The following is a 56,525-nucleotide window of genomic DNA, read 5'->3' as shown; positions in this document are numbered from 1 at the left end:
AGCGCCGCAACCGACCGCTCGTCTTCGTCCACACCGGCCCCGGCAAGGGCAAGTCGACGGCGGCCTTCGGGCTGGCGCTGCGCGCCTGGAACCAGGGCTGGCCGATCGGGGTGTTCCAGTTCGTCAAGTCGGCGAAGTGGAAGGTCGGCGAGGAGAACGCGCTCAAGGTCCTCGGGGCCTCCGGTGAGGGCGGCTCCGTCGTCTGGCACAAGATGGGCGAGGGCTGGTCCTGGGTCCAGCGCGACGCCCAGCTCGACAACGAGCAGGCGGCCAAGGAGGGCTGGGAGCAGGTCAAGCGCGATCTGGCCGCCGAGACGCACCGGCTGTACGTGCTCGACGAGTTCGCGTACCCCCTGCACTGGGGGTGGATCGACGTCGACGAGGTCATCGAGGTGCTGCGGGGCCGCCCCGGTACGCAGCACGTGGTGATCACCGGCCGCAACGCACCGGAGAAGCTGGTGGAGTTCGCGGACCTCGTCACCGAGATGACCAAGGTCAAGCACCCGATGGACACGGGACAGAAGGGCCAGAAGGGCATCGAGTGGTGACTTCGTTCAACGTTCCCCGGCTGGTCGTCGCCGCACCGTCGTCCGGCAGCGGCAAGACCACCGTCGCCACGGGCCTGATGGCGGCCTTCTCGGAGCGCGGCCTCGCCGTGTCCCCGCACAAGGCCGGGCCGGACTACATCGATCCCGGCTACCACGCCCTGGCGACGGGGCGGCCGGGGCGCAACCTGGACGCCTTCATGTGCGGGCCGGACCTCGTCGGCCCGCTGTTCGCGCACGGGGCGGCCGGCTGCGACCTGGCCGTGGTCGAGGGTGTGATGGGGCTCTACGACGGGGCCGCCGGGCGGGGCGAGCTGGCGTCCACGGCGCAGGTGGCGAAGCTGCTGCGGGCGCCGGTGGTACTGGTCGTCGACGCCTCCTCGCAGTCGCGCTCGGTCGCGGCGCTGGTGCACGGCTTCGCATCCTTCGACCCGCAGGTCCGCCTGGGCGGCGTGATCCTCAACAAGGTCGGCTCCGACCGGCACGAGGTCATGCTGCGGGAGGCGCTGGAGGAGGCGGGGATGCCGGTGCTCGGGGTCCTGCGCCGGGCTCCGCAGGTGGCCGCGCCCTCCCGGCACCTGGGCTTGGTCCCCGTCGCGGAGCGGCGGGCCGACGCGCTGGCCGCGGTGGCGGCCCTGGCCGGACAGGTCCGGGCCGGCTGCGACCTGGACGCGCTGATGGCCCTGGCCCGGACCGCGCCGCCGCTGCACTGCGAGGCCTGGTCCCCGGCGGCCGCGCTGGCGCGCACCCCGGCTCCGGCCCCGGCTGTGGACACGGCCCCTGGCACGGCAGGGCCGTCGGGGACGGGTACGGGGACTGGTGCGGGGTCGCCCTCCGGGCCGGGGCCCGGCCGCCGGCCGGTCGTCGCCGTCGCGGGCGGGGCCGCGTTCACGTTCTCGTACGCCGAGCACGCGGAGCTGCTGGCCGCCGCGGGCGCGCAGGTCGTCGCCTTCGATCCGCTGCGCGACGAGGCCCTCCCGGAGGGCACCGCCGGTGTGGTGATCGGCGGCGGGTTCCCCGAGGTGTACGCGCCCGAGCTGTCGGCCAACGAGCCGCTGCGCCGGTCGGTGGCCGCCTTCGCCGCGGCCGGCGGTCCGCTGGCCGCCGAGTGCGCCGGGCTGCTCTACCTGGCCCGTTCGCTGGACGGGAAGCCCATGTGCGGGGTGCTCGACGCGGACGCGCGGATGTCGGAGCGCCTCACCCTGGGCTACCGGGAGGCGGTGGCGCTCTCCGACAGCGCGCTCGCGGCGGCCGGGACCCGGCTGCGCGGGCACGAGTTCCACCGGACGGTGATCGAGCCGGGCGCCGGGGCGGCGCCCGCGTGGGGGTTCACGCATCCGGAGCGCCGGGTCGAGGGCTTCGTACGGCAGGGCGTGCACGCCAGCTACCTGCACACGCACTGGGCGGCGGAGCCGTCCGTCGCCCGGCGCTTCACGGACGCGGCGGCGGCCCGGCCGTGAGATCAGTGCGCGATGCCGACCACCAGCCAGATCCCGGCCACCCCGCCCACCGTGCACATCAGCGTGGACAGGGCGGGGTGCTCGTGGTGCGCCTCGGGCAGGATCTCGGCGGCGGCCAGGTACAGCAGGACCCCGCCGAAGAAGCCGAGGTACGCGCCGAGCGGTTCCTCCGGAAGGGTGAACAGCAGGGTGGACGCCGCGCCCACGACGGGGGCCACGGCGTCCGCGAAGAGCATCAGCAGGGCCTTGCGGCGGGCGTTCCCGTACAGGCTGGTGAGCGTGTAGGTGTTGAACCCGTCGGCGAAGTCGTGGGTGATGACGGCCAGCGCCACGGCGACGCCCATGCCCCCGCCGACCTGGAAGGCGGCGCCCAGCGCGACGCCGTCGGCGAGGCTGTGGCCGACCATCACGGCGGCCGCCGTGAGGCCGACCTGGGGGGCGCGGGCGCCGTTCTCGGCGCCGTGCGAGGCCTGGCGTACGGCCAGCAGGCGTTCCACGACGTGCGCGACGAGGAAGCCCCCGAGGAAGAGCAGCAGGGCGAGCGGGACGCCGAACACCTCGTCGCCCGCGGCGTGCATGGCCTCCGGAAGGAGGTCGAGGCCCACGACGCCGAGCATCAGCCCGCCGGCCAGGCCCAGCACGAGGTGGCGGCGGTCGGTGACGCGCTGCGCCGTCCATCCGCCCGCCAGGGTCATCAGGAACGCGCCCAACGCCACGATCACGGCCATGTGCCCCTGGATACCGACTCCCCGGCTCGCGCGCACGTCCGCGCCAGGTCAGCGGGTAGCGGGCTGTTGACGACTGACCGGGCGGCGGTGACGGGACGGTGACGGTGACTACGGAGGGAGGACCCCCGGTGGGCGAGTACGCGACGCGGCTGGTGGTCGGGATCGGCGGACGCGCGGGGGTCTCCGTCGCGGAGGTCTGCGCCCTGGTCGAGGAGACCCTGCGGGCGGCCGGCCTGACGGCCGGTGCGGTGACGGCGCTGGCCACGGTGGAGTCGAAGGCGGGCGAGGCGGGCATCACGGGCGCGGCGAAACGTTTCGGCGTGCCGCTCGTCAGCTATCCCGCCGAGGAACTGGCCCGGGTCGTGGTGCCCCACCCCTCGGAGGCGGCGCGCACCGCGTGCGGGACCCCCTCGGTGGCGGAGGCTGCGGCGCTCGCGGCGGGCGGGGAGCTCCTGGTGCCCAAGCGCCGGTCGGTGGCGGCGACCTGCGCGGTGGCCACGGCGCAGCCGCACGACCTGCGGCACCACGGGGACGCGGAGGTGCTGGACGCGGACGGCGCGCTGGTGGACCTCGCGGTCAACGTACGGGCGCAGACTCCCCCGGAGTGGCTCAGACAGCGGATCGCGGGCTCCCTCGGGGACCTCGCGGCGTACCCCGACGGCCGGGCGGCCCGCGCGGCCGTCGCGCACCGGCACGGGCTGCCGGTCGAGCGGGTGCTGTTGACGGCGGGGGCGGCGGAGGCCTTCGTACTGATCGCGCGGGCGCTGCGCGCCGAGCGGCCGGTGGTGGTCCACCCGCAGTTCACGGAGCCGGAGTCGGCCCTGCGGGACGCGGGGCACCGGGTCGACCGGGTGGTGCTGACCGCTGCGGACGGCTTCCGGCTGGACCCGGCGGCGGTGCCCGAGGACGCGGACCTGGTGGTGGTCGGCAACCCCACCAACCCCACGTCCGTGCTGCACCCGGCGCGCACCCTGGCCTCGCTGGCCCGGCCGGGCCGCGTCCTGGTGGTGGACGAGGCGTTCATGGACGCGGTCCCGGGCGAGCGGGAGGCCCTGGCCGGCCGGACGGACCTGCCGGGGCTGGTGGTGCTGCGGAGCCTGACGAAGACCTGGGGTCTGGCCGGGCTCCGGATCGGCTACGTGCTGGCCGAGCCCGAGGTGATCGCGAAACTGGCGGCCGCGCAGCCCCTGTGGCCGGTGTCGACCCCGGCCCTGGTGGCGGCCGAGGCGTGCACGACCCCGGCGGCGTTGGCAGAGGCCGAGGAGGCGGCACGGCAGATCGCGGTGGACCGGGCGCACCTGCTGGCCGGGCTCGCGGAGTTCGAGGAGGTCACCGTCGCGGGGGTGGCGCAGGGGCCGTTCGTCCTGATCCGGGTGGAGGGCGCCGCGGAGGTGCGCACCCGGCTGCGCGCACTGGGCTTCGCGGTGCGCCGCGGGGACACCTTCCCGGGGCTGGACCGGACCTGGCTCCGGCTGGCGGTCCGCGACCGGGTGACGACGGGCCGGCTGCTCCAGGCCCTGGACCGCGCGCTGGTCCTCGCCGGCGGCCGCTGACCCGACCCCCGGCACCCGGGCCGGGCCGGGCCGGGCCCCGGCGCCCGACGCCTGCCGTCGGGCGCCGACCGGGCCGTCGGGCGCCGACTATCGGCGCGCACGGCTCTTCCGGCGCGCATGGTCCTCCGGCGGGCACGGCCCCAGCCGGTGCGCACGGCCCTACCGGCGGGCGCCGACCCGTGCCGGGGCCCACGGCTCGATCGGCGGGCGCCGCCTCCTGCCGGTGCGGTAGGCCCCCCACGGGCGGGCGCGGCCCCTACCGGCGGGCGCCGACCCCTGTCGGCGCCCACGGCCCCTGCCGGCGGGCACGACCGCTACCAACGGGCACAGCCCTACCGGCGGGTACCGACCCCCTACCGGTGCGCACGGCCCTACCGGCGGGCGCCGACCCCTGCCGGGGCCCGGCTCGACCGGCGGGCGCCGACCCCTGCCGGTGCGCACGGCCCCGGCCGGCGGGCACAGCCCTACCGGCGGGCGCCGACCCCTGCCGGTACGGGTAGGCCGCCGCGGGCGGGCACGGCCCCTACCGGCGGGCGCCGATCCCTGCCGGTGGCCACGGCCCCTGCCGGCGGGCACGACCGCTACCAACGGGCACAGCCCTACCGGCGGGTGCCGACCCCCTACCGGTGCGCACGGCCCTATCGGCGGGCGCCGACCCCTGCCGGTGCGCACGGCCCTGGCCGGCAGCAGCCAGCACGGGCCTCCGCACGCGGCCCGGGCGGCTGCCACCACCAGCGGGTGCCGGTCACGCCGGCCGCCGGCCACGGCTTTCCGCACCGGGCCCGCGGCGCCGGCGGGGCGTCCCCGTACCCTGGCGCCGGGGGCGGGGGAGGACGACGCCCCCGTACGGGTGGTACGGCGACGGGGGTCAGGACATGCGGACATCGGCCAAGACGGGCGCGGCGCTGGTCGGGCTGGCACTGGTGGGCGGCGGCGTCTACGCGGCGCCGAGGCTGCTCGACGACGGTGCGGGCGCGTCCGCGGCGGAGCAGCGCCTCGCCCGCCCGGAGCGGTCCGCGACTGCGGCTCCGGCTCCCGCCGGGAAGCCGTTCACCCTGGTGGCGACCGGCGACATCATTCCGTACCCCTCGATCATCCAGCGGTCGGCCGATGACGCCGGCCGGGCCGGGGAGTACGACTTCCGGAAGATACTCGCCGGGGTCAAACCCCTGGTGTCCGCCGCCGACCTGGCGATATGCCACCACGAGATACCGTACGGGCGGCCCGGCGGCCCCTACACCGGCTATCCCACCTTCAAGGCTCCGCACCAGCTGGCCGACGCCCTCAGGGACACGGGGTACGACAGCTGTTCCACGGCCTCCAACCACACCCTGGACGACGGGTACGACGGACTCGCCCGGACCCTGGAGCACCTCGACCGGGCCGGCATCGCGCACGTGGGCTCGGCCCGCAGCGCGGAGGAGGCCAAGGCCCCGGCCGTGATGTCGGCCGGCGGTGCGAAGGTCGCGCAGCTCTCGTACACGTACGGCACGAACGGCATCCCGCTCCCGCAGGGCAAGCCGTGGGCCGTGAACCTCATCGACCGGGACCGGATCGTCGCCGATGCGCGCGCCGCCCGGGCCGGCGGCGCGAACGTGGTGGTGCTCAGCATCCACTGGGGCACCGAGTGGCAGACGGCGCCCGACGAGCAGCAGCGCGAACTGGCCCGGGCACTGACCGCCTCCCGCGGGGCCGACGGGCTGCCCGACATCGACCTGGTCCTGGGCACCCACAACCACGTGCCGCAGCCGTACGAGAAGATCAACGGGACCTGGGTGGTCTTCGGCATGGGCGACCAGGTCGCCAGCTTCGTGCCGGCCGACAAGCTGCGCGGCAACCAGTCCTCGGTCCCCCGCTTCACCTTCGCCCCGGCCGCGGGCCGTACGGGCCGCTGGGAGGTGGTGAAGGCCGAGTACCTGACGCAGTACTCGGACATGGGCCCGCCGTTCCGCGTCGTGTGTGCGTCCTGCGCGGTCTCGGACACCGGTCCGACGCCCGCCAAGCAGGCCGAGTACGCGCGGATCGACCGGCAGGTCAGCGATGCCGTACTGTCGCGCGGCGCCGGCGAACAGGGCCTGCAGCACGCCACCCGCTGACCCCGGCCCGGGGCCGGGCCCGAGGCCGAGCTCGAGACCGGGTCCCCGGGCCCCGGGCGGCCCCGCGGGCCCCGCCACCCCGACGGCGCCGGGCCGCTGGCCCCACTCCCCCAGCCGGCCCCTCGTTCCGCTCCCCCGGGTGATCCCCCGGCCGAGCCCGGAGCTACGGCTCTCGCGAGCCCCCCCGGCCCGGCCCCGGGCCTCGGCCCCCAGGCTCCGCCGCTCCAATCCGCTGGGACGCTGAGCCCACCTCCCCCCGAGCCGGGTCCTGGTTCCGCTCCCCGGGGTCCCCTCCCTCCCGCCCCCGGGCGGCCCCGGGGAAAAAACGGCTCCGCCGAGCCACCCCCGGCCCAGGCCCGCCGCTTCGCCCCCCCCTGGACCGCTGAACCGCTGAACCAACTCCCCCGAGCTGGCCCATGTTCCGCTCCCCCGGGGTCCCCTCCTTCCCGCCCCCGACCCGCCCCGGGGGATACGGCTCCGCCGAGCCACCCCCCGGCCCGGCCCCGGGCCCCAGCCCTCTCCGGTCCCGCTGGGCTGCCGGGGTCGACTCCCCCGGGTCGGGCCCTGGGTCCGGCCCCCCGGGCAGGGCCCTGGCGTCCGTCCCCGGCCGGGCGTCTGCCGGCGGGTGCGGGGGCCCGGGTCCTCATCGCCCGGCCCCCGGCGGCGGTCGCCTCCCGCCGAGCACTCCCCTCCGGGTGCTCAGCGGGGTGGCGCCCCGGCGTCCGGGGGCGTCCTACGAGGCCCTGCCCCGCCGGGTCACGACCAGCGCGCCCCCGCCGAGCCCGAGCAGGACGAGGGCGGCGCCGGCGACGTACGGCGTGAGCGAACCGCCGCCCGTCTCGGCAAGGCCGGCACCGGTGGTGACGGCGGTGCCGGTGCCGGTCTGCGTCGCCCCCGTGCCCGTCTGCGGTTTCACGTCGGGCTTCACGTCGGGCTTCGCACCCGGCTTCTCCTCCGGCTTCACCGGAATCGGCGCCGCCGGGGACGCGCAGTGCGCCTCCGCGAGCACGATCTCCCCCTCCACCTCGGCCACGTTCAGCTTCAGCGGGTTCACCGACACCTTCAGTCGCAGGGCCGCGGCGGCCGCGGTGCTGGAGGTCGTCTCGGTGCCGGACAGCTCCAGGCTCACCAGGCCCACGCCCGGGACCTCGATCTTGGTGGGCCCGCCCGCCGAGAGGGTGACCTTCTTGCCGAGCGCGGTCACCTTCCCCAGCACGTTGGAGGTGGCGACGGGCTTCTTGCCCGCCTCGCAGACGGCCTTGGAGGTGACCTGCTCGACCTCGACGAGGGAGACCGCCGGCAGCCCCGGCACGTGCACCCTGGCCTTCGCCAGGTTCGCCTCGGCCCGTGCCACGTCCTTGTCCGCGGTCGCCTCGGCGGTGGCCGCGTCGGCGCGGAGCACGCTGACCGGAGCGCCCCCTTCGACCCCGTCCAGCATGACGGTCAACGCGGTCTTCCCGGCCGGCGCCGCCGGGGCGACGACCTCGTTGAGGGTGGTCCTGAGCGGGACGTGGACGGTCTTGTTGAGCAGGCTCACGTCCAGCCCGGCGCGCAGGACGACGGCGCCGGCCTTGCCCGTGCCCCCGCTCCCGGCCCCGGCCCCGCCTCCTCCCGTGGCGGAGGCGGGCGGAGCGGTGAGCAGGGCCACCGCTCCCGTGGCGAGCAGGGCGACCGCGGGCATGCGGAAGGTGTTGCTGTTCAAGATGGTGGAACCCCCGGGGAGATGGGTGCCGTCGCGGCGCCAATGGGGGACATCGCACGCGCCGACGGCTTCGACCCTCGGAATCTTTACGCACTGTGAGTGAACGGGCGACAACCTGGCGTCAGTTCACCCTAACGGGTGGTTTCCACGCATGTATTCGATTTTCGGCGCCCCAGGAGGCACACAAGTCCCCTCCGTTGCAGGCCGGCGGGACACAGGCCTGACACACGGGCGTTGACAACGACACCGTGCGGCCGAGGTCACCGGAGCGTCAACTCCCCGCCGCACACGCCCCCGAAGGACCCGGCGCCGCTCTCAGGCGCGGACCGCCCCGTTCACCACGACCCGCAACGGCCGTGCGAGCGCGCGCACGTCGGCCCGCGGGTCCTCGGCGTAGACCACCAGGTCCGCCGGCGCTCCCTCGGTCAGGCCCGGCCGGCCGAGCCACGCGCGCGCCGCCCAGGTCGTCGCGGAGAGCGCCTCCAGTGGCGGAATCCCGGCCTTGACCAGCTCGGAGACCTCCGCCGCCACCAGCCCGTGCGGCAGCGAGCCGCCCGCGTCCGTGCCCACGTACACCGGGATTCCCGCGTCGCGGGCCGCCCGTACGGTGTCGTACCGCCGCTCGTGCAGCCGACGCATGTGCGCCGACCAGCGCGGGAACTTCGCCTCGCCGCCGGCCGCCATCTTCGGGAACGTCGCGATGTTCACGAGGGTCGGGACGATGGCCACACCGCGTTCGGCGAACAGCGGGATCGTGTCCTCGGTGAGGCCGGTGGCGTGTTCCACGCAGTCGATACCCGCTTCGACCAGGTCCCGCAGCGAGTCCTCCGCGAAGCAGTGCGCGGTGACCCGGGCGCCGAGGCGGTGCGCCTCGGCGATGGCCGCCTCCACCTCCGCGCGCGGCCAGCAGGCGGCCAGGTCGCCCGCCTCGCGGTCGATCCAGTCCCCCACCAGCTTCACCCAGCCGTCACCGCGCAGCGCCTCCCGGCCGACGTACGCGACGAGGTCGGCGGGCTCGATCTCGTGGGCGTAGTTGCGGATGTAGCGGCGGGTGCGCGCGATGTGGCGGCCGGCCCGGATGATCTTCGGGAGGTCCTCGCGGCCGTCGATCCAGCGGGTGTCCGAGGGCGACCCGGCGTCGCGGATCAGCAGGGTGCCGGCGTCGCGGTCGGTGAGTGCCTGGCGTTCGGCCGTCGCGGCGTCCACCGGGCCGTGCGCGTCCAGCCCCACGTGGCAGTGGGCGTCCACCAGGCCGGGCAGCACCCAGCCGGCCACCTCGGTGATCTCCCGGGCGGTACGGGGGCGTTCGAAGCAGATCCGCCCCCCGACCACCCACAGCTCGTCGCGGACCTCGTCGGGGCCGACGAGCACGCGCCCCTTCACGTGCAGCACCGCGCCCTCGTGCGGGGCGCCGGCATCGGTCACATCGGCATCGGTCATGTCGGCACTGTACGTGCGTGCTCGGTAGGCTCTCCCGGTACACCCGAGCGTCCCTGAACGCCCCTGGACGCCCTCGGACGCCCCCGGACGCCCCCGGACGAAGAGAGCACCACCGTGACCCACCCCCTCCTGGACCTCCCGCCGCTCACCGCGGAGCGCTTCGCGTCGATCGAGCGGGGGGTCGCCGACCTCCTCTCCACCCGGCAGGACGTGGTGATCACCCAGGGCGAGGCGCTGCTGCCCCTGGAGGGGTGCATCCGGTCGGGCGCGCGGCCGGGCTCGACGGCGCTGAACGTCGTCACCGGCCCGTACGGGACCACCTTCGGCAACTGGCTGCGCGACTGCGGGGCGGCCGTGGTGGACCTCGCGGTGCCCTTCGACACGGCGGTGACGGCCGAACAGGTGGCGGAGGCGCTCGCCGCCCACCCGGAGATCGACTTCGTCTCGCTGGTCCACGCGGAGGCGGCGACCGGCAACACGAACCCGGTGGCGGAGATCGGCGAGGCCGTACGGGCGCACGGCGCGCTGTTCATGCTGGACGCGGTGGCGTCGGTGGGCGCGGAGGCGCTGCTCCCGGACGCGTGGGGCGTGGACCTGTGCGTGATCGGCGCGCAGAAGGCGATGGGCGGCCCGGCGGGGGTGTCCGCGGTGTCGGTCTCGGACCGCGCGTGGGCCCGTTTCGCCGAGAACCCGGCGGCCCCGCGCCGTTCGTACCTCTCCCTCCTGGACTGGAAGGAACGCTGGATCGACGGCGGGCGCACGACGCTGCTGCACGCTCCGGCGCAGCTGGAGATGCTGGCCCTGGAGGCCTGTCTGGACCGGATCTCCGCCGAGGGCCTCGCGGCGGTGGAGGCCCGGCACGCGGCCGCGGCGGCGGCGACCCGGGCGGGCGCCGAAGCCCTGGGCCTGGCCCCGTACGTGGGCCGGGTGTCGGAGGCCGCCCCGGTGGCCACCACCCTGCGCGTGGCGGACGCCTCGACGGTGGCGGCCAAGGCCCTGGCGGCCGACCCGGCGGCGCCGCTGGCGGCGGGCGGGGGCGCGCTGGCTCGGGAGATGGTCCGGGTCAACCACTACGGGCAGGCGGCCTCGCTGCCCGTGGTGCGCGGCGCGCTGTCGGCCCTGGGGGCCGCCCTCGGCGTCGGGCCGGGGCCGGCCCTGCTCGCGGCGGACGCGGCGTGGGGGGCGGCCCGGCCCTGACGCGGGCGGCGGAGCCCGCCGGTGCCGCGTGGCGGAGCCCGCCGGTGAGGCGGAATGGCACCTGCCACCGACACGGCTGCGGCGCCCGCCGCTGAAGCGGGCGCCGCAGTCCGGTGAGTACAGGCCGCCGTCCGGTCAGGACAGGCCGCCGTCCGGTCAGGACAGGGCGTCCAGCAGCCGGTCCACGTCCGCCTCCGTGGTGTAGAGGTGGAACGAGGCCCGCAGGGCGCCCGCGCGGGCCGAGGTGGCGATGCCCGCGGCCAGGAGGGCGGGCTGCCGGTCGGCGAGGCCCGGCACCGAGACGATGGCGGAGTCGCCGGGCACCGGTTCGTGGCCGAGCCGGGCCAGCCCGGCGCGGTAGCGGGCGGCCAGGGCGGTGTCGTGGGCGTACACCGCCTCGATGCCGACGCGCTCCAGCAGTGCGAGGGAGGGCTCGGCCGCGTGGTAGGCGAGGAAGGCCGGCGATTCGTCGAACTTCCGCGCGCCGCGGGCCAATTGCGGCATCGGGCCGTAGGTCGCGTCCCACATGGACTCCGCCGCCACCCAGCCGGCGTGCAGCGGGGTCAGGGTGTCGTCGGCCTCCTCGGACACGGTGAGGTAGGAGGCTCCTCGGGTGCCGAGCAGCCACTTGTAGCCGGCGGTGACCGTGTACTCGTACGGCGAGGCGTCGAAGGGCAGCCAGCCCGCGGCCTGCGTCGCGTCCACCAGCATCCGGGCCCCGTGCGCGGTCGCCGCCGCGCGCACCGCGGCCAGGTCCGCCGTCCGTCCGTCCGCGGACTGTACGGCGCTCAGGGAGACCAGCGCCGTGTCCGGCCCGACGGCTTCGGCGAGCGACTCCAGCGGGGCGAAGCGGACCTTGAGGTCACCGCGCACCACGAATGGGTTGATCACGGAGGCGAAGTCGCCCTCCGCGCACAGGACTTCGGCGCCGGCCGGCAGTGAGGCGGAGACGAGCCCCACGTGCGTGGCCACGGCCGATCCGACGGCCACGCGGTCGGCGGCGACCCCGACCAGTCGGGCGAAGGCCGCACGGACCCGGTTCACGCGGTCGAAGTCGCCGGAGCCGTCGGGGAGTCCGGTCCCCGCGGCCTCGGACAGCTCACGTACCGCCGCGACGGCACTGCGGGGCAGGACCCCGTAGGTGGCGGTGTTGAGGTAGGTGGTGGAGTGGGCGAACTCGGCTCGGGCCGCCTCGGCCAGGGGAAGATCCATGGCATCCACTCTGCTCCAGGACCACCCCAAAGTCCATTACCTATTTTTCCGCCCTACCCCATAGAAATGCTTATGATTGCGGAACGGCACACGCACCGTCGGGCTCGCACGCCTCCGCGGCGGGACCCGGCTCCGACCCTTCCCGCCCGGCCCACGCCTGCTCCAAGGCGCGGGTGAACACCTCGGCCGGCTGTCCGCCGGAGATCCCGTAGCGGCGGTCGAGGACGAAGAAGGGCACCGCTCCGGCCCCCAGCTCGGCGGCCTCCCGCTCGTCGGCGCGCACCTCGTCGGCGTAGGCGGACGCGTCGGCGAGGACGGCACGGGCCTCGGCCCCGTCCAGTCCGGCCTCGACGGCGAGCGCGATCAGCGCCTCGGGGTCGAACACGGAGCGCTCCTCGGCGAAGTTGGCGCGGTACGCGAGGTCGAGCAGCTCCTCCTGCCGGCCGCGGGCGGCGGCCAGGTGCAGCAGGCGGTGGACGTCGAAGGTGTTGCCGTGGTCGCGACCTTCGGTGCGGTACGCGAGCCCCTCGGCGCGGGCGGCGGCCGCGACGTGCTCCTCCATGCCGCGCGCCTCTTCGAGGGTGCGGCCGTACTTCCGGGCGAGCATCTCGACGACGGGGGCGGTGACGCCCTTGGCGCTGTGCGGATCGAGTTCGAAGGACCGGAAGACGACCTCCACCTCGTCGCGGTGCGCGAACCCGGCCAGCCCCTTGGTGAACCGGGCCTTGCCGATGTAGCACCACGGGCAGGCGATGTCACTCCAGATCTCGACGCGCATGGTTCTTCTTCTCTCCGGGCGGGCGGGACGAAACAGTTCCTGGTTCAACGAAGCGGGGATCTGCCTCATTCCCCGGACGGCGGGGCCACCGAGAGCCACAGGACGCGGTGGGAGCCGGAGGGCGCGGAGCCGGGCTCCGGGAGCCAGCCCTGGCGCGCGTAGAAGGCCCGGGCGCGCAGGTTGTGTTCGTAGACCTCCAGCCGGACCCGGGGTATCCCTGCGCGGCGCCAGGCGTCGAGGCAGGCCGCGTGCAGGGCCGCGCCGGTGCCCCGGCGCCAGTGGTCCGGGTCCACGTGGAGCTGGGTGAGCGTGGTCTCGCCGTCGGCGGTGCGGAAGGCGGCGACGCCGGTGAGCCGCCCGTCCTGCTCGGAGCAGAACACCCTGCCGTCCTCGGCGGAGCGGGCCACGGCCCGGGACCAGCCCTCACGGGTCCGGGCGAGTTCGGCCGCGCCGCCGTAGGCCTCGTCCGGGATGCGGCCCTTGTAGTAGGTGGCCCGGGCCCGGGCGTGGAGGGCGGCGATGGCATCGAGGTCGGCGGGGCGCGCGGTCCTGATCATGGAATGAGTGACGCGCCGGGAACCGCGAAGGTTCCCGGCGCGGCGGCCGTGCGTCCGCGCGGCTACTTCTTCAGCCACGCCTCCATCATCTTCTGCGCGACGGGCGCGGCCAGCTTGCCGCCGCCGATCTCCGAGCGGTCGGTGTCCGAGCGCTCGACCACCACGGCGACGGCGATCTGCCTGCCGTTCGATGTGCCGTAGGACGTGAACCAGGCGAGCGGCGCGATGCTGTTGTTCACACCCCGCTGGGCGGTGCCGGTCTTGCCGCCGACCTCCGCCCCGCCGACCTGGGCGGGCTTGCCGCCGCCCTCGCTGACCACCGTCCTCATGGCGTCGCGCAGCATCGAGGCGGTCTTCTCCTTCATCACCTGCTGCGCCTTCGGGTCCTTGAAGCTCTCCAGGACGTTGCCGTTGGCATCGGTGACCTCGGAGACCATGTGCGGGGCGACGAGCCGGCCGCCGTTCTCGATGGCGGCCGTGACCATCGCCATCTGGAGCGGGGTGGCCTGCACGTCGAACTGGCCGATTCCGGTCTGCGCGACCTGGTCGACCGACATCTTCTTCGAGGGGTACGAGCTCGGCGGGTTGGTGCGGACTGGGGTGTCGATCTGCGTGTTGAAGCCGAGCTTCTCGGCCATGGCCCGCATCTTGTCCTGGCCGAGCCGGTGCGCGAACTCGGCGAACACGTTGTTGCAGGACAGCCGCAGGGCCACCCGGGACGAGACGTTGTTGCACATCTCCGCGGGGGCCTCGCTGCGCAGGTCGGTGCGGGTGCCGGGGATCGTGTACGGAGCCTGCACGCCGGTCGGCGCGTCGATGTCGGTGACCAGGCCGTTCTCGATGGCAGCCGCCAAGGTCACCAACTTGAAGGTGGAGCCGGGCGCCTGGGGCTTGCGCAGGGCCACGTTCTCCAGCGCCTTGCCCTTGTCGGCGGAGAGCTCCGTCCAGGCCTGCGTGTCGTTCGCCCCGGTGATCCGGCCCGGGTCGAAGGAGGGGTTGTTCACGACGCCGAGGATCCGGCCCGTGGCGGGGTCGATGGCCACGGCGGCGCCCTGCTTGCCTTGGAGCGCGTCGTAGCCGGCCTTCTGCACGTCCCTGTCGATGGTCGTCAGGACGTTGCCCGGGGCGGCCCGCTTGTTGGTCAGCACGTCCATCATGGTCTTCAGCCGGCTGTCGGAACCGTTGAGGACGTCCTTGTAGACGCCTTCCAGCATGCTCGTGCCGAAGGCCTGGGAGCTGTAGCCCGTGACGGGGGCGTAGAGCGGGCCGTCGGTGTACGTGCGCTTGTACCCGAAGTCCTTGCCGCCCGTCTCCACCGAGCCCGTGATCGCCTCCCCGCCCACGATGATGTTGCCCAGCGGGTTCTCGTACTGCCCGATGAGGTTTCGCCGGTTGTTCTTGTCGTCTGCGAGGGCCTGGCCTTGGTATGCCTGCACCCAGGTGACGCGGACCAGCAGGGCCAGCACCAGGAGCAGACAGAAGACCGACGCACGCCTGATCGTCTTGTTCATCCTCCAGAAGGACGTGCCGGGGCTCCCGGCCGTTCCGCTCTGCCCCGATTGTGGCGGAGTTCTCAGCTTTTCCTCATGAAGCCTCCCTCGTAGGCGGCGATCACCGCCTGGGTGCGGTCGCGGGATCCGGTCTTGGCGAGGACCGCCGCGACGTGGCTCTTGACGGTCTGCGGTCCGACGCCGAGGCGCTCGCTCATCTCGTGGTTGGACAGGCCGGTGGCGATCAGCCGCAGGACGTCGGCCTCCCGGTCGGTGAGCCGGGCCACCCAGGGTGCGGCGGGCGCGGCGGGGACGCCCGCGCGGCTCGCGGCCAGGGAGCGTACGGCGGCCGGGAAGAGCAGCGAGTCGCCGCGGGCGACGAGCCGGACCGCGCCGATCAGCTCGTCGGGGCGGGCGCGCTTGAGGAGGAAGCCGGCCGCTCCGGCCCGCAGCGCGTCGTAGACGTAGGAGTCGTTCTCGAAGGTGGTGACGACCACGATGCGCGGCGGCTCGGCCATGGTGGCGAGGATCTGCTCGGTGGCCCTGATGCCGTCGATCTCGGGCATCCGGACGTCCATCAGCACCACGTCGGGAGCCAGAGAGCGGACGAGCGGGACGGCCTCCGCCCCGGTGGCCGCCTCTCCCACGACCTCCAGGTCCGGTTCGGCGTCGAGGATGACCCGCAGCGCGGTGCGGACCATCCGCTCGTCGTCGCAGACCACGACGCGCAGCAGCCCCGGAGCCCCGCCCCCCGCCGGCCCCCCGGCCCCCGCGGGCGTCACCGGGGTGGCCGGGGTCGCGGGCGTCACCGGGGTCGCCGGGGTGGCCGGGGTCGCCGGGGTGGCCGGGGTCGCGGGGGTGGCCGGGGTCGCGGGCGTCATCGGTCGGCTCCGGCCAGGGGGAGCACGGCGAGGAGCCGCCATGCGTTCCCGTGCGGCCCCGCCTCGACGCGGCCGCCGAGCAGTGCGGCCCGTTCCCGGGCGCCGTGCAGGCCGCGGCCCCCGGTGGTGCGGGGCTCTCGCCCGTCCGGGGCTGCGGGGGTGTTGGTCATGGTGATCTCCAGTTCGCGGTGGTCGCCGCCCCGCGCGTCCCGCCGCAGGCGTATCCGCAGGTCCACGGGGCCGGCGCCGTGGCGCAGCGCGTTGCTCAGGCCCTCCTGGACGATCCGGTACGCCTCGCGGGAGGCGATCGCCGGGAGCAGGGCCCAGTCCCCGGCGGGCCCGGGGTCCAGCCGGGCGGTGACGGCGGCGCCGGCGGCCCGGGTACGGGCCAGCAGCCCGTCGAGGTCGGCGGCGAGGGTCGGCGCGGGCGCGGCGCCCGGCCGGGCCGGGTCCCCGTCCCGCAGGAGGCCCAGGACCGCGTCCAGCTCGCCCACCGTCCGCCGGGTGGTGTCCTCGATCGCGGCGAGTGCCTCCCGTACGAAGCCGGGGTCGGTGTCGAGCACCCGCCGGGCGGCGGCGGCCTGGAGGGTGACGGCGCTGAGCGCGTGCCCGACCGCGTCGTGCAGCTCCCGGGCCAGCCGGTTGCGCACGGCCAGGTCGGCAGCCCGTTCCTCGGCCGCCGCCAGCCGGTCCGCACCCGTCGGCCCGAGCAGGACGGACGCCAGCCGGGCCAACACCGCCCCGGCACCCGCCGCGCACAGGACGAGTCCGGCCAGCAACCCGGCCCCGAGCAGGGGGGCCGCGTACGGCCCGGCGTCCGTACCGAGCCCGCCCCACCCCAGTCGGGCCTCCCGCAGCGCGCCCACGAACGGCAGCGCCATCAGCGTCACCGCCATGGGCGGCACCGCGAGGGTCATCCCGCTGAGCACCGCGCCGACCCCCAGGTGCAGGGTCCACCAGGCCGACGCCCGCCGCCGGGCGGCCCAGGAGCGGGCCGGCCCCTCGGCGAGCCGCTCGCCCGGCACGCCGCACAGGGCCCGTACGGCGGCCACCGACAGCGGCCGGACCGGCCCGAGCATCCCGGTCAGCGCTGCGGGCGGCAAGGCCAGCGCGTAGGAGGCGAGGGTCAGCGGGAGGGAGGAGAAGGCGTTGGCCCCTCCCGCCGCCACGCCCACTCCCGCCTGCGCGAGGAGGAAGTACGGCATCAACAGGGCCCCGCCGAGGATCAGGTGGACCCAGCGCAGCCGGGCCCGCGCCCCGAGGAGCCGCTCCGCGGCGCGGCCGCTCGTCACTCCTGGCGCCGACGGGTCAGGAAGCGGATGAGGACGACGGCGGCGAGCCCTCCGGTGACCATCTGGCCGGCGTAGATGAGCCGGGTAACGCCGGAGAGTCCGTCTCCCCCGTCCAGCTGCCGACCCAGGGAGGCGATCAGCAACCACAGCCCCCAGCTCAGTGCGGCCGCCCCGCCCGTCCACGCGAGAGCCGCCGGCCACCAGGACCCGCTGCCCCCGCCCCGTACCAGCAGGACCGCGCCCGCCGCCGCGGCAAAGGCGCACAGCGCGTGCACCGCGGATATCGCGCCCGTCTCGACCGACCAGGCAGCGGCCCGCTCCGCCTCCATCCCGGCCGTGCCCCCGAAGGCCCAGTACAGGTGCAGCGCGCCCATGGCCGCTCCGGCCGCCGCCGCGGCTGCCGCCGTCACGCGGGTGGAGGTCCTGGCCCACGCCCCGGGCGCCCCCTGCCGGAGCCGGCCGCCCCAGCGCTCCCGCGCGTAGGGGACGAACAGCCCGGCCAGTGCGAGCGCTTGGACGATGAACCCGCCGTAGACGACGTGGAAGACCCAGGGGTCCAGGAAGGGCCTGGCCGCGCCGTCGACCGGGGCCGTCCCCAAGCCGATGGCCCGTATGAGCAGTTGGGCCGGGAACCCGAGGACGATGGGGGCCAGGAGTCCCGACGCGACGAACACCGGGACGGTCAGCAGCCAGGACGGCACCCTCATGCCCCACGGCCGGGTCAGCGCCAGCACGAGCACGATGACGCAGGCGTCCATGGCCATCGTGACGGAATTGGCCACGATCAGGAACGGGCCGGGCTCGGCGAGCACGCTGCCGTCCGGTATCCCGATCCGACTCCCGGCCAGCCAGGCGGCCTTGAGGGCCAGATAGGGGACGGTGGCGGCCAGGGCCACCGCCCGCAGGATCGGCCGCCAGGCCCCCGGAGCGGAGGCCGTCGGCCCCTGCGTCGCGTACCTCATGTGAACGCCTCGTGTGGTCATGTCCCCACGGTCCCGCGGCAACGGCCTCACCACCTCCCCCGCAGTGGGGAACCGCCTCCCCCGTGCGGGGGAGAAATCGCTCCGGCCCCTCACACCCCGCCCCGCCCCCACCGCTCCGCACGCCGCCCCACCGCACCCCGCCCCGCCATAACCCCAGCCCCCACCCCACATCCGCCGCCTCACATCCGCCGCGTCACCACCGACAGCCGGTCCCGCGCCTCGAACAGCGCCGCCTTGATCACCTGCTCGTGTCCCGCCGTCAGCCGGGCGACCGGCACCGAGCAGCTCACCGCGTCCCGCGCCGGCGTCCGGTACGGCACGGCCACCCCGAAACAGCGCAGCCCGAGCGTGTTCTCCTCGCGGTCCACCGCGTACCCCTGCTCCCGGACCAGCGCCAGCTCCTCCACCAGCCGCTCCCGGTCGGTGATGGTGTGCTCGGTGACCGCCTCCAGGCGCCGCGGCAGCAGCCGGCGCACCTCCTCGTCCGTGTGCGTGGCCAGCAGCGCCTTGCCCAACGCCGTCGAGTGCACCGGCAGCCGCCGGCCGACCCGGGTGAAGGGGCGCAGGTAGTGCCGGGACTGCCGGGTGGCCAGGTACACCACGCTCGTCCCGTCCATCCTGGCCAGGTGGATGGTCTCGGTCGTGTCGTCGGAGAGCCGGTCCAGGGTGGGCCGGGCCGCGGCGACCACCTCGTCCCCGTCGATGTACGAGCTGCCGACGAGCAGGGCCCGTACGCCGATGCCGTACCGGGTGCCCGTGGCGTCCGTCTCCACCCACCCCAGGTTCACCAGCGTGCGCAGCAGCATGTACAGGCTGGACTTGGGCAGGGAGAGGTCGTGCTGGATGTCGGCCAGGCTGTGCAGCCCCGGCCGCGCCGCGAAGTGCTCCAGCAGCAGCACCGTCCGCACCGCCGATTTGACCGGCGCCGCCTGTACCGCGCTCCCCGACTCGGTCGTCGTCATACGCCTGCTCCCCCTCTGGGCGCCCCTTGTCACGCGGAGGACGCGGAAATAGAGTCCACAGCAGATGTGATCATTCATCCACCGGAACGGCGTTCAGAGTACTGAACGATCCAGGAGGCAGTGGGCCATGACAACGACACCAGTCTGGAGTGTGGACCCCCGCACCGGGAAGCAGCGCGAGCAGGTTGCGGTGGAAGCCACACCCCAGGAGGTGGACGGGGCGGTGCGCGCCGCGCACGCGGTCCGCGGCGCACTCGCCGACGGCCCCGCCCGCGCCGCCTTCCTGCGCGCCGCGGCCGCCCTCCTCGACGAGTCGGCCGCCCACGTCATCGAGGCCGCCGACGCGGAGACCGCGCTCGGCCCGGGCCGGCTCACCGGCGAACTGGCCCGCACCACCGGCCAGCTGCGCGCCTTCGCCGACGCCGTGGACGAGGGGTCCCACCTCGACGTCCGCATCGACCGCGCCGACCCCGCCCTCAGCCCGCCCCGGCCCGAACTACGCCGCTACAAGGTGCCGCTCGGCGTGGTCGCGGTCTACGCCGCCTCGAACTTCCCGCTCGCCTTCTCCGTCCCCGGCGGGGACACCGCGAGCGCGCTGGCCGCCGGCTGCCCGGTGGTGGTCAAGGCGCACCCGGACCATCCGGCCACCTCCGAGCTGTGCGCCTCCCTGCTGCGCCGGGCGGCCGTCTCCGCCGGGCTCCCCGCCGATGTGGTGTCGGTGCTCCACGGGTTCGACGCGGGTCTGGAGCTGGTCCGGCACCCGCTGGTCTCCGCCGCCGGGTTCACCGGCTCCGTCCGGGGCGGACGGGCCCTGTTCGACGCGGCCGCCGCCCGGCCCGTGCCCATCCCCTTCCACGGCGAGCTCGGCTCCCTCAACCCGGTCGTGGTCACCCCGGCCGCCGCCGCCGAGCGCGCCGAGGAGATCGGCGCCGGGCTCGCGGGCTCGGTCACCCTGGGCGTCGGGCAGTTCTGCGTCAAGCCCGGCCTGGTCCTGGTCCCCGAGGGGGCGGACGGCGACCGCCTCGCCGACGCGCTCACCAAGGCGCTCGGCGAGACCGAGCCGGGTGTGCTGCTGGACCACCGGATGCGGGAGAACTTCATCGCGGGCGTACGGGAGCGGGCCGCACTGCCCGGCGTCGGCGCCCCCGTCACCCCGGGCTCGGGCGGGGAGCACACCGTCGGCGCGGGCTACCTGACGGTGCCGGCCGCCAGCCTCGTCGGGGGCGGGGCGTACGAGGTCCTCCTGGAGGAGTGCTTCGGACCGGTGACCGTGCTCGCCCGGTACGCCTCCCAGGACGAGGCCGCCGCGCTGCTCGGCCGCCTCCCCGGCAACCTGACCGCCACCCTCCAGCTGTCGGCGGCCGAGGCCGAGGGGGCGCCCGGGCCGGCCTCGGAGCTGATCGGGCAGGTCTCTGAGCTGGCCGGCCGCATCGTGGTGAACGGCTGGCCGACCGGGGTCGCCGTGGCGCCGGCCCAGCACCACGGCGGCCCGTACCCGGCGGCGACCTCCCACTCCACCTCGGTCGGCGGGACCGCGATCGAGCGGTGGCTCCGGCCGGTGGCCTACCAGTCGGTGCCGGACGCCCTCCTTCCGCCGGAGCTGCGGGAGGCCAACCCGCTGGGCGTGCCGCGCCGGGTCACGGGCGGCTGACGGCCGCCCCGGGGCGCTTGGGGACCCCGGCGCGGACCCCACCGCGCCCCTGACCACGCCGGACGTCCCCGCCCGGCGCGGGCGGCCCGGAAAACACCTTGCCGCCCCGCGCCCGGCCCGGCAGGCTGCCGCCCATGCCGAGACCACACGGGTTCACGTACGAGCGACTGGGCGAGCACTGCGTCGCCATCACCCACCGGGGACGGGCCGCGGCCACCCTGCGCGGGAGCCGGGCCGACACGTTCCTGGCGGAGGTGGAGTCCGGCGACGCACAGCTCGTGATGGCCCGCTGGACCGGGGCGTACAAGATCGGCAACGAGCGCACGGCGAGGAACCACCCCCGCAACCGGCGCTGAAATATCTCGCGGGGGCAAGGGAACGGCACAGCACCTCCGGTCGTTCTCCCGGCATGACCGCTATGACCCCTGGTTCCAACCTGCCGCTCGCCGCCGTCCGCGTGACGGTGGACGTGGCCGCGCCGGTACGCCTCGACGTGTCGGCCCTGCTCCTCACGGCGGACGGCAAGGTGCGCTCCGACGCCGACTTCATCTTCTTCAACCAGCCCTCCGGGCCGGGTGTCGTCTACCGGTCGGGCGGCGGTTCGGCGCCGGACTCGATCACCGTGGACACCAGCGCGCTGCCGCCGGGCATCGAGCGGATCGTGGTCACGGCCAGCCCGGACGCCGCGGGCCAGTCCTTCCAGGGCATCGAGCCCACCGCCACCGTGCGCGACGCGGACGGCGGCTCGGTGATCGCCACCTTCACCCCGCCGCAGCTGGCCACCGAGACCGCGCTCGTCGTCGTGGAGGTCTACCGGCGCGGCGGCGCGTGGAAGGTCCGCGCGGTCGGCCAGGGGTACGCGAACGGCCTCGCCGGCATCGCCACCGACTTCGGGGTCTCCGTGGAGGAGGAGCCGGCCCCCGCCGCGGCCGCTCCCGTCGCCCCGGCAGCGCCGGCAGCCCCCTCGGCTCCCGCCGCGCCGCCCGCCCCGCCCGTCGCCCACCCCGTCTCCCCCTGGCTCGGCGGTGCGACGACGCCCACCCCGCCCGCGCCGGTCGCCGCTGCGCCCGCGGCCGCTCCGGGAGCCGCGGCTCCGGGAGCCGGGAAGATCAACCTCGACAAGGGCCGGGTCAGCCTCCAGAAGAACCAGACCGTCTCCCTGGTCAAGGGCGGCCGTCCGCTCCTCTCCCAGGTCAAGATGGGTCTTGGCTGGGAGCCCGCGTTCCGCGGCAAGGACATCGACCTCGACGCCTCCGTCATCGCGTACGGCCCGCAGCGCAACCACATCGACAGCTGCTACTTCGGGAAGCTGTCGATCCTGGGCGGCTCGGTCAAGCACTCCGGCGACAACCTCACCGGTGAGGGCGCGGGCGACGACGAGGTGATCGTCGTGGACCTCGGCCGGCTGCCCGCCGAGGCCACCGGCCTGGTCTTCACGGTGAACTCCTTCTCCGGCCAGAAGTTCAGCGAGGTGGCCAAGGCCTACTGCCGCCTGATCGACGCGGCGAGCGGTGAGGAGCTGGTGCGCTTCGACCTCACCGGCGCCGAGCCGCAGACCGGAGTGATGATGGCCAAGCTCATCAAGCAGTTCTCCGGGGAGTGGGAGATGACGGCCATCGGCGAGTTTGTGAAGTCGCGCACAGTGCGCGGCATGGTCAAGCCCGCCGCGCAGGCCCTCTGAGCAGGTGGGCGGGCACATGCGGCCACCGGGCTCCGTCGCGGGTGATGGATGCCACGCGTAATCCGGAGGTGGCTGTCAGTGCCCGCCCGTAGCCTTGGAGCATGCAGAAGTCACTCACACCCGCGGGTCCCGCTCGCCCGTCCGCCTCAGAGGCGAACGAGGCGATCCGGCACCTCGTCGAAACCCGGGTGGACGGCGACTGGCCTGCCGAGGCGTACGAGTTCCTCCTCGCCGAGTGGGCCACGGCCTCCCACGCGGAGGTTTCCGCCGCCCAGTAAGCCGCCGGGACCACCGGGGAGGCTCCGTCAGCGGGTGCGCCGCCACGGCCCGGTGACGGCCAGCATGATGCCGGGGTCCTGGATGTTGACGTACAGGGTGCGGCCGTCCGGGGAGAAGCAGACACCGGTGAACTCCGAGTACTCCGGCTCCTCGGCCGTGCCGATGTTCAGCTCGTTGCGTGCCAGCGGGTAGGTACGGCCCGTCTCGGTCGCGCCGAACAGGTGCTGCAGGCCCGAGCCGTCCTCCGCGATGACGAGGCCGCCGTACGGCGACACCGTGATGTTGTCGGGGCCGTCGTAGCCGCCGTCCGCCGAGGGCTGCGCGTTCACCCCGATCAGCACGGTCAGCCGGATCGTGCGCCGCTTGGGGTCGTAGAACCACACCTGGCCGTCGTGCGCGGCGCCCGGGCTCTCCTCGCGGGCGTAGGAGGAGACGAAGTACGCGCCGCCGTCGCCCCACCACATGCCCTCCAGCTTGCGGCCCCGCGTCACGACGCCGTCCGCGAACTGCTTGCGCACGGGTACGGTCCGCGCGTCGCGGTCCGGTACGTCCACCCAGTCGACGCCGTAGACGGTGCCGATCCTGGTCGCGCGCGAGAGGTCGTCGACGAACCGGCCCGAGCTGTCGATGCACTTGGCGGCCTGGAGCACGCCCGCGTCCGGGGCGAGGGTGCGGAGCCTGCCGCGGCCGTGGCGGAAGCCGCGGGGCGGGGTCCAGCGGTAGAGCAGCCCGTTGGGGCCGGAGGCGTCCTCGGTGAGGTAGGCGTGGCCCTGGCGCGGGTCGATGACCACGGCCTCGTGGTCGTAGCGGCCGAAGGCCTTGACGGGCCGCGGGTCGCGGTTGGCGCGCCGGTCGTGCGGGTCGACCTCGAAGACGTAGCCGTGGTCCTTGGTCATGCCGTTCCTGCCGGCGAGGTCGGAGTTCTCCTCGCAGGTCAGCCAGGTGTTCCAGGGGGTGGCGCCGCCCGCGCAGTTGGTCGACGTGCCGGCGATGCCCACCCATTCGGCGACCTCGCCGCCGCGCCGGACCTCGACCACCGTGCAGCCGCCGGCCGCCGCCGGGTCGTAGACGAGGCCCTCGGAGAGCGGCACGGGCCGGGGCCAGCCCTCCCGCTTGCCCTTCAGCTCGTGGTTGTTGACCAGCAGGGTGACGCCGCGGTGGCCCTCGAAGGCGGCCGTCCCGTCGTGGTTCGACGGGGTGGTCTCACCGGACTCCAGCCGGGTGACGCCGCTGTGGGTGAGCACGCGGTACGTGAACCCGGCGGGAAGGGCCAGCAGTCCGGCCGGGTCGGCGACGAGCGGGCCGTAACCGGGCTCACAGGGCCGTCCGTGCTCGCCCTGGCCCGCGCCCCCGTCGGCGGCCAGGGCGCCGGGAGCCGTGGCGAGGGCGCCCACCGTCCCGGTGAGCGCGACTCCCGCGCCGGCGATCACTGTGCGGGCGGTGAAGTCTCTGCGGCTGAGCGGCATCGGGGTCTCCAGGGGTGGGGAGGTGCTGCGCCTGTCGTGCGGTCGTCGGCGCACACGCTCCCGCCCGCACGTGAACGGCGGCTGAACTACCCAGGAAGAGGCTGCGGGCCCTCGCCGGCGGCCGCAATGGCGTACTCCGGCCCAGGAACGGCTCGTTGTCGATCCCCGGCGGGCGGCCCGGCCGGTCCGGGGCTACTGCCGGGACCGCGCCCTGAACGCGGCCTTGCGGGCCTCCTTGGCCGCCTTCCGGTCCGGGTGCAGCCGGCCCATGGCCTCCAGCACGTGGGCGGTCTCGGGGTGCTCGATCCGCCACACCCGGTCGAAGAAACCGGTGTGGTGTGCGGTCAGGGTCTCCATCAGGAGCGGCAGTTCCCCGGCCTCCCCGTCCGCGGCGAGCTGCGCCGCGATGGTGTCCACCGTCAGCCAGAAGACCATCGCCGCGTCGGGCGCCGGTACGTCGGCCGACCCGCGCTCGGCCAGCCACACCCGGGCGAGCCCGCCGAGCTGCGCGTCGTCCAGCACCGCGCGGACCGCCGGCTCGGCCTGCGGCCCGGCGAGCGCGAGGGCCTGCTGGCAGCGCAGCCGGCGCAACGGGGCTCCCTCGTCGTCGCCGCGGGCCGCGCCGAGCAGCTCCGCGACGGCGCCGACCGGTTCGCGGCCGGCCAGCCACTGTTCCATCTCCGCCTGGGCGGCGCCCTCCGGGTAGCCGGCGACCGCTTCGAGCAGGGCGTCGGCGCCCTTGCCCGCGAAGTCGCCGACGGCGGGGGCCTCGACCCCGGCCTCCAGCATCCGGGCCCGGATGCCGTACAGGCCCAGCGGAGTCAGCCGGACCATTCCGTAGCGAGAGACGTCCTCTTCCTCCTCGTCGGTCCGCCCGGCCGCTCCTTCCTCGTCGTCGGCCTCCGCCATCAGCTCCTCGTCGACCGGGCGGAAGTCGACCAGCCCGATCGGCTCGAGCTGGCGGAACTGGTCGTCCAGGCGCATCATCGCGTCCGAGACCTGTTCCAGCACGGCTTTGGTCGGCTCGCCCATGTCGTCCGGCGCCACCATGGACGCGGCGAGCACGGGCAGCGGAACCGGCCCGTCCGCCGCCGCCTCGGCGACGGTCAGCAGGTAGAGGTGGGCGAGCACCCCGTCGAGGACGTCGGCCTCGCGGCCCGGGTTCCAGTCCAGTCGGCCGAAGTCGAGCTCGCCGTCCGCGTCGAGCGCGTCGGCGAGGTCGTCCAGATCGGGGACCGCCGCGTCGGCGAGCACGGTGTCCAGGGCGGCGAGCCACAGGTCCAGTACGTCGCCGGGCGCGCCGCCGGTCACCAGCGCCAGGTCCTCGCCGGGCGTGGCGGAGCCGTGTTCCTCCGCGTCCTCGTCCGGTTCGCTCACGTCGACCAGGCCCGTGTCCACCGCCACCCGCCAGGCCTGGCTCGCGTACACCGGGGAGTCCGCGTCGGCGGTGTCGAGGCCGAGCAGCGCGGCGGCCTGCGGCAGCTGTTCGGCGACGAGTTCGCCGCCGAAGCCGACGCGGGTGTCGGGTCCGGCCCAGCGGGCCAGTCGTACGGCGCGGGCGAACAGCGGGGCCGTCAGGGCGGCACGGGCCAGTTCCGCATCGGAGTGCAGCCGGACCGGCGGCAGAGTGGGGTGCGGCACTGCGGACATGGGGTGGTTCTCCTCGCGAACGCGGTGGGACGGGCCGTCGTACGGCGCACCAGCGTAGACGCATATCGGGCGCGCCCGGCGGGCCATCGCCTTTGGTTCATCCCACAGTCAACCGTCGTATTCCCTGGAGGCCTTGACAACTTCGGCGGCCACACAGGAAATTGACGCGCGTAGACATATCGATGGCCGCAGGTCATCCGCAGATCTCACTGCCGTCCCACCCTCATGCGTTCCCCTCATCCCACACCGGAGTCCCTGACCATGCGCTCCTCGCACCCCCGTTCCGCCGCCGTCGCGGCCCTCGTCGCCTCCGCCCTGGCCACCGGCCTGCTCGCGGGCTCCGCCGGCGCGGCGGAAGGCGTCGCCTCCGCCGATCCCACGCGCATCCACGACATCCAGGGCACCACCCGGATATCCCCGCTCAACGGCAAGCCGGTCGCGGACGTCGAGGGCATCGTGACGGGCGTGCGCACCTACGGATCGCGCGGCTTCTGGATCCAGGACCCGGACGCCGACGACAACGCCGCCACCAGCGAAGGCGTGTTCGTCTTCACCAGTACGGTCCCGACCGTCGCCGTGGGCGACGCGGTCAAGGTCTCCGGCACGGTCGGCGAGTACGTCCCCGGCGGCGTCGCCTCCGGCAACCAGTCCGTGACGCAGATCTCCAAGCCCGTCGTCACCGTGGTCTCCTCGGGCAACGCCCTGCCCGCGGCCACCGTGATCAACGAGTACACGGTGCCCGCCGAGTACGCCCCGGCCGGCGACCCCGCCGCCGGCGGCAGCATCAACGGCCTGACCCTGGAGCCCTCCCGCTACGCCCTGGACCACTACGAGTCCCTGGAGGGGATGGACGTCCGCATCGGCACCTCCCGCGTGGTCGGTGCCACCGACCCGTACGCGGAGCTGTGGGTCACGGTCAAGGGCTGGGAGAACGCCGCCAAGCGCGGCGGGACGGTCTACGGCTCGTACGAGTCCCAGAACACCGGCCGCCTCCAGATCCAGCAGCTCGCACCCCTCGCGCAGCAGCCCTTCCCGGTGGCCAACGTCGGCGACAGGCTGACCGGCACCACCGAAGGCCCGCTGGACTTCAACCAGTTCGGCGGCTACACCCTGGTGGCGCGCACCCTCGGCACCGTGAAGGCGGGCACCCTCGCCCCGGAGAAGACCAAGGCGCAGGCCGCGAACGAGCTCGCGGTGGCCACGTACAACGTCGAGAACCTCGACCCGACCGACCCGCAGGAGAAGTTCGACGCGCTGGCGAAGGCGGTCGTCGAGAACCTGGCCTCCCCCGACGTCCTCGCCCTGGAGGAGATCCAGGACGACAACGGCGCCAAGAACGACGGGACGGTGTCGGCCGGCCAGACGCTGACGAAGTTCACCGAGGCGATCGTGGCGGCTGGCGGCCCGGCGTACCAGTGGCGCTCGATCGACCCGGAGGACAAGAAGGACGGCGGCGAGCCCGGCGGCAACATCCGCCAGGTGTTCCTCTTCAACCCGGCGCGGGTCTCCTTCACCGAGCGCGCCCCGGGCGACGCGGTGACGGCGACCGGCGTGGTCAAGGAGAAGGGCAAGGCCGCCCTGACGCACTCCCCCGGCCGGATCGACCCCGCGAACCCGGCGTGGGCGGACAGCCGCAAGCCGCTGGCCGGCGAGTTCACCTTCCGCGGCAAGACCGTCTTCGTGATCGCCAACCACTTCGGCTCCAAGGGCGGCGACGAGGGACTGACCTCGCACCACCAGCCGCCGGTGCGCTCCTCGGAGGCCAAGCGGCTGCTCCAGGCGCAGTCCGTGAACGGCTTCGTGAAGGACGTCCTCGCGGTGGACAAGAACGCCCACGTCCTGGTCCTCGGCGACATCAACGACTTCGAGTTCTCGGCGACGACGAACGCGCTGGCCGACGGCGGGGCGCTGTACCCGGCGATCAAGTCGCTGCCGAAGGCGGAACGGTACTCCTACGTCTACCAGGGCAACGCGCAGGTCCTGGACCAGATCCTGACCAGCCCGGCGATCAAGAACTTCACGTACGACAGCGTGCACATCAACGCGGAGTTCTCGGCCCAGAACAGCGACCACGACCCGCAGGTGCTGCGCTTCCGCCCGTAGCACCCCCGAAGCGCAGAGGGGCCCGGCCGGTCCCCCGGCCGCCACCGGGTGGACACCCCCGCGGCCGGGCCCCCTGCCACACTTCGGCCGGATATGAGGACTTTCGGCCCTGGCGTGACGCTCGACACATCCCTACCCAATCGACCGGTTCTGGTGTTGAGTGTCTGCACGCCCGATCTTGTACCGGCTTGTACCGCCCGCACTCCCCGGAGGACCGCGTGTTCCCCTCCATCTCCATCGCCCAGGAGATCGGCCTCGCCGTCCTGTGCGTGGCCGCGCTCGTCTGGGTCGTCGGCCTCGGCCACATGGTGGGGGACAGCCGCTTCCACCACCCGGAACCAGGCGCCTTCGACGGCCTTCCGGCGATCCCGGCCCAACGCGGCGCCGCCGCCCACCCGCTGGAGTCGGTCGAGCTGACCGAGGCCGAGCGGGAGGCCTTCGCCGGCCTGATCCGCAGCATCGCACCGCGCTAGCGGTCCCGGCGCCGGGGCCCGTGCCCCTTCCTCCGACGCCGGGGGCCTGATGCCCCCCCCCGCACGCACACGAGCGCCCTCCCGGTCCGCGGAAGGGCGCTCGCTGCCGCCGGGCGGGGCGGCCGGGTGTCAGTTGTGGCTGTGCAGGACCTCGTTCAGGCCGCCCCAGGCCGCCTTGTACGGGCGGGCCTCGACGGCGCCGGTGACCGAGTTGCGGCGGAAGAGGATGTGGTCGGCGCCGGACAGTTCCAGCGCCTTGACGATCTCGCCGTCCGGCAGGGTGACGCGGGTGCCCGCGGTCACGTAGAGGCCGGCCTCGACGACGCACTCGTCGCCCAGCGCGATGCCCACGCCCGCCTCGGCGCCGATCAGGGTGCGCTCACCGATCGAGATGATCTGCTTGCCGCCGCCCGACAGGGTGCCCATGGTGGACGCGCCGCCGCCGATGTCGGAGCCGTCGCCGACCACGACGCCCGCGGAGATGCGGCCCTCGACCATGGAGGTGCCCAGGGTCCCGGCGTTGAAGTTCACGAAGCCCTCGTGCATGACCGTGGTGCCCTCGGCGAGGTGCGCGCCGAGGCGGACGCGGTCCGCGTCGGCGATGCGCACGCCCTTGGGGGCGACGTAGTCCGTCATCCGCGGGAACTTGTCGATCGAGGTGACCTGGAGGTGCAGGCCCTCGGCGCGCGCGTTGAGGCGGACGGTCTCGACCTGGTCGACCGCGACCGGGCCGAGCGAGGTCCAGGCGACGTTGGCCAGCAGGCCGAAGAGGCCGTCGAGGTTCTGGCCGTGCGGCTTGACCAGGCGGTGGCTGAGCAGGTGCAGGCGCAGGTACGCGTCGTGCGCGTCCAGCGGCTTGTCCTCCAGCGAGGCGATGACCGTGCGGACGGCTACGACCTCGACGCCGCGGACCGCGTCCGAGCGGATCGCCTTCGGCGCGGCGGCGCCGAGCAGTTCGAGGGCCTGCTCGGCCGTCAGGCGCTCGGTGCCGGCCGGGCCGGGCTCGGCGACCAGCTGGGGGGCGGGGAACCAGGTGTCGAGGACGGTGCCGTCGGCAGTGATGGTGGCAAGTCCGGCGGCGACGGCGCCGGTGGTACGCGTAGCAGTCATGCCCGAAACCTAACCGGCGACGGGCCGCGGTCGCGAACCGGTCTCATGTGCCGGGCGCGGTGCGTGTCGCGCCCGGCACCGGGTGTGTCGCGTCCGGCGCAGGCGTGTCGCGCCCGGCGCAGGCGCGGACGAGTCGGCGTCAGGCACGGACGAGCCGGCGGCAGGCACGGACGAGTCGGCGGCGGGGGCCGGGTGGGCACGGGCTGGGGGCCGCGACCGCGCCTGCGCCGCCTCACGGGTGTCCCAGCACCCGCCCCAGGACCTCGCTGCCGCCGCCCGGGGTCGTCCCGGCGCACGCCCGCCGCCATCCGTGGGCCGCCCCGCCGAGGTTCAGCAGGACCACCCCGCCGATCACGAGCGCGATCCCGGCGATCTTCGCGGCGGTGGCCGCCTCCCCGAGGAACGGCATGCCGATGCCCGCGACGGCCGTGCCCACGCCCGCCCGGATCGCGTACGCCGTAGCGACCGACTCGGTACACATGCAGGCCGGACCCGACGCCCCGGCGCCCCGATGCCAGTCGCCCGGCCACGGCTCCGCCCGGACCGGCCCCACCCACCCCGCGGCGCCGCAGGCCCGCAGGCCCGCACGTCACGCCAGGGTGAACCAGGCCGCCCGCGCCTTCTTCCACTCCGGATGCGCCAGGTCCTTGGCCTCGGTGCCGTCCCCGTACAGGTCGGCGGCCCCGCTGTCGGTGATCAGCTGGACGCGGGCGCCGCGCACCCGCCGGTCGGGCACGTCCACCACGGCCTCCCAGCCGCCGGAATCCGCGGTGGGCAGGTCCGCCCGCTTCTGCGGGGCGTGGCCGGCGACGCCGTCCCACTGGTACAGGGCGTACGGGTCGGAGTTGTCGGCGGCGGCGAAGGAGCCCGCGAGGATCAGGTACTGGTCGGCGGCGTTCTTGCGGAGGTCACGGACGGCCAGCCCGCCGAGGTCCATCCCGATCGGCTCCCCGAAGACGGGCCCGTCCCCGGCCGCCACCACCCGGTCCATGTTGACCACGGGTACGACCAGCGCCTTGCCGCCCGGCGCCGCGGGGGCCAGCGGGGCGCGGAAGCCGAGGTAGGCGGTGGTCGTGGAGCCGGGGGCGAACTCCAGGCCCTCCACATCGAAGCCGTCGATCCCCTTCGGCACCCGCCCGTTCGCCGTGCCGGCCGCGAAGCCGAAGCGGTCGCCGTGCGCCGCGTCCCAGGCGATCAGGTCCTCGCGCAGGCCCTTGTAGGCGCCGCCGAAGGCGATCTCGGTGGCCGCGCCCGAGCCGGTGATCCGCGTGGAGAAGACGGTGTTCCGCTCCGCCTCGTACGTGCCGTCCTTGTTGTTGCCGAGCGAGCCCGTCCAGTAGACGGTGTCTCCCACCCGGGCGGCGGCCTCGATGTCGGCCTCCTTCGTCCGGCCCAGGGCCGGACCGAGGTCCCAGCTCTTGACCGGCGCCCCGGAGCGGGAGCGGTCGTAGAGCCGCAGCTCGTTCGTCTCGTCGTCGGCGACCAGCACGTGGCCGCCGCCCGCGTCGACGGCGGCGGAGGCGTCCGACGAGCCGGTGAGGTAGCGGGTGGCCGGCGCGCCCGCCACGCGTGCCGAGGCGGCGTAGGAGAGGGTGGCCCGCGCGCTCTTTCCGCCGCGGCCGGTCACCTCCAGCGTGAGGTCGGTGCAGCCCCTGCCCCGGGCCCGGACGGTCAGGCTCCGGTCGCCGGTACGGGTCCGCTCCTGGCGTACGTCGCCCACGCCCGCCACGGCGGGATTGCTGGAGGTGAGCACCCGCAGCCGCAGCAGGCCCGCCGGGATTCCGGCCTGCTCGACGTCCACCGTCACGGAGGGGTCGCCGTACGCGCCCACCGCGCCGCTGAGGTGCGAGGCGGACAGCGCGATCGTCGGATCGGCGTACCCGGCGGCGTGCGCGGGAGCGCCCAGCGCCGCGACGAGCAGGGCCGCGACCAGCAGGGCCGCGGCGCCCGTGCGACGGGCCGGTGAGGGGCGAACGGTCACAGGGGTCCTCTCCAGTGCTGCGCCACGGCGTGACGGCCGACCAGAAGCCGGCCCGTCCGGTCCCGAGCGGGCCGGTCCCAGCCCGTCCGGTCCCGAGCGGGCCGCCGCCGGGCCGCCCGGAGAACAGGGAGGGCCCCCGGCACGACCGTGCCGGGGGCCCTCACCTGCGGGCGTCGATCAGACGTTGAAGCCGAGCGCGCGGAGCTGCTCACGACCGTCGTCCGTGATCTTGTCCGGGCCCCACGGGGGCATCCAGACCCAGTTGATGCGCAACTCGTTGACGATGCCGTCCGTCGCGGACTTCGCCTGGTCCTCGATGACGTCCGTCAGCGGGCAGGCCGCCGAGGTCAGCGTCATGTCCAGGGTGGCGATGTTCGCGTCGTCGACGTGGATGCCGTAGATCAGGCCCAGGTTGACCACGTCGATGCCCAGCTCGGGGTCGACCACGTCGTAGAGGGCCTCGCGGACCTCCTCCTCGGTGGCCGGCTTGATCGACGCCTCGGGCGTCGCGTTGTCGGTCATGCCGTCTTCCTCTCCGCGTCGCCCAGTGCCTGGGCGGTCGCGTCCTTCCACGCCATCCAGCTCAGCAGAGCACACTTCACGCGCGCGGGATACTTGGAGACGCCGGCGAACGCGACCGCGTCCTCCAGCACCTCCTCCATCTCCTCGGTCGGCTCCAGCTTGCCCTTGGACTGCATCAGCTCCAGGAACGCGCCCTGGATCTTCTGCGCCTCGGCCAGCTCCTTGCCGACGAGCAGCTCGTTCAGTACGGACGCGCTGGCCTGGCTGATGGAGCAGCCCTGGCCCTCGTACGAGACATCGGTGAGCGTCTCGCCGTCGTACTTCACGCGCAGTGTGATCTCGTCACCGCAGGTGGGGTTGACGTGGTGCACCTCGGCGTCGCCGTCGCGCAGGCCACGCCCGTGGGGGTGCTTGTAGTGGTCCAGGATCAGTTCCTGGTACATCGAATCCAGCTTCACTGCGGCCCCAACGCCTTCGTCGTGTCCTTCGTCATCCGAAGAAGTTCCGTACGTGCTCCAGCCCGTCGATCAGTGCGTCGACCTCGGCCGGAGAGGAGTACAGGTAGAAAGACGCTCGCGTCGTCGCGGGAATTCCGTACCGCAAGCAGACCGGGCGCGCGCAGTGGTGTCCCACGCGGACCGCGATGCCCTGCTCGTCCAGTACCTGGCCGACGTCGTGCGGGTGGATGTCACCGAGCGTGAAGGAGATCGCGGCGCCGCGGTCCTCGGCCGTGGTGGGGCCGATGATCCGCAGGCCGGGGACCTCCAGGAGGCGCTTGACCGCGTACTCGGTGATCGCGTGCTCGTGCGCGGCGATCTTGTCCATGCCGATCGCGGTCAGGTAGTCCACGGCCGCACCGAGACCGACGGCCTGGGCGATCGGGGGCGTGCCCGCCTCGAACTTGTGGGGTGCCGGGGCGTAGGTCGAGGCGTGCATCGACACGGTCTCGATCATCTCGCCGCCGCCGAGGAACGGCGGCAGGTCCTCCAGGAGCTCCTGGCGGCCCCAGAGGACGCCGATGCCGGTCGGGCCGCACATCTTGTGGCCGGTGAAGGCCACGAAGTCCGCGCCGAGCGCCTGCACGTCCAGCGGCATGTGCGGAGCAGCCTGGGAGGCATCGATCAGCACCAGCGCGCCGACGTCCTGGGCGCGCCGGACGATCGCCTCGACCGGGTTGACGGTGCCCATGATGTTGGAGACCAGCGTGAAGGAGACGATCTTCGTCTTCTCCGTGATGACCTCTTCGATGTTGGACAGGTCGAGCCGGCCGTCGTCGGTGAGACCGAACCACTTCAGCTTCGCTCCGGTGCGCTGCGCGAGCAGCTGCCACGGCACGATGTTGGAGTGGTGCTCCATCTCCGTGATGGCGATCTCGGTCTCGCGGTCGACCCGGTAGGGCTCGTCCGCCCAGCCGAGCATGTTCGCGACCAGGTTGAGCGACTCGGAGGCGTTCTTGGTGAAGATCACCTCGTTGCGGCTCGGTGCGTTGATGAAGGCGGCGACCTTGTCACGAGCGCCCTCGTACAGCGCCGTGGCCTCCTCGGCGAGCACGTGCACGCCGCGGTGGACGTTGGCGTTGTGCTGCTCGTAGTACTCGTTCAGCGCGTCGAGCACCTGGCGCGGCTTCTGCGAAGTCGCCGCGTTGTCCAGATAAACGATCTTCTTCCCGTCGTGGACCACACGATCCAGCAGGGGGAAGTCCTTGCGGATCGCCTCGGTGTCGAGGAGGCCAGGCAGCTGTGTCACGCGGTCGCGCCACCCTTCACGTACTTGTCGTAACCCTCGGCCTCCAGCTGGTCGGCGAGCTCGGCGCCGCCGGACTCGGCGATGCGGCCGTTCGCGAACACGTGCACGAAGTCGGGCTTGATGTAGCGCAGGATGCGCGTGTAGTGGGTGATCAGCAGGGTGCCGACCTCGCCGCCCTCGCGGACGCGGTTGACGCCCTCGGAGACGACGCGCAGGGCGTCGACGTCCAGGCCGGAGTCGGTCTCGTCGAGGATCGCGATCTTCGGCTTGAGGAGCTCCAGCTGGAGGATCTCGTGGCGCTTCTTCTCGCCGCCGGAGAAGCCCTCGTTGACGTTGCGCTCGGCGAAGGCGGTGTCCATCTGGAGCTGCTCCATCGCGGACTTGACCTCCTTCACCCAGGTGCGCAGCTTCGGCGCCTCGCCGCGGATGGCGGTGGCCGAGGTGCGCAGGAAGTTGGAGACCGAGACGCCGGGGACCTCGACCGGGTACTGCATGGCGAGGAACAGGCCGGCGCGGGCGCGCTCGTCGACGGACATCTCCAGGACGTCTTCGCCGTCGAGGGTCACGGTGCCACCGGTGATGGTGTACTTCGGGTGACCGGCGAGGGAGTAGGCCAGGGTGGACTTGCCGGAGCCGTTCGGACCCATGATGGCGTGCGTCTCACCCTGCTTGACGGTGAGGTCGACGCCCCTGAGGATCTCGCGGGCGCCGTTCTCGGCCTCGACGGAGACGTGCAGGTCGTGGATTTCAAGCGTTGCCATGGATACCTCAGGACTCCTGGGTGAGGGAGACGAGCACGTCGTCCCCTTCGATCTTTACGGGGTATACGGGTACGGGGCGCGTGGCGGGGAGGCCGGACGGCTTGCCGGTGCGCAGGTCGAAGGCCGATCCGTGCAGCCAGCACTCGATCATGCAGTCCTCGACCTCGCCCTCCGAGAGGGAGACGTTCGCGTGCGAGCAGATGTCGTTGATCGCGAACACCTCCCCGTCGGTGGAGACGATGGACACCGGCGTGCCGTCGAGTTCCACCCGCTTGGGGGTGTTCTCCTCCAGCTCGCTCAGCGCGCAGGCCTTGACGTAAGGCATCAGACGGAACCCTGGAGCTCGGTCTCGATCTTGGAGAGCAGGCGCTCCTCGATGTCGGCGACACCGATCTGCTGGACCAGCTCGGCGAAGAAGCCGCGCACGACCAGACGGCGGGCCACGTCGGCCGGGATGCCGCGGGCCTGGAGGTAGAAGAGCTGCTCGTCGTCGAAGCGGCCGGTCGCGGAGGCGTGGCCGGCGCCGACGATCTCGCCGGTCTCGATCTCCAGGTTCGGCACCGAGTCGACCCGCGCGCCGTCCGTCAGGACGAGGTTGCGGTTCATCTCGTAGGTGTCGGTGCCCTCGGCGGTCTTCTCGATGAGCACGTCACCGATCCAGACCGCGTGGGCGTCCTGGCCCTGGAGCGCGCCCTTGTAGACCACGTGCGACTTGCAGTGCGGGGCACTGTGGTCGACCAGGAGGCGGTGTTCCTGGTGCTGGCCGGCGTCGGTGAAGTACAGGCCGAAGAGCTCGGCCTCGCCGCCGGGGCCCGCGTAGGTCACGCGGGGGTGCAGGCGTACGAGGTCGCCGCCGAAGGTGACCACGATCGACTTGAAGGTCGCGTCGCGGCCGACCAGCGCGTTGTGCTGGGAGACGTGGACGGCGGTGTCGTCCCAGTCCTGCACGGACACGACGGTCAGCTTCGCGCCGTCACCGACGAGGAAGTCGACGTTGGCGGCGCGCACGCCGTCACCGGTGTGGTCGAGGACGACGACGGCCTCGGCGAAGGCCTTGACGTCGAAGACCGTGTGGCCGAAGGTCGTGCCGCCCTCGCCGTGCAGCGCGACGCGCACGGGCTCGGTCAGGACCGCCTCCTTGGGCACGGTGACGACCGTGGCCTTGGTGAAGGACGAGAACGCCTGGGCGGCGACCCGGTCCACCGGGGTGCCGGCCTTGCCGAGGCGCGCGTCGCCGCGCTCCACCGACTCGACCGTCACGCCCTCGGGGGCGTCGATCTGGGCCTTCATGGTGCCGTTGGCGACCGCGGTGCCGTCGTGCAGGCCCTTGAGGCGGGCGAGCGGGGTGAACCGCCACTCCTCCTCGCGGCCGTTCGGAACCGGGAAGTCGGCCACGTCGAAGGACGGGGGCGCGCTCATCCGGGTGGCGACGGTGGACTCGGCGGCCACCGCGATCGCGCCGGCAGTGGTCGAACCCGCCGGAATGTTCTGAGCCTCAGCCATGGCTGTCGTCTTGCTCACTCTCTTGTAAAGCGCTGCCTACGTAGAAGAATCCGCGGCGGATGCCGGGCGGTCGGGGACTAGCCGACCGAACCCTCCATCTGCAGCTCGATCAGCCGGTTCAGCTCCAGCGCGTACTCCATCGGCAGCTCTCGCGCGATCGGCTCGACGAAGCCGCGCACGATCATCGCCATGGCCTCGAACTCGGTCAGCCCGCGGCTCATCAGGTAGAAGAGCTGGTCGTCGGAGACCTTGGAGACGGTGGCCTCGTGGCCCATGGACACGTCGTCCTCGCGGACGTCCACGTAGGGGTAGGTGTCCGAGCGGGAGATCGTGTCGACCAGCAGCGCGTCGCACAGCACGTTGGACTTCGAGCCGTGGGCGCCCTCGCCGATCTCGACCAGGCCCCGGTAGGAGGTGCGGCCGCCGCCCCGGGCCACCGACTTGGAGACGATGTTGGAGGAGGTGTTCGGCGCCATGTGGACCATCTTGGAGCCGGCGTCCTGGTGCTGGCCCTCGCCCGCGAAGGCGATGGAGAGGGTCTCGCCCTTGGCGTGCTCGCCCATCAGGTAGACGGCCGGGTACTTCATGGTGACCTTGGAGCCGATGTTGCCGTCGATCCACTCCATGGTCGCGCCCTCGTACGCCACGGCGCGCTTGGTGACCAGGTTGTAGACGTTGTTCGACCAGTTCTGGATCGTCGTGTAGCGGCAGCGGCCGCCCTTCTTCACGATGATCTCGACCACGGCGCTGTGCAGCGAGTCCGAGGAGTAGACCGGCGCGGTGCAGCCCTCGACGTAGTGGACGTAGGCGTCCTCGTCCACGATGATCAGCGTCCGCTCGAACTGGCCCATGTTCTCCGTGTTGATCCGGAAGTAGGCCTGGAGCGGGATGTCGACCTTGACGCCCTTGGGCACGTAGATGAACGAGCCGCCGGACCACACCGCGGTGTTCAGCGAGGCGAACTTGTTGTCGCCGACCGGGATGACCGTGCCGAAGTACTCCTGGAAGAGCTCGGGGTGCTCCTTCAGCGCGGTGTCCGTGTCGAGGAAGATGACGCCCTGCTCCTCCAGGTCCTCGCGGATCTGGTGGTAGACGACCTCGGACTCGTACTGGGCCGCGACACCGGCGACGAGGCGCTGCTTCTCCGCCTCGGGGATGCCGAGCTTGTCGTACGTGTTCTTGATGTCCTCCGGCAGGTCCTCCCACGAGGCGGCCTGCTTCTCGGTGGAGCGCACGAAGTACTTGATGTTGTCGAAGTCGATGCCGGAGAGGTCGGAACCCCAGTTGGGCATGGGCTTCTTGCCGAACAGCTTGAGACCCTTGAGGCGGAGGTTCAGCATCCACTCGGGCTCGGACTTCTTCGCCGAGATGTCGCGGACTACTTCCTCGGACAGACCCCGCTTGGCAGCGGCGCCGGCCGCGTCGGAGTCGGCCCAGCCGTATTCGTAGGTGCCCAGGCCATCGAGCTCAGGGTGAGCAGTCTCCGTGGTCATGCGGGGTTCCTCCCGGCCGTACTTGCAGATGCTGATGTGTCGGTCTGTGCTGCGCCCGCACTTCGCGGGATGAACGTCGTGCACACTCCGTCGCCGTGGGCGATGGTGGCGAGGCGCTGCACATGTGTCCCGAGCAGGCGGGAGAAGACCTCGGTCTCCGCCTCGCAGAGCTGTGGGAACTGCTCGGCGACGTGCGCGACCGGGCAGTGGTGCTGGCAGAGCTGTTCACCGCTGTGCGGGCCGGGAGCGCTCTTCGCCGTAGCAGCGTACCCGTCCGCGGTCAACGCCCTGGCCAGGGCCTCGGCGCGGTCCTCCGGTGCGGCGGCGGCGACGGCGTCCCGGTAGGTCAGGGCCTGCGCCTCCATCCGCGCGCGGGCGAAAGCGGCCACGGCCGCCTCGCCCTGGGCGCCGCCGCCGCCGGACTGCGCGATCCAGCGCATGGCGTCGGCGGCGAGCGTGTCGTAGGACTGGTCGAAGGCGTCGCGCCCGCAGTCGGTCAGTGCGAACACCTTGGCGGGCCGGCCCCGGGTGCGGGCGCCGTACACGCGCTGCTCACGGGCTTCGACGACGTCGTCGCTCACGAGCGTGTCGAGGTGGCGGCGGACGGCGGCCTGGGTGAGGCCGAGGCGCTGCGCGAGGTCGGCGACGGTGGACGGACCGTGGTCCAGGATGGACCGCGCCACCCGGTTGCGGGTTGACCGCTCCCCGGTCGCGAGCTCCCCCTGGGGGGTCTCGGTGTGCCGTTCGCCGTATTTCACAACGCCATTGTTGCGTAATTAACCGGACGACGACAAGCCGTGATGGAGGCCACTCACGGTGGCCTCCATCACTAAGGGTTACCTAATTTATCGACGCAGAGTTATTCGGAGCCAATTATTCCGATCGCCCGCCGGGCCTCCCGGTGAAGCGGTACAGGGCCCCCACCAGCAATCCCCCGCCCATCACGCTTCCCGCAACCATGAAGTCCGCATTCCCGAAAAGATCACCGAACGACGCTGGGCCATCCGGGACCGCCCCGCAGAAAAAAACCGCGCGCGCAGCGCGGTGTTCGCATCAAACGGCCTCCAAAACGGGTTGCGGCCACCCGACGAGCGGCCCGGCCGCCCTTCGACCCCGGGACCCGGGACCCCCTCCGGGGCTCCGTAGACTCCACACCCATGAGCAACGACCCCGCCGTGCGGATCCGCGGACTGGTGAAGCGGTACGGCCCCAAGACCGCGGTGGACGGACTGGACCTCACCGTCCCGAGTGCCTCCGTCACCGCGGTCCTCGGTCCGAACGGCGCGGGCAAGACGACCACGGTGGAGACCTGCGAGGGCTACCGCCGGCCCGACGCCGGCACGGTCCGCGTCCTCGGCCTCGACCCGGTCTCCCAGGCCGAGGCCCTTCGCCCGCGGGTCGGCGTGATGCTGCAGTCCGGCGGCGTCTACTCCGGCGCGCGCGCCGTCGAGATGCTGCGCCACATGGCCAAGCTGTACGCCGACCCGCTCGACGTCGACCCCCTGGTGGAGCGCCTCGGCCTCGGCGGATGCGGCCGCACCCCCTACCGGCGGCTCTCCGGCGGCCAGCAGCAGCGCCTGGCCCTGGCCATGGCCGTGGTCGGCCGCCCCGAGCTGGTCTTCCTGGACGAGCCCACCGCCGGACTCGACCCGCAGGCCCGCCGCGCGACCTGGGACCTCGTACGGGAACTGCGCACGGACGGGGTCACCGTCGTCCTCACCACCCACCACATGGACGAGGCGGAGCAGCTCGCCGACGAGGTGGCCATCGTGGACGCGGGCCGGGTCATCGCCCACGGCAGTCCCGAGCAGCTGTGCCGCGGGGGCGCCGAGAACACCCTGCGCTTCACCGGCCGCCCCGCCCTCGACCTCGGCTCGCTGCTCAAGGCGCTGCCCGACGGCACCGAGGCCGCGGAGCCCACCGCGGGCGTCTACCGGGTCACCGGGGACGTCGACCCCCAGCTGCTGGCCACCGTCGCCTCCTGGTGCGCGCAGCACGGCGTGCTGCCGGACAGCCTCACGGTGGAGCGGCACACCCTCGAAGACGTCTTCCTCGAACTGACCGGTAAGGAGCTGCGCGCATGAGCGCCGGCACGTTCACCCCCCGCCCGGGGGCCGCGCCCGTCTCCCGCATGATCCTCGCGCAGACGGCACTGGAGACCCGGATGCTGCTGCGCAACGGCGAACAGCTGCTGCTCACCGTGGTCATCCCGGCGCTGCTGCTGGTGCTGTTCTCCTCCGTCGACATCATCGAGACCGGCGCGGGCGAGTCGGTGGACTTCCTGGCACCCGGCATCCTGGCACTCGCCGTGATGTCCACGGCCTTCACCGGCCAGGCCATCGCCACCGGCTTCGACCGCCGCTACGGGGTCCTCAAGCGGCTCGGGGCCTCCCCGCTGCCCCGCTGGGCGCTGATGGCCGCCAAGACCCTGTCGGTGCTGGTCACCGAGGTGCTCCAGATCGCCCTGCTGACGGTGATCGCCCTCGCCCTGGGCTGGTCGCCGCAGGGGAACCCGCTGTCGGTCGCCGTGCTGGTCCTGCTGGGCACCGCCGCCTTCTCCGGGCTCGGACTGCTCATGGCGGGCACCCTCCGGGCGGAGGCGACCCTGGCCGCCGCCAACCTCGTCTTCCTGCTGCTGCTGGTCGGCGGCGGCGTGATCGTGCCGCTGGACAAGTTCCCGGCCGGGGTCCGCTCCGCCCTGGAGCTGCTCCCCATCTCGGCCCTGTCCGACGGACTGCGCGCGGTGCTCCAGCAGGGGGCCTCGCTGCCGTGGGGCGACGCGGCCGTCCTGGCCGCCTGGGCGGCGCTCGGCCTGGGGGCCGCGGCCCGGCTGTTCCGCTGGGAGTGAATCCCTTCCGCTCCGGTCCGCCTTCCCGCGACTATGGACCTCGACCCATGAGGTGCGCGGACCACGACGCCGGGGGGCGGACATGGCGGAGCGAGAGGCCGTTCTTCGGCTGGACGGACAGTGGGCACGGGTCCGGGCGGGCGCCGATCACGTGGAGCCGGCGGAGCGCGACCGGCTGCTCGACGAGCTGATCGGCGCCCTGCGGACCCGCCCGGAGGACCCCGAGTGCACCGCCCTGCTGGGGCTCCGCCTCGCCGACCGGGCCGCCCTGCGCTTCGCCGAGGGCGACCGCGCGGCCGCCCTCGCCACGATCGAGGAGGGGCTGCGCAGCTCCGAGCGCGCGGCGGCGCACTCCCCCGACTTCGCCCGCTGGTACGCCCGCGGACTGATCAACCACGGGGTCTGGCTGGCCTGGCCGCTGAGCGACGCCGCCCGGCTGCCGCGCCACCCGATGGGCCCGGCCGCCACCGAGGGCCCCAGCGCGATGGAACGGGCGGCCGGCGAACGCGCCCGCGACCTGACCCGGACCGCCGTGGGCGTGTGGGCGGGCCTGGACCAGCGGGACCCCGTCAACCGGCGCGGCCTCGCCCAGGCCAAGGTCTTCCTCGGGGACCGGCTCGCCGAGCTCGGATCGGCCGAGGAGGCGGTGGCCTGGGCGGTGGACGCGGAGGCGGACTTCCGGCAGCTGCTGCTCGCGGACCCGGGGGCGGAGGAGGCCGAGGAGACCGAGGAGGCCCTCGACCACATCGACCGCCAGCTGGAACTGCGCCTGCGCTTCCTGGCCTTCGGCTCCCTGGTCAGTCTGCGCGCACGGGGCCTGCTGCCCGAGCGGCTGCTGCCCCAGGCCGTGGTGGCAGCCCGGATCCAGGGCGTGGCCGAGCCCGAGATCGCGGCCCGGCTGCACCTCGGCGCCGAGCAGGTCCGCACCATGCTGGAGGTCACGCCCTGGCTGGCGGTCTGGCGCGTCGAGGTCCGGGGCCCCGACGGGCTGTGGCACGTACAGGGGCATCCGTGGCACAGCGCCACAGAGGTCCGGAACAGGACAGCGGAGGACGTGGCGTCCGAAGTGGTACGCGGCTTCGCGGCGTCGGCCGACTATCCGGGCGATGGCGGGCACTGGCGCTTACGCCTCTGGTGGCACGAGGAGGGCGATCCGGCCGGGGCGAGGTTCCGCCTGGTCGTCGGACCCGACGCACCCGGAGCCACCCCCTCGTGAAAGTTTGCACAAGGCGGCGCCTACGATAGTGGCCGTGTTGAACCCATTCGCATACATCGCCGACCGCTGGACGCCCTCACCCCGGACCGTCCGGCGGGCCGCGTTCGCCGCGCTCCTGATGAGCGTGGCCATCGTCGTCACCGGCGGCGCGGTGCGGCTGACCGGCTCCGGCCTCGGCTGCGACACCTGGCCCAAGTGCACCGACGACAGCCTCATCGCGACGCAGGCCCAGGGCTTCCACGGCGCCGTCGAGTTCGGCAACCGGATGCTGACGTACGTGCTCTGCGCCGCCGTCGGCTGGTACATCGTCGCGGCCCGCTCGGCCAAGCCCTGGCGCCACGCGCTGACCCGGCTCGGCTGGACCCAGTTCGCCCTGGTGGTGTGCAACGCCGTGCTCGGCGGGATCACCGTCATGACGGGCCTCAATCCGTACAGCGTGGCGGGGCACTTCCTGCTCGCCACCACGCTGATCGCGGTGACCACCATCAGCTGGCAGCGCACCGCCGAGGGTGACACCGCTGCGCGCCCGCGCGTGCCCGGCCCGGTGCGCAAGCTGTCGTGGGCGCTGATCGCGACCACCCTCGTACTGATCGCGGCGGGCACCGTCGTCACCGGTTCCGGGCCGCACGCCGGTGACAGCAGCGAGATCGAGCGGATGCCGTTCGACTGGGCGGCCACCGCCCACGTGCACGCCGTCGCCGCCTGGGTGGTGTGCGCGCTCGCCGTCGCGATGTGGCTGGTGCTACGCGTGGTCGACGCCCCGGCCGACACGCGGGCCCGCGCCCGCGACCTGCTGGTCGTCCTGCTCGCCCAGGGCGCCATCGGCTACGTGCAGTTCTTCACCGAGCTGCCCGAGCTCCTCGTCGCGGCGCACATGCTGGGCTCCTGTCTGGTGTGGATCGCGGTGCTGCGGGTGGCACTGGGCCTGCGCGAGCGGCCGGCGGCCCGGGCGGACGCCCCGGCGGGGGCCGACCCCCTGCTCTCGACCGTCTGAGCGGCCGACCGGCGACCCGACCGGCGACCGAAGATCCGGGCCCGCCGCGCCGGTCCGGGCCGGGCGTGACCAGGCGGCACCAGGCCGCACCGGTCCGGACCACACCGGTCGGGGCGCCGGGGCCCGGTCCGGTCGGGGCCTGCCGGTCCGGGTCCCGGGGCGCGACCCTACGCCCGCCCGTCCAGCCGGTAGACGCGGCGGGCGTTCCCCTCGGCGATCATGGCCGCCACCCGGTCCGCGTCGCGTCGGGACCAGGCGCCCTCGGCGACCCATCCGCCGAGCACCCGGTCCAGTGCCTCCCGGAACACCAGGGCGCCCACCGCGTGCAGTTCGGGCAGCCGCCGGCCCCCGCTGGAGAACATCAGCTTCCCGAACGGCGCGAGCTCCAGCAGCTCGGCCAGGATTCCCGCGGCCCGCGTCCCGGTCCGCCCGAGGGCCGCTCCGGCGTCGGCGTACACGTGCGGGAAGGCGGCCGCGAGCTGCGCCGCGTGCCGGTGGTGCGGATAGCCGCCCAGCAGCACCAGCCGCGCCCCCAGGCCCACCGTGGCCCGCGCGAACTCCGTGAACAGCCCGGGGTCGCCCCGGTCCGGCCGCTGTCCCGGCTCCCCCGCGTCCGCCCCCGTGTGCAGCTGGAGGGCCGGCCCGGACCCCACCGCGCTCCACAGCAGGTGCCGCAGGAGCACCGGGTCCCGTACGGCGTCGCCCTTGGCCCGCCGGGCCAGCCAGCGGCCGGCCGCCCCGCGGACCTCGTCGGGGTCCGGCGGCCCGGGGGCGAAGGCCAGGACGGCGCCGAGGGAGGGGCCCGCGGACGGGCCGGCCGAGCCGCAGGTGAAGGCGGCGGCCCCGGTGGCCGTGTGATGGACGGCCTCGGCCAGGTTGGCCAGGAAGGCGGCCACGGTCCCGGAGGTGTCGGCGGCCTCCTCGGCCAGCAACTCCAGGCGGACCACCTCGAAGGCCTCCGCGTTCCCGGCGAGCGCCAGCTCCTTGGGGCCGGTGAGGTCCCCGGCCGCCCCGCTGTCGACCAGGTAGGCGGCGACCCCCGCACCGCGCAGCAGCCGCCGGGCGGACTCGGCCGGGCCGAGCTCGCGCCGGCGGGCCAGGTAGCGGACGGGGGCGCAGTGCGGCTCCAGCCCCAGCAGCGGCGGGCACCAGCGGCGCACGGCGAAGCCGGTCTGGGTGTCGAAGGAGGTGGTGCCCGCGGCGGGCGGGCCGGCCGAGTGGACCAGCTCGGCCTCGAAGGTGCCCAGGCCCAGTTCCGTACGGAGTACTCCGTGGCAGTACTGGTCCACCAGGGGCGGCGTTTCGATCATCCGGGCATCCCGTTGCGGACGTGGGGAGAGGAAGCGGCTTCCACACGTCCTAACGGGTGAGCGGGGTGTGAGGTGTTGCTCGCGCTGTTGACCGAGACGGCCCCGGACGGGGCCGGAGCGGGCGCCGGAGGGGTCAGACGGCCGGGTTCGCCGGTCCGCCGATCTGGATCCCGGCCATCCGGGTCCACTCGTACGGGCCGGTCCGCACCCGGGCGGCCAGCTCTCCGTCGAAGTCCTCGTGGAGGGTCAGCGCGGCCTTCTCGGCGGCCAGCCGGGCCACGGCGAAGGTGGGTGCCGCCAGGTCGCCCCATCCGCCGTCCGTGCCGACGAGCACGATCCGGGTGCCGGCCTGCCCGATGTGCGCGAGGTGGCCCTCGGCGCCGCCGTGCTGCGCGGCGAAGGCGCCGATCTGCTTGGCCAGCTTCGCCGCCGTGCGGTCCTGCTTCTTGTCTGCGGTCTGCGCGGTGTCTGCCATGGACGGCATGCTACCCGTGGGTAATCAGCGGAGGAAGGGATCCACGGCCACCGCCACGAACAGCAGCGACACGTAGGTGATCGACCAGTGGAAGAGCCGCATCTCCTTGAGCTTGCCGCCGGTCATGCCCGCCTTGGCCCGCGCGTGCAGAGCGTGCGCCTCCCACAGCCACCAGCCGCCGGCCACCAGCGCCACCGCGGTGTAGAACCAGCCGGTGTACCCGAGCGGGGTCAACAGCAGCGAGACCGCGACCATCACCCAGCTGTAGAGGACGATCTGGCGGGCCACGACCTTGTTGCCGGCCACGACCGGGAGCATCGGCACGCCGACCCGCGCGTAGTCGTCCTTGACCTTCATCGACAGCGGCCAGTAGTGCGGCGGCGTCCAGAAGAAGATGACGAGGAAGAGGATGACCGCGGCCCAGGAGACCTCGTTCTTCACCGCGGACCAGCCGATGAGCACCGGCATGCAGCCGGCGATGCCGCCCCAGACGATGTTCTGGGAGGTGCGCCGCTTCAGCAGCATCGTGTAGACGACGACGTAGAAGAGGAGCGCGCCGAGCGCGAGCGCGGCCGAGAGCCAGTTGATCAGCAGGCCGAAGAAGAGGGTGGAGAGCACCCCCAGCGCGATGCCGAAGACCAGGCACTCGCGCGGGCTGACCATGCCGGTCACCAGCGGGCGCTGCGAGGTCCGGTCCATCAGCGCGTCGATGTCGCGGTCGATGTACATGTTCAGGGCGTTGGCACCGCCCGCGGACAGGTAGCCGCCGAAGCAGGTGGCGAGGACCAGCCACAGCGACGGCACGCCCTGCTCGGCGAGGAACATCACCGGCACGGTCGTGATGAGCAGGAGCTCGATGATCCGCGGCTTGGTCAGTGCCACGAAGGCCATGGCCCGGGCCCCGAACGGCCGGTGACCGGAGCTCGTCCCGAGCACCCCCGCTGGACGGGATTCGACGGCCGTCACGCACACCCCTGACAGAGAATTCCAGCAAGCTCCGCGCGGACCACGGAAGACATGGAGGTCCGGTAAAGGCTTGCGCGTACCACGCCACTCTAGACGTTGCGCTTGCGTCGCCCCGCGCGGGGGTCCGTTCGTGTTGGGCCGGGCGGACCGGGCATACGGGACGGTACGACCACGAGCGCACCCCCGCGCTCAGAGGGCGCCTCCGGCGCTCAGGTGAACACCCGTCGGCGCCGACATGACCGACTCTCGGCACTCGAATAGCTGCACGCCGTGGCGGGGGTAGGCTCGGAATCGCGCCGGTGCAACGCCTCGTCACCGGGAACAGACATGTGGAGAGGAGCCCTGACACACGGTGAGCACCAAGCCGACCACCACAGAGCTCGAGTGGACCGAACTGGACCAGCGGGCCGTCGACACCGCCCGCATCCTGGCCGCTGACGCGGTCCAGAAGGTCGGAAACGGCCACCCCGGTACGGCGATGAGCCTGGCCCCCGCCGCGTACACCCTCTTCCAGAAGGTGATGCGGCACGACCCGGCGGACCCCGAGTGGGTCGGCCGCGACCGCTTCGTGCTCTCCGCGGGGCACTCGTCCCTCACCCTGTACACGCAGTTGTACCTGGGCGGCTTCGGCCTGGAGCTGGACGACCTCAAGGCGTTCCGGACCTGGGGTTCCAAGACCCCCGGCCACCCCGAGTACGGCCACACGGCTGGCGTCGAGACCACCACCGGCCCGCTCGGCCAGGGCATCGCCAACGCGGTGGGCATGGCCATGGCCGCCCGCTACGAGCGCGGCCTGTTCGACCCGGAGGCCCCGCAGGGCACCTCCCCGTTCGACCACATGGTCTACGCGATCGCGGGCGACGGCTGCCTCCAGGAGGGCATCTCCCACGAGGCGTCCGCCCTCGCCGGCCACCAGAAGCTCGGCAACCTCGTGCTGCTGTGGGACGACAACCACATCTCCATCGAGGGCGACACGGAGACGGCCGTCTCCGAGGACACCCTGAAGCGGTACGAGGCGTACGGCTGGCACGTCCAGCGCGTCGCGCCGCAGGAGAACGGCGACCTCGACCCGAAGGCGCTCTTCGCCGCCTTCGAGGCCGCCAAGGCCGAGACCGGCCGCCCGTCCTTCATCGCGGCCCGCTCGATCATCGCCTGGCCGGCCCCGGACGCCCAGGGCACCGAGGCCGCGCACGGCTCGGCGCTCGGCGACGACGAGGTCGCCGCCACCAAGCGCGTCCTCGGCTTCGACCCGGCGCGGACCTTCGAGGTCTCCGACGAGGTCATCGCGCACACCCGCAAGGCGCTGGACCGCGGCCGCGAGGCCAAGGCCACGTGGGAGAAGGACTTCTCCGCCTGGCGCACCGCCAACCCGGAGCGCGCCGCGGAGTTCGACCGCATCAACGCCAACGAGCTGCCCGCGGGCTGGGAGGAGCAGCTCCCCGTCTTCGAGACCGGCAAGGCCGTCGCCACCCGCGCGGCCTCCGGCAAGGTCCTCGGGGCGCTCGGCGCGGTCATCCCGGAGCTGTGGGGCGGTTCCGCCGACCTGGCCGGCTCCAACAACACGACCATCGACAAGAACTCCTCGTTCCTGCCGGTGGGCAACCCGCTGCCGGAGGCCGACCCGTACGGCCGCACCATCCACTTCGGCATCCGCGAGCACGCCATGGCCGCGGCCATGAACGGCATCGCCCTGCACGGCCACACCCGCATCTACGGCGGCACCTTCCTGGTGTTCTCCGACTACATGCGCAACGCCGTGCGCCTCTCCGCCCTGATGCACGTGCCGGTCACCTACGTGTGGACGCACGACTCCGTCGGCCTCGGCGAGGACGGCCCGACCCACCAGCCCGTCGAGCACCTCGCCTCGCTGCGCGCCATCCCCGGCCTGAACGTGGTCCGCCCGGCCGACGCGAACGAGACCGTCGTCGCCTGGCGCGAGATCCTGCGCCGCCACACCAAGGTGTTCGGCAAGGGCGCTCCGCACGGTCTGGCGCTGACCCGCCAGGGCGTGCCCACCTACGACCGCAACGAGGACGCCGCCAAGGGCGGGTACGTGCTCTTCGAGGCCGAGGGCGGCGAGCCGCAGGTCGTCCTCATCGGCACCGGCTCCGAGGTCCAGCTCGCCGTCGCCGCGCGCGAGCAGCTCCAGGCCGTCGGCGTCCCGACCCGCGTGGTCTCGATGCCGTCCGTGGAGTGGTTCGAGGAGCAGGACCAGGCGTACAAGGACAGCGTCCTGCCCCCCGCCGTCACGGCGCGCGTGGCGGTCGAGGCGGGCATCGGCCTGACCTGGCACCGCTACGTGGGCGATGCCGGCCGCATCGTCTCGCTGGAGCACTTCGGTGCCTCGGCGGACGCGAAGGTGCTGTTCCGCGAGTTCGGCTTCACTCCCGAGGCCGTGACCGCCGCCGCCCACGAGTCGCTCGCCGCCGCCGCGCGCTGACGCCCGTACCAGAACAGTAGGAGATGCAATTCCCATGACAGACGCACTCAAGCGCCTCTCCGACGAGGGCGTGGCGATCTGGCTGGACGACCTGTCGCGCAAGCGCATCACGTCCGGCAACCTCGCCGAGCTCATCGACCAGTCGCACGTGGTCGGTGTCACCACCAACCCGTCGATCTTCCAGAAGGCCATCAGCCAGGGCGACGGCTACGACCAGCAGCTGACCGACCTCGCTGCCCGCCGGGTGACCGTCGAGGAGGCCATCCGGATGATCACGACGGCGGACGTCCGCGACGCCGCCGACATCCTGCGCCCGGTCTACGACCGCACCGACGGCCAGGACGGCCGGGTGTCGATCGAGGTCGACCCCCGCCTGGCCCACAACACCCTGGCGACCGTCGCCGAGGCCAAGCAGCTCGCCTGGCTGGTGGACCGGCCGAACACGCTCATCAAGATCCCGGCGACCGAGGCCGGCCTGCCGGCGATCACCGAGGTCATCGGCCGGGGCATCAGCGTCAACGTCACGCTGATCTTCTCGCTGGAGCGCTACCGCAAGGTCATGGACGCCTACTTGGCGGGCCTGGAGAAGGCCAAGGCAGCCGGCCTGGACCTCTCGCTGATCCACTCGGTCGCCTCCTTCTTCGTGTCCCGCGTGGACAGCGAGATCGACAAGCGCCTGGACGCCGTCGGCACCGACGAGGCCAAGGCCCTCAAGGGCAAGGCGGCCCTCGCCAACGCCCGTCTGGCCTACGAGGCGTACGAGGAGGTCTTCTCCTCGGACCGCTGGGCCGCCCTGGAGCGTGTCGGCGCCAACAAGCAGCGTGCGCTGTGGGCCTCGACGGGCGTCAAGGACCCGGCGTACAAGGACACCCTGTACGTGGACGACCTGGTCGCCCCGAACACGGTGAACACCATGCCGGAGGCCACGCTGGAGGCGACCGCCGACCACGGGCAGATCACGGGCGACACCGTGCGCGGCACCTACGCGCAGGCGCGTGCCGAGCTCGACGCGGTCGCGAAGCTGGGCATCTCGTACGACGATGTGGTGCAGCTGCTCGAGGACGAGGGCGTCGAGAAGTTCGAGGCGTCCTGGAACGACCTGCTGAAGTCCACCGAGGCGGAGCTTGAGCGCCTTGCCCCCACGGAGGCCTGAACACTTTGTCTGTGAACGGAGCGAACCCGCTTCGTGACGCACAGGACCGGCGGCTCCCGCGCATCGCGGGGCCGTCCGGCCTGGTCATTTTCGGCGTTACGGGTGACCTGTCGCGCAAGAAGCTGATGCCTGCCGTCTACGACCTGGCCAACCGCGGCCTGCTCCCGCCCGGCTTCTCGCTGATCGGGTTCGCCCGGCGCGAGTGGCAGGACGAGGACTTCGCCCAGGAGGTCCACGACGCCGTCAAGGAGCACTCCCGCACGCCCTTCCGTGAGGAGGTCTGGCAGCAGCTGGTGCAGGGCTGCCGGTTCGTGCAGGGGGACTTCGACGACGACGCGGCCTTCGAGACCCTCAAGGCGACCATCGAGGAACTCGACAAGGCGCAGGGCACGGGCGGCAACTTCGCCTTCTACCTGTCGGTCCCGCCGAAGTTCTTCCCCAAGGTGGTCCAGCAGCTCAAGGACCACGGGCTGGCCCAGAAGGAGGGCTCCTGGCGGCGTGCCGTCATCGAGAAGCCCTTCGGCCACGACCTGAAGAGCGCGGAGGAGCTCAACAAGGTCGTCCACGAGGTCTTCCCCCGCGACGAGGTCTTCCGGATCGACCACTACCTCGGCAAGGAGACCGTCCAGAACATCCTGGCGCTCCGCTTCGCCAACACCATGTTCGAGCCGATCTGGAACCGGTCGTACGTCGACCACGTCCAGATCACCATGGCCGAGGACATCGGCATCGGCGGCCGGGCCGGGTACTACGACGGCATCGGCGCCGCCCGCGACGTCATCCAGAACCACCTGCTGCAGCTGCTCGCGCTCACCGCGATGGAGGAGCCCGGCTCCTTCCATCCCAAGGCGCTGGTGGCGGAGAAGCTCAAGGTGCTGACCGCCGTGGAGCTGCCGGAGGACCTGGGCAAGCACACCGTGCGCGGCCAGTACTCGGCGGCCTGGCAGGGCGGCGAGAAGGTCGTCGGGTACCTCGAAGAGGACGGCATCGACCCCAAGTCGAAGACCGACACCTACGCGGCGGTCCGCCTGGAGATCAACAACCGCCGCTGGGCGGGCGTCCCGTTCTACCTGCGGACCGGCAAGCGCCTGGGCCGCCGGGTGACCGAGATCGCGGTGGTCTTCAAGCGCGCCCCGTACCTCCCGTTCGAATCGGGCGCGACCGAGGAGCTCGGGCAGAACGCCCTGGTCATCCGGGTCCAGCCGGACGAGGGCGTGACGGTGCGCTTCGGCTCCAAGGTCCCGGGCACCTCCATGGAGGTCCGGGACGTCACGATGGACTTCGCCTACGGCGAGTCCTTCACGGAGTCGAGCCCCGAGGCGTACGAGCGGCTCATCCTCGACGTGCTCCTCGGCGACGCGAACCTCTTCCCGCGCCACCAGGAGGTCGAGCTGTCCTGGAACATCCTCGACCCGATCGAGGAGTACTGGGACAAGCACGGCAAGCCCGCGCAGTACCCGGCGGGCACCTGGGGACCGGTCGAGGCGGACGAGATGCTCGCACGAGACGGACGGAGCTGGCGCCGGCCATGAAGATCGACCTCACGGAGACCAACTCCAGCAAGATCAACGCCGCGATGGTGCAGGCGCGCCGGGACATCGGCACGCCGGCCATCGGCATGGTCCTCACGCTGGTGATCGTGACCGACGAGGAGAACGCGTACGACGCCCTCAAGTCGGCGAACGACGCGTCCCACGAGCACCCCTCGCGGATCATCGTCGTCATCAAGCGGGTCAGCCGCTCGCCGCGCAGCCGCCGCGATGCCCGTCTCGACGCGGAGATCCGCGTCGGGGCGGACTCCGGCTCCGGCGAGACGGTCGTGCTGCGCCTCCACGGCGACCTGGTGGACCACGCCCAGTCGGTGGTCCTCCCGCTGCTGCTGCCGGACGCCCCCGTGGTGGTCTGGTGGCCCGAGGGCGCTCCGACGGACCTGGCGGGCGACCCGCTGGGTTCGCTGGGGCAGCGCCGGATCACGGACACGTACTCCTGCGAGAACCCGATCGGCACCCTGGCCGGCCGGGCCGCGGCGTACGCCCCCGGGGACACGGACCTGTCCTGGACCCGGATCACCCCGTGGCGCTCCATGCTGGCGGCCGCACTCGACCAGCAGATCCTGTCGGTCGACACCGCGACCGTCGAGGGCGAGGACGACAACCCGAGCTGCGAGCTGCTGGCCATGTGGCTGGCGGACCGGCTGAAGGTCCCGGTCAAGCGGACGCTGTCGTCCGGCCCGGGGCTGACGGCCGTACGCCTGGAGACCAAGGACGGCGACATCGTCCTGGACCGCGCGGACGGGGCCCTGGCCACGCTCTCGATGCCGGGGCAGCCCGACCGTGCGGTGGCGCTCAAGCGCCGCGAGACGGCCGAGCTGCTGGCGGAGGAGCTGCGCCGGCTGGACCCGGACAACACGTACGAGGCCTCGCTGAAGTTCGGCGTGGCCAGGCTGGACGCCGCTCAGGCGGCCCAGGCGTCGGCCAAGCCGGCTCGGGCGTCGGCGAAGCCCGCTCCGGCCGAGGCGGCTCCCGCGGAGGCCCCGGCGGCTCCGGCACGGGCGGACAAGCCCGCGTCGAAGCCGTCCAAGAAGACCGCGGCCACGTAGCAGTGGACCCGAGACGCCGGCGGGGCTGGAGATCCAGCCCCGCCGGCGTTTCGGGCGGCCGCACCCGCACCCGAACTACCGACAAGGCGGCAGCACATGGGTATGACGACTCCCCAGGTCGTCGTCCACCGGGACAAGGAGCTGATGGCCCAGGCCACGGCCGCCCGGCTCATCACCAAGATCGTGGACGCGCAGACGGCCCGCGGCTCCGCCTCGGTGGTCCTCACCGGCGGCCGCAACGGCAACGGCCTGCTCGCGGCGCTGGCCGCCGCCCCGGCCCGGGACGCGGTCGACTGGTCCCGGCTGGACCTCTGGTGGGGCGACGAGCGCTACGTCCCCGCCGAAGACCCCGAGCGCAACCACACCCAGGCGCGCGAGGCCCTCCTGGACTCCGTCCCGGTGGACCCCGCCCGGGTGCACGTCATGCCCGCCTCCGACGGCCCGTACGGGGACGACGTGGACGCGGCGGCGGCGGCGTACGCGGCCGAGCTGGCGAAGGCGGCCGGCCCGGAGGACCACGGCCCGGTCCCCCGCTTCGACGTGCTGATGCTGGGGGTGGGCCCGGACACCCACGTGGCCTCCCTCTTCCCGGAGCACCCGGCCGTCCGCGAGACCGAGCGCACGGTGGTCGGCGTCCACGGCGCCCCCAAGCCCCCGCCCACCCGGATCTCCCTGACCCTCCCGGCCATCCGTGCGGCCCGCGAGGTCTGGCTCCTGGCCGCGGGCGAGGACAAGGCCGGCGCCGTCTCCCTCGCCCTGGCGGGCGCGGGCGAGGTGCAGGCCCCGGCCGCGGCCGCGTACGGCCGCTCCCGCACCCTGTGGCTGCTGGACCGCGCGGCGGCCTCCGGCCTCCCCGCCGGGATGTACCCGCCGGCCTGAGGGCCGTCCCGTACGGCACCGACGACGGAGCGCTCCGCACCCTCTCCGGGTGCGGAGCGCTCCGTCGTAGCCGGGGTCAGCGGCCGCTCAGCTCCCGGTAGGTCGCCACCAGGGCCTTTGTCGAGGGGTCGAGGCCCGGTACCTCCGCGCCCTCGGTCAGGGCGGGCTCGACCCGCTTGGCGAGGACCTTGCCGAGCTCCACGCCCCACTGGTCGAAGGAGTCGATGTTCCACACCGCGCCCTGGACGAACACCTTGTGCTCGTACAGCGCGATCAGCTGGCCCAGCACCGCCGGGGTGAGGCCGGCCGCCAGGATCGTGGTCGTGGGGTGGTTGCCCCGGAAGGTCTTGTGCGGGACCAGCTCCTCCGGGACGCCCTCCGACCGCACCTCGTCAGCCGTCTTGCCGAAGGCCAGCGCCTGCGTCTGCGCGAAGAAGTTCGCCATCAGCAGGTCGTGCTGGTCCTTCAGCCCCGGGAGCAGGTCGTCCACCGGGCGGGCGAAGCCGATGAAGTCGGCGGGGACCATCCGCGTGCCCTGGTGGATGAGCTGGTAGTAGGCGTGCTGCCCGTTGGTGCCGGGAGTGCCCCACACCACGGGGCCGGTCTGCCACTCCACCGGATTGCCGTCCCGGTCCACCGACTTGCCGTTGGACTCCATGTCCAGCTGCTGCAAGTACGCCGTGAAGCGGGAGAGGTAGTGGCTGTAGGGGAGCACCGCGTGCGACTGCGCGTCGAAGAAGGCGCTGTACCAGACGCCCAACAGGCCCAGCAGCAGCGGGGCGTTCTCCTCCGGCGGCGCCGTGCGGAAGTGCGTGTCCATGGCGGCGAAGCCGCCGAGCATCTCGCGGAAGGCGTCCGGGCCGATCGCGATCATCAGGGACAGGCCGATGGCCGAGTCGAAGGAGTAGCGTCCGCCGACCCAGTCCCAGAACTCGAACATGTTGGCCGTGTCGATGCCGAATTCGGAGACCTTCTCCCCGTTGGTCGACAGCGCCACGAAGTGCCGTGCCACGGCGTCCTCGCCCGCGCCCAGTTCCGTGAGGAGCCAGTTCCGCGCGGAGGTCGCGTTGGTGATGGTCTCGATGGTGGTGAAGGTCTTGGACGCGATGATGAAGAGCGTCTCGGCGGCGTCCAGGTCCCGCACGGCCTCGTGCAGGTCGGCACCGTCCACGTTCGACACGAACCGCACGGTCAGGCCGCGGTCGGTGAAGGCCCGCAGCGCCTCGTACGCCATCGCCGGACCGAGGTCGGAGCCGCCGATGCCGATGTTGACGACGTTCTTGATGCGCTTGCCGGTGGAGCCCTTCCACTCCCCCGACCTGATCCGGTCGGAGAAGGCGGCCATCTTGTCGAGGACGGCGTGCACGCCGGGGACGACGTTCTCGCCGTCCACCTCGACGACCGCGTCCGCGGGGGCGCGCAGGGCGGTGTGCAGCACCGCCCGGTCCTCGGTCGTGTTGATCTTCTCGCCGCGGAACATCGCCTCGCGCAGCTCGGCCACCCCGGTCGCCGCCGCGAGCTCGCGGAGCAGCGCCAGCGTCTCGTCGGTGACGAGGTGCTTCGAGTAGTCGATGTGCAGGTCCCCGGCCCGCAGGGTGTAGCCGGCGCCGCGGCCGGGGTTCTCCTCGAACAGTCCCCGCAGATGCGTCTGCCCGAACTCCTCCCGGTGCTTGCCGAGTGCCTGCCACTCGGGCGTCCGGTTGAGCTTCGTACGGCTGTCTGCGTTCATCCTGGACATCAACCCATTTCTTGCGTCCTGTCGTGCCCCGCCGATCTCCAACTTAAAGGATGCGGAGCGGCCGTGCCGGACAGGCGCCGTCGATGCGGGACACGCGAAGAGGCCCGGTGGGGCAGGAGTCCTCTCCTGCCCCACCGGGCCTCTTCGTACGCGCCTGACGGGCCGTTCAGATCTCGCCCCGGAGCTTCGCGAGTGCCTCGGCGAGGATCGCCTCGCCGTCGGCGTCGGTGCGGCGCTCGCGTACGTACGCCAGGTGCGTCTTGTACGGCTCGGTGCGCGGCGGCGCCGGGGGGTCCTCCCGGTCCTGGCCGGCCGGGAACCCGCAGCGCGGGCAGTCCCAGGTGTCCGGCACCTGCGCGTCGCTGGCGAAGCTCGGCTGAGTCTCGTGCCCGTTCGAGCACCAGAAGGAGATGCGCAGGCGGGGCGCGGACTCGCCGCGCTCGGCCTCGCCCATCGGCCCCGCTCCGACCCGGCTACCACGGATCGCGTTGCCACTTGCCACGGTCGTAACTCCCTGCGTGGTGGTGCCGCGGAGCATGAGTGGATCTTCCGCCGCGGGCGCCCAAGTCTACGTAAGGCCCAACGCGCGTCCAGGGACCGGAGTTACTCATTCCAGGCCATGGACGCCGACCTCATGATAGGCCGGGCGGAGCCGACCGGACGGGCGGAACGGCCAGAACGGTCAGCTGGCGCTCGACTTCATCAGCAGGCCGAGCGCCATGATGCAGGCGAACCACATCAGACCGACGACGACGGTGATGCGGTCCAGGTTGCGCTCGGCGACGGAGGAACCGCCGACCGACGACTGCATGCCGCCGCCGAACATGTCGGAAAGGCCGCCGCCCTTGCCCTTGTGCATCAGCACGAGCAGCATCAGCAGGGCGCTGAAGACGATCAGGGCGATCGAGAACCCCATAATCACGGCTGATTCCTACTTTCTGGCTTTTCTGGCTTTCCGGCGGTGCGGGGAAGCGCGCGGGGGCCAGCGGCTGTCGGTACAGCCTCCTGGCCCCCGCAAGGGTACGACGGATCCGTGCCGCCGCATACTCACGGCGGCCCCGGTCCCGGTCCTACTGGTCCCGGAAGCGGACGATCTTCACGAACTCGTCCGCGTCCAGCGCCGCGCCGCCGATCAGGGCGCCGTCGACGTCGGGCTTGGCCATGATCGCCGCGATGTTGCCGGACTTGACCGAGCCGCCGTACTGGATGCGGACCTTGTCGGCCAGCTCCCGCGAGTACAGCTCCGCGAGGCGGCCGCGGATCGCACCGCAGACCTCCTGCGCGTCCTCGGGGGTGGCGACCTCGCCGGTCCCGATGGCCCAGACGGGCTCGTACGCGATCACGATGGACTCGACCTGCTCGGCCGGGACGTCCTTGAGGCCGCCGTCGAGCTGGGCGAGGGTGTGGGCGACCTGCTCGCCGGCCTTGCGGACGTCCAGGCCCTCGCCGACGCACAGGATCGGGGTGAGGCCGTGGCGGTAGGCGGCCTTGACCTTGGCGTTGCAGACCTCGTCGTCCTCGGCGTGGTACTGGCGGCGCTCGCTGTGGCCGACGGCCACGTACGTGCACTGGAGCTTGGCCAGCATCGCGCCGGAGATCTCGCCCGTGTAGGCGCCGGAGTCGTGCGCGGAGAGGTCCTGGGCGCCGTACTTGATCTTCAGCTTGTCGCCGTCGACCAGGGTCTGGACCGAGCGCAGGTCGGTGAAGGGCGGCAGGACCGCGACCTCCACGGCGTCGAAGTCCTTGTCGGCCAGGGCGAAGGCGAGCTTCTGGACGTGGGCGATGGCCTCGAGGTGGTTGAGGTTCATCTTCCAGTTGCCCGCCATCAGCGGGGTGCGGCCTGCGGAAACGGGAGCAGTCATGCGGGGTCAGCCCTCCAGGGCGGCAAGGCCGGGGAGCGTCTTGCCCTCGAGGTATTCGAGGGAGGCGCCGCCACCGGTGGAAATGTGGCCGAAAGCGTTCTCGTCGAAGCCGAGCGTACGCACGGCAGCGGCGGAGTCGCCGCCGCCGACGACGGTGAACGCGCTGCTGTCGACGAGGGCCTGGGCGACGGCCTTGGTGCCGTGGGCGTAGTCGGGGTGCTCGAAGACGCCCACGGGGCCGTTCCAGAAGACGGTCTCCGCATCGGCGATCTTCGCCGCGTACAGCTCGCGCGTCCTGGGGCCGATGTCCAGGCCCTCCTTGTCGGACGGGATCTTGTCCGCGTCCACGGTCTCGAAGTCCGCCGGGGTCTTGCCCTTGAGGTCCGGGAAGTCCGTGGAGACGAGCACGTCGACCGGGAGGACCAGCTCGACGCCGGTCTTCTTCGCGCGCTCCATGTACTCGGTGACCTTCTCCAGCTGGTCCGTCTGGAGCAGGGAGATGCCGACCTCGTGGCCCAGGGCCTTGAGGAAGGTGTAGGCCATGCCGCCGCCGATGAGGATGCGGTCGGCCTTGCCGAGCAGCTCGTCGATGACGGCGAGCTTGTCGGAGACCTTGGCGCCGCCGAGGACCACGACGTAGGGGCGCTTGACCTCGTCGGTCAGCTTCTTCAGGACGCCGACCTCGGTGGCGATGAGGTAGCCGGCCGCGTGCGGGAGGCGCGCGGGGAGGTCGAAGACCGAGGCGTGCTT

Annotated in this window: 51 protein-coding genes and 1 pseudogene (1 of these 52 running past the window's edge); 20 read left to right on the top strand and 32 right to left on the bottom strand. The window is 73.1% G+C overall.

Features of this window, described 5'->3' with window-relative positions:
* Together cobO and ACFWU6_RS17730 are read left to right on the top strand one after the other, a co-directional pair.
* Positions 1-548, top strand: partial view of a cob(I)yrinic acid a,c-diamide adenosyltransferase gene (gene cobO / locus ACFWU6_RS17735; RefSeq protein WP_383803948.1) — the 3' portion only. It extends 52 nt beyond the left edge of the window; only the last 548 of its 600 coding nucleotides appear in the window; the start codon falls outside the window, past its left edge; the stop codon is at positions 546-548.
* Positions 542-2,005, top strand: a complete 1,464-nt coding sequence (locus tag ACFWU6_RS17730; protein WP_383803946.1) for a cobyrinate a,c-diamide synthase — start codon at positions 542-544, stop codon at positions 2,003-2,005. Before cobO ends, ACFWU6_RS17730 begins: the two co-directional genes overlap by 7 nt.
* 2 nt (positions 2,006-2,007) lie before the next feature.
* Here ACFWU6_RS17730 and ACFWU6_RS17725 read toward each other — a convergent pair whose 3' ends face one another.
* Complete coding sequence (locus ACFWU6_RS17725) at positions 2,008-2,733, bottom strand: ZIP family metal transporter (protein WP_383803944.1); 726 nt, start codon at positions 2,731-2,733, stop codon at positions 2,008-2,010.
* Between the two features lie 128 nt (positions 2,734-2,861).
* Here ACFWU6_RS17725 and cobC point away from each other — a divergent pair, with 128 nt between their 5' ends.
* Complete coding sequence (gene cobC / locus ACFWU6_RS17720; protein WP_383981818.1) at positions 2,862-4,286, top strand: Rv2231c family pyridoxal phosphate-dependent protein CobC; 1,425 nt, start codon at positions 2,862-2,864, stop codon at positions 4,284-4,286.
* A gap of 875 nt (positions 4,287-5,161) precedes the next feature.
* Entirely contained in the window at positions 5,162-6,382 is a 1,221-nt protein-coding gene (locus ACFWU6_RS17715; RefSeq protein ID WP_383803940.1) for a CapA family protein, read from the top strand.
* Positions 6,383-7,115: 733 nt separating this feature from the next.
* On the opposite strand, the gene ACFWU6_RS17710 is transcribed toward ACFWU6_RS17715, so the two are convergent.
* Together ACFWU6_RS17710 and ACFWU6_RS17705 are read right to left on the bottom strand one after the other, a co-directional pair.
* Positions 7,116-8,084, bottom strand: a complete 969-nt coding sequence (locus ACFWU6_RS17710; protein WP_383981816.1) for an SCO1860 family LAETG-anchored protein — start codon at positions 8,082-8,084, stop codon at positions 7,116-7,118.
* Positions 8,085-8,399: 315 nt separating this feature from the next.
* A complete protein-coding gene (locus tag ACFWU6_RS17705) occupies positions 8,400-9,524 on the bottom strand; it encodes an amidohydrolase family protein (RefSeq protein ID WP_383803936.1) in 1,125 nt (374 codons plus the stop codon).
* 114 nt (positions 9,525-9,638) lie between these two features.
* Between ACFWU6_RS17705 and ACFWU6_RS17700 the strand changes: the two genes are divergently transcribed.
* Positions 9,639-10,721: a pyridoxal-phosphate-dependent aminotransferase family protein gene (locus tag ACFWU6_RS17700; protein ID WP_383803934.1), complete on the top strand. Its 1,083-nt coding sequence runs from the start codon at positions 9,639-9,641 to the stop codon at positions 10,719-10,721.
* A 156-nt stretch (positions 10,722-10,877) separates the two neighbouring features.
* Here the strand turns inward: ACFWU6_RS17700 and ACFWU6_RS17695 are convergent, their stop codons facing one another.
* The 8 genes from ACFWU6_RS17695 to ACFWU6_RS17660 all read right to left on the bottom strand — a co-directional run bounded on the left by ACFWU6_RS17695 (position 10,878) and on the right by ACFWU6_RS17660 (position 18,876).
* Positions 10,878-11,933 (bottom strand): aminotransferase class V-fold PLP-dependent enzyme, encoded by a 1,056-nt coding sequence (locus ACFWU6_RS17695; protein ID WP_383981814.1) that lies wholly within the window; start codon positions 11,931-11,933, stop codon positions 10,878-10,880.
* Between the two features lie 70 nt (positions 11,934-12,003).
* The gene (locus ACFWU6_RS17690; RefSeq protein ID WP_383981812.1) at positions 12,004-12,711 is read right to left on the bottom strand and encodes a DsbA family oxidoreductase; all 708 of its coding nucleotides are present in this window, start codon (positions 12,709-12,711) and stop codon (positions 12,004-12,006) included.
* Between the two features lie 65 nt (positions 12,712-12,776).
* Positions 12,777-13,268, bottom strand: coding sequence for a GNAT family N-acetyltransferase (locus ACFWU6_RS17685; protein ID WP_383981810.1), 492 nt, complete (start codon positions 13,266-13,268; stop codon positions 12,777-12,779).
* 62 nt (positions 13,269-13,330) lie between these two features.
* Positions 13,331-14,779: a penicillin-binding transpeptidase domain-containing protein gene (locus tag ACFWU6_RS17680; RefSeq protein WP_383981808.1), complete on the bottom strand. Its 1,449-nt coding sequence runs from the start codon at positions 14,777-14,779 to the stop codon at positions 13,331-13,333.
* Between the two features lie 62 nt (positions 14,780-14,841).
* Positions 14,842-15,489, bottom strand: coding sequence for a response regulator (locus tag ACFWU6_RS17675; RefSeq protein ID WP_383981839.1), 648 nt, complete (start codon positions 15,487-15,489; stop codon positions 14,842-14,844).
* A gap of 146 nt (positions 15,490-15,635) precedes the next feature.
* Complete coding sequence (locus ACFWU6_RS17670) at positions 15,636-16,844, bottom strand: sensor histidine kinase (RefSeq protein ID WP_383981837.1); 1,209 nt, start codon at positions 16,842-16,844, stop codon at positions 15,636-15,638.
* 83 nt (positions 16,845-16,927) lie between these two features.
* Positions 16,928-17,893 carry a hypothetical protein gene (locus tag ACFWU6_RS17665; protein ID WP_383981806.1) on the bottom strand — a complete coding sequence of 322 codons (966 nt, stop codon included), beginning with the start codon at positions 17,891-17,893 and terminating at the stop codon, positions 16,928-16,930.
* 200 nt (positions 17,894-18,093) lie between these two features.
* On the bottom strand, positions 18,094-18,876 hold the full coding sequence (locus ACFWU6_RS17660; RefSeq protein WP_383803922.1) for an IclR family transcriptional regulator: 783 nt from the start codon (positions 18,874-18,876) through the stop codon (positions 18,094-18,096).
* A 127-nt stretch (positions 18,877-19,003) separates the two neighbouring features.
* On the opposite strand from ACFWU6_RS17660, the gene ACFWU6_RS17655 reads away from it, so the two are divergent.
* From ACFWU6_RS17655 to ACFWU6_RS17640, 4 genes are all read left to right on the top strand, one after another.
* Positions 19,004-20,527, top strand: coding sequence for an aldehyde dehydrogenase (NADP(+)) (locus ACFWU6_RS17655; RefSeq protein WP_383981805.1), 1,524 nt, complete (start codon positions 19,004-19,006; stop codon positions 20,525-20,527).
* A 134-nt stretch (positions 20,528-20,661) separates the two neighbouring features.
* On the top strand, positions 20,662-20,883 hold the full coding sequence (locus ACFWU6_RS17650; protein WP_383803918.1) for a hypothetical protein: 222 nt from the start codon (positions 20,662-20,664) through the stop codon (positions 20,881-20,883).
* A 53-nt stretch (positions 20,884-20,936) separates the two neighbouring features.
* Complete coding sequence (locus ACFWU6_RS17645) at positions 20,937-22,208, top strand: TerD family protein (protein ID WP_383981803.1); 1,272 nt, start codon at positions 20,937-20,939, stop codon at positions 22,206-22,208.
* 101 nt (positions 22,209-22,309) lie between these two features.
* A complete protein-coding gene (locus ACFWU6_RS17640; protein ID WP_383803914.1) occupies positions 22,310-22,486 on the top strand; it encodes a hypothetical protein in 177 nt (58 codons plus the stop codon).
* Positions 22,487-22,513: 27 nt separating this feature from the next.
* Here the strand turns inward: ACFWU6_RS17640 and ACFWU6_RS17635 are convergent, their stop codons facing one another.
* On the bottom strand, positions 22,514-23,953 hold the full coding sequence (locus ACFWU6_RS17635; protein ID WP_383981801.1) for an alkaline phosphatase PhoX: 1,440 nt from the start codon (positions 23,951-23,953) through the stop codon (positions 22,514-22,516).
* 192 nt (positions 23,954-24,145) lie between these two features.
* Positions 24,146-25,603 (bottom strand): hypothetical protein, encoded by a 1,458-nt coding sequence (locus ACFWU6_RS17630; RefSeq protein ID WP_383981799.1) that lies wholly within the window; start codon positions 25,601-25,603, stop codon positions 24,146-24,148.
* Positions 25,604-25,864: 261 nt separating this feature from the next.
* Between ACFWU6_RS17630 and ACFWU6_RS17625 the strand changes: the two genes are divergently transcribed.
* Both ACFWU6_RS17625 and ACFWU6_RS17620 read left to right on the top strand, forming a co-directional pair.
* Positions 25,865-27,706, top strand: coding sequence for an endonuclease/exonuclease/phosphatase family protein (locus tag ACFWU6_RS17625; RefSeq protein ID WP_383803908.1), 1,842 nt, complete (start codon positions 25,865-25,867; stop codon positions 27,704-27,706).
* A 218-nt stretch (positions 27,707-27,924) separates the two neighbouring features.
* The gene (locus ACFWU6_RS17620) at positions 27,925-28,179 is read left to right on the top strand and encodes a hypothetical protein (RefSeq protein ID WP_383803906.1); all 255 of its coding nucleotides are present in this window, start codon (positions 27,925-27,927) and stop codon (positions 28,177-28,179) included.
* A gap of 129 nt (positions 28,180-28,308) precedes the next feature.
* Here ACFWU6_RS17620 and dapD read toward each other — a convergent pair whose 3' ends face one another.
* The 11 genes and pseudogenes from dapD to ACFWU6_RS17565 all read right to left on the bottom strand — a co-directional run bounded on the left by dapD (position 28,309) and on the right by ACFWU6_RS17565 (position 38,053).
* Positions 28,309-29,289, bottom strand: a complete 981-nt coding sequence (dapD, locus tag ACFWU6_RS17615; RefSeq protein WP_383803904.1) for a 2,3,4,5-tetrahydropyridine-2,6-dicarboxylate N-succinyltransferase — start codon at positions 29,287-29,289, stop codon at positions 28,309-28,311.
* Positions 29,290-29,605: 316 nt separating this feature from the next.
* A pseudogene (locus ACFWU6_RS17610) lies at positions 29,606-29,764 on the bottom strand (QacE family quaternary ammonium compound efflux SMR transporter); the annotation flags it as partial.
* Between the two features lie 114 nt (positions 29,765-29,878).
* Complete coding sequence (locus ACFWU6_RS17605; RefSeq protein ID WP_383981797.1) at positions 29,879-31,270, bottom strand: DUF3616 domain-containing protein; 1,392 nt, start codon at positions 31,268-31,270, stop codon at positions 29,879-29,881.
* Positions 31,271-31,447: 177 nt separating this feature from the next.
* The gene (locus ACFWU6_RS17600) at positions 31,448-31,792 is read right to left on the bottom strand and encodes a metal-sulfur cluster assembly factor (RefSeq protein ID WP_008741046.1); all 345 of its coding nucleotides are present in this window, start codon (positions 31,790-31,792) and stop codon (positions 31,448-31,450) included.
* On the bottom strand, positions 31,789-32,250 hold the full coding sequence (gene sufU / locus ACFWU6_RS17595; protein WP_383803900.1) for a Fe-S cluster assembly sulfur transfer protein SufU: 462 nt from the start codon (positions 32,248-32,250) through the stop codon (positions 31,789-31,791). The genes ACFWU6_RS17600 and sufU overlap by 4 nt, the downstream gene beginning before the upstream one ends.
* 31 nt (positions 32,251-32,281) lie before the next feature.
* On the bottom strand, positions 32,282-33,538 hold the full coding sequence (locus ACFWU6_RS17590; RefSeq protein ID WP_351280116.1) for a cysteine desulfurase: 1,257 nt from the start codon (positions 33,536-33,538) through the stop codon (positions 32,282-32,284).
* Positions 33,535-34,299 carry a Fe-S cluster assembly ATPase SufC gene (gene sufC / locus ACFWU6_RS17585; RefSeq protein ID WP_383803897.1) on the bottom strand — a complete coding sequence of 255 codons (765 nt, stop codon included), beginning with the start codon at positions 34,297-34,299 and terminating at the stop codon, positions 33,535-33,537. The genes ACFWU6_RS17590 and sufC overlap by 4 nt, the downstream gene beginning before the upstream one ends.
* Positions 34,300-34,306: 7 nt before the next feature.
* Positions 34,307-34,624: a bifunctional 3-phenylpropionate/cinnamic acid dioxygenase ferredoxin subunit gene (locus tag ACFWU6_RS17580; protein WP_383803895.1), complete on the bottom strand. Its 318-nt coding sequence runs from the start codon at positions 34,622-34,624 to the stop codon at positions 34,307-34,309.
* The gene (gene sufD / locus ACFWU6_RS17575) at positions 34,624-35,802 is read right to left on the bottom strand and encodes a Fe-S cluster assembly protein SufD (RefSeq protein ID WP_383803893.1); all 1,179 of its coding nucleotides are present in this window, start codon (positions 35,800-35,802) and stop codon (positions 34,624-34,626) included. Before sufD ends, ACFWU6_RS17580 begins: the two co-directional genes overlap by 1 nt.
* A 77-nt stretch (positions 35,803-35,879) precedes the next feature.
* Positions 35,880-37,295 carry a Fe-S cluster assembly protein SufB gene (gene sufB / locus ACFWU6_RS17570; protein ID WP_383803891.1) on the bottom strand — a complete coding sequence of 472 codons (1,416 nt, stop codon included), beginning with the start codon at positions 37,293-37,295 and terminating at the stop codon, positions 35,880-35,882.
* Entirely contained in the window at positions 37,292-38,053 is a 762-nt protein-coding gene (locus ACFWU6_RS17565; RefSeq protein ID WP_383803889.1) for a helix-turn-helix transcriptional regulator, read from the bottom strand. The genes sufB and ACFWU6_RS17565 overlap by 4 nt, the downstream gene beginning before the upstream one ends.
* Before the next feature lie 399 nt (positions 38,054-38,452).
* On the opposite strand from ACFWU6_RS17565, the gene ACFWU6_RS17560 reads away from it, so the two are divergent.
* The 4 genes from ACFWU6_RS17560 (at position 38,453) to ACFWU6_RS17545 (ending at position 42,353) form a co-directional block, all read left to right on the top strand.
* The gene (locus ACFWU6_RS17560) at positions 38,453-39,379 is read left to right on the top strand and encodes an ABC transporter ATP-binding protein (RefSeq protein WP_383981795.1); all 927 of its coding nucleotides are present in this window, start codon (positions 38,453-38,455) and stop codon (positions 39,377-39,379) included.
* Positions 39,376-40,143 (top strand): ABC transporter permease, encoded by a 768-nt coding sequence (locus ACFWU6_RS17555; RefSeq protein ID WP_383981793.1) that lies wholly within the window; start codon positions 39,376-39,378, stop codon positions 40,141-40,143. The genes ACFWU6_RS17560 and ACFWU6_RS17555 overlap by 4 nt, the downstream gene beginning before the upstream one ends.
* Positions 40,144-40,225: 82 nt before the next feature.
* A complete protein-coding gene (locus ACFWU6_RS17550) occupies positions 40,226-41,359 on the top strand; it encodes a hypothetical protein (protein ID WP_383981791.1) in 1,134 nt (377 codons plus the stop codon).
* 4 nt (positions 41,360-41,363) lie between these two features.
* Positions 41,364-42,353: a heme A synthase gene (locus ACFWU6_RS17545; protein ID WP_383981790.1), complete on the top strand. Its 990-nt coding sequence runs from the start codon at positions 41,364-41,366 to the stop codon at positions 42,351-42,353.
* A gap of 167 nt (positions 42,354-42,520) precedes the next feature.
* Here ACFWU6_RS17545 and ACFWU6_RS17540 read toward each other — a convergent pair whose 3' ends face one another.
* The 3 genes from ACFWU6_RS17540 to ACFWU6_RS17530 form a co-directional block, all read right to left on the bottom strand.
* Positions 42,521-43,663, bottom strand: a complete 1,143-nt coding sequence (locus ACFWU6_RS17540) for an amidohydrolase (RefSeq protein WP_383981788.1) — start codon at positions 43,661-43,663, stop codon at positions 42,521-42,523.
* Positions 43,664-43,796: 133 nt separating this feature from the next.
* Complete coding sequence (locus ACFWU6_RS17535; protein WP_383981786.1) at positions 43,797-44,138, bottom strand: hypothetical protein; 342 nt, start codon at positions 44,136-44,138, stop codon at positions 43,797-43,799.
* A gap of 24 nt (positions 44,139-44,162) precedes the next feature.
* Positions 44,163-45,104: a heme o synthase gene (locus ACFWU6_RS17530; protein ID WP_383803875.1), complete on the bottom strand. Its 942-nt coding sequence runs from the start codon at positions 45,102-45,104 to the stop codon at positions 44,163-44,165.
* A 352-nt stretch (positions 45,105-45,456) separates the two neighbouring features.
* Here ACFWU6_RS17530 and tkt point away from each other — a divergent pair, with 352 nt between their 5' ends.
* From tkt to pgl, 5 genes are all read left to right on the top strand, one after another.
* Positions 45,457-47,544, top strand: coding sequence for a transketolase (tkt, locus tag ACFWU6_RS17525; protein ID WP_383981784.1), 2,088 nt, complete (start codon positions 45,457-45,459; stop codon positions 47,542-47,544).
* A 34-nt stretch (positions 47,545-47,578) separates the two neighbouring features.
* Positions 47,579-48,697, top strand: coding sequence for a transaldolase (gene tal, locus ACFWU6_RS17520; RefSeq protein ID WP_383803870.1), 1,119 nt, complete (start codon positions 47,579-47,581; stop codon positions 48,695-48,697).
* Between the two features lie 5 nt (positions 48,698-48,702).
* Positions 48,703-50,229, top strand: a complete 1,527-nt coding sequence (zwf, locus tag ACFWU6_RS17515; RefSeq protein WP_383803868.1) for a glucose-6-phosphate dehydrogenase — start codon at positions 48,703-48,705, stop codon at positions 50,227-50,229.
* Complete coding sequence (opcA, locus tag ACFWU6_RS17510) at positions 50,226-51,296, top strand: glucose-6-phosphate dehydrogenase assembly protein OpcA (RefSeq protein WP_383803866.1); 1,071 nt, start codon at positions 50,226-50,228, stop codon at positions 51,294-51,296. The genes zwf and opcA overlap by 4 nt, the downstream gene beginning before the upstream one ends.
* 102 nt (positions 51,297-51,398) lie before the next feature.
* Positions 51,399-52,175 (top strand): 6-phosphogluconolactonase, encoded by a 777-nt coding sequence (gene pgl, locus ACFWU6_RS17505; RefSeq protein WP_383803958.1) that lies wholly within the window; start codon positions 51,399-51,401, stop codon positions 52,173-52,175.
* A gap of 76 nt (positions 52,176-52,251) precedes the next feature.
* Here the strand turns inward: pgl and pgi are convergent, their stop codons facing one another.
* The 5 genes from pgi to ACFWU6_RS17480 form a co-directional block, all read right to left on the bottom strand.
* Entirely contained in the window at positions 52,252-53,904 is a 1,653-nt protein-coding gene (gene pgi, locus ACFWU6_RS17500) for a glucose-6-phosphate isomerase (RefSeq protein ID WP_383981835.1), read from the bottom strand.
* Positions 53,905-54,079: 175 nt separating this feature from the next.
* Entirely contained in the window at positions 54,080-54,367 is a 288-nt protein-coding gene (locus ACFWU6_RS17495; protein ID WP_383812367.1) for an RNA polymerase-binding protein RbpA, read from the bottom strand.
* A 228-nt stretch (positions 54,368-54,595) separates the two neighbouring features.
* Entirely contained in the window at positions 54,596-54,829 is a 234-nt protein-coding gene (gene secG, locus ACFWU6_RS17490) for a preprotein translocase subunit SecG (RefSeq protein WP_383812365.1), read from the bottom strand.
* 154 nt (positions 54,830-54,983) lie between these two features.
* Positions 54,984-55,775 (bottom strand): triose-phosphate isomerase, encoded by a 792-nt coding sequence (gene tpiA, locus ACFWU6_RS17485; RefSeq protein WP_383812363.1) that lies wholly within the window; start codon positions 55,773-55,775, stop codon positions 54,984-54,986.
* A 6-nt stretch (positions 55,776-55,781) separates the two neighbouring features.
* Positions 55,782-56,525: phosphoglycerate kinase (locus ACFWU6_RS17480; RefSeq protein WP_383981781.1), on the bottom strand; the 744-nt coding region annotated here is incomplete at its 5' end.

Source organism: Streptomyces sp. NPDC058674, assembly GCF_042716505.1.
Taxonomy (GTDB): Bacteria; Actinomycetota; Actinomycetes; order Streptomycetales; family Streptomycetaceae; genus Streptomyces.
This window is presented reverse-complemented; position numbering and strand designations above follow the sequence as displayed.

Bases quoted from the DNA above. Each gene is read 5' to 3' on its own strand.
- ACFWU6_RS17725 (WP_383803944.1), bottom strand. From the start codon at position 2,733: ATGGCCGTGATCGTGGCGTTGGGCGCGTTCCTGATGACCCTGGCGGGC.
- ACFWU6_RS17715 (WP_383803940.1), top strand. From the start codon at position 5,162: ATGCGGACATCGGCCAAGACGGGCGCGGCGCTGGTCGGGCTGGCACTG.
- ACFWU6_RS17705 (WP_383803936.1), bottom strand. From the start codon at position 9,524: ATGACCGATGCCGATGTGACCGATGCCGGCGCCCCGCACGAGGGCGCG.
- ACFWU6_RS17695 (WP_383981814.1), bottom strand. From the start codon at position 11,933: ATGGATCTTCCCCTGGCCGAGGCGGCCCGAGCCGAGTTCGCCCACTCC.
- ACFWU6_RS17690 (WP_383981812.1), bottom strand. From the start codon at position 12,711: ATGCGCGTCGAGATCTGGAGTGACATCGCCTGCCCGTGGTGCTACATC.
- ACFWU6_RS17685 (WP_383981810.1), bottom strand. From the start codon at position 13,268: ATGATCAGGACCGCGCGCCCCGCCGACCTCGATGCCATCGCCGCCCTC.
- ACFWU6_RS17680 (WP_383981808.1), bottom strand. From the start codon at position 14,779: ATGAACAAGACGATCAGGCGTGCGTCGGTCTTCTGTCTGCTCCTGGTG.
- ACFWU6_RS17670 (WP_383981837.1), bottom strand. From the start codon at position 16,844: ATGCCGTACTTCCTCCTCGCGCAGGCGGGAGTGGGCGTGGCGGCGGGA.
- ACFWU6_RS17665 (WP_383981806.1), bottom strand. From the start codon at position 17,893: ATGAGGTACGCGACGCAGGGGCCGACGGCCTCCGCTCCGGGGGCCTGG.
- ACFWU6_RS17660 (WP_383803922.1), bottom strand. From the start codon at position 18,876: ATGACGACGACCGAGTCGGGGAGCGCGGTACAGGCGGCGCCGGTCAAA.
- ACFWU6_RS17655 (WP_383981805.1), top strand. From the start codon at position 19,004: ATGACAACGACACCAGTCTGGAGTGTGGACCCCCGCACCGGGAAGCAG.
- ACFWU6_RS17650 (WP_383803918.1), top strand. From the start codon at position 20,662: ATGCCGAGACCACACGGGTTCACGTACGAGCGACTGGGCGAGCACTGC.
- ACFWU6_RS17645 (WP_383981803.1), top strand. From the start codon at position 20,937: ATGACCGCTATGACCCCTGGTTCCAACCTGCCGCTCGCCGCCGTCCGC.
- ACFWU6_RS17640 (WP_383803914.1), top strand. From the start codon at position 22,310: ATGCAGAAGTCACTCACACCCGCGGGTCCCGCTCGCCCGTCCGCCTCA.
- ACFWU6_RS17635 (WP_383981801.1), bottom strand. From the start codon at position 23,953: ATGCCGCTCAGCCGCAGAGACTTCACCGCCCGCACAGTGATCGCCGGC.
- ACFWU6_RS17630 (WP_383981799.1), bottom strand. From the start codon at position 25,603: ATGTCCGCAGTGCCGCACCCCACTCTGCCGCCGGTCCGGCTGCACTCC.
- ACFWU6_RS17625 (WP_383803908.1), top strand. From the start codon at position 25,865: ATGCGCTCCTCGCACCCCCGTTCCGCCGCCGTCGCGGCCCTCGTCGCC.
- dapD (WP_383803904.1), bottom strand. From the start codon at position 29,289: ATGACTGCTACGCGTACCACCGGCGCCGTCGCCGCCGGACTTGCCACC.
- ACFWU6_RS17600 (WP_008741046.1), bottom strand. From the start codon at position 31,792: ATGACCGACAACGCGACGCCCGAGGCGTCGATCAAGCCGGCCACCGAG.
- sufC (WP_383803897.1), bottom strand. From the start codon at position 34,299: ATGGCAACGCTTGAAATCCACGACCTGCACGTCTCCGTCGAGGCCGAG.
- ACFWU6_RS17580 (WP_383803895.1), bottom strand. From the start codon at position 34,624: ATGCCTTACGTCAAGGCCTGCGCGCTGAGCGAGCTGGAGGAGAACACC.
- sufD (WP_383803893.1), bottom strand. From the start codon at position 35,802: ATGGCTGAGGCTCAGAACATTCCGGCGGGTTCGACCACTGCCGGCGCG.
- sufB (WP_383803891.1), bottom strand. From the start codon at position 37,295: ATGACCACGGAGACTGCTCACCCTGAGCTCGATGGCCTGGGCACCTAC.
- ACFWU6_RS17560 (WP_383981795.1), top strand. From the start codon at position 38,453: ATGAGCAACGACCCCGCCGTGCGGATCCGCGGACTGGTGAAGCGGTAC.
- ACFWU6_RS17555 (WP_383981793.1), top strand. From the start codon at position 39,376: ATGAGCGCCGGCACGTTCACCCCCCGCCCGGGGGCCGCGCCCGTCTCC.
- ACFWU6_RS17550 (WP_383981791.1), top strand. From the start codon at position 40,226: ATGGCGGAGCGAGAGGCCGTTCTTCGGCTGGACGGACAGTGGGCACGG.
- ACFWU6_RS17540 (WP_383981788.1), bottom strand. From the start codon at position 43,663: ATGATCGAAACGCCGCCCCTGGTGGACCAGTACTGCCACGGAGTACTC.
- ACFWU6_RS17535 (WP_383981786.1), bottom strand. From the start codon at position 44,138: ATGGCAGACACCGCGCAGACCGCAGACAAGAAGCAGGACCGCACGGCG.
- tal (WP_383803870.1), top strand. From the start codon at position 47,579: ATGACAGACGCACTCAAGCGCCTCTCCGACGAGGGCGTGGCGATCTGG.
- opcA (WP_383803866.1), top strand. From the start codon at position 50,226: ATGAAGATCGACCTCACGGAGACCAACTCCAGCAAGATCAACGCCGCG.
- pgl (WP_383803958.1), top strand. From the start codon at position 51,399: ATGACGACTCCCCAGGTCGTCGTCCACCGGGACAAGGAGCTGATGGCC.
- pgi (WP_383981835.1), bottom strand. From the start codon at position 53,904: ATGAACGCAGACAGCCGTACGAAGCTCAACCGGACGCCCGAGTGGCAG.
- ACFWU6_RS17495 (WP_383812367.1), bottom strand. From the start codon at position 54,367: ATGGGCGAGGCCGAGCGCGGCGAGTCCGCGCCCCGCCTGCGCATCTCC.
- secG (WP_383812365.1), bottom strand. From the start codon at position 54,829: ATGGGGTTCTCGATCGCCCTGATCGTCTTCAGCGCCCTGCTGATGCTG.
- tpiA (WP_383812363.1), bottom strand. From the start codon at position 55,775: ATGACTGCTCCCGTTTCCGCAGGCCGCACCCCGCTGATGGCGGGCAAC.